The sequence below is a fragment of the Streptomyces sp. NPDC053750 genome, from assembly GCF_044544295.1.
In the GTDB taxonomy this organism is placed as follows: domain Bacteria; phylum Actinomycetota; class Actinomycetes; order Streptomycetales; family Streptomycetaceae; genus Streptomyces.
In genome coordinates, this window is record NZ_JBITXB010000010.1 from 1 (window position 1) to 56,609 (window position 56,609).

Annotated in this window: 44 protein-coding genes and 1 pseudogene (1 of these 45 running past the window's edge); 23 read left to right on the forward strand and 22 right to left on the reverse strand. The window is 73.0% G+C overall.

Annotated features, from left to right (window positions below):
• From ACIGO6_RS26065 to ACIGO6_RS26075, 3 genes are all read right to left on the reverse strand, one after another.
• The coding region (locus tag ACIGO6_RS26065; RefSeq protein WP_399880109.1) for an enoyl-CoA hydratase-related protein at window positions 1-1,060 on the reverse strand (1,060 nt) is incomplete at its 3' end.
• 52 nt (window positions 1,061-1,112) lie between these two features.
• Window positions 1,113-2,327 carry an acetyl-CoA C-acetyltransferase gene (locus ACIGO6_RS26070; RefSeq protein ID WP_399880111.1) on the reverse strand — a complete coding sequence of 405 codons (1,215 nt, stop codon included), beginning with the start codon at window positions 2,325-2,327 and terminating at the stop codon, window positions 1,113-1,115.
• Window positions 2,328-2,338: 11 nt separating this feature from the next.
• Entirely contained in the window at window positions 2,339-3,541 is a 1,203-nt protein-coding gene (locus tag ACIGO6_RS26075; protein WP_399880114.1) for a CaiB/BaiF CoA transferase family protein, read from the reverse strand.
• Window positions 3,542-3,758: 217 nt separating this feature from the next.
• Between ACIGO6_RS26075 and ACIGO6_RS26080 the strand changes: the two genes are divergently transcribed.
• Complete coding sequence (locus ACIGO6_RS26080; protein WP_399880116.1) at window positions 3,759-4,937, forward strand: saccharopine dehydrogenase family protein; 1,179 nt, start codon at window positions 3,759-3,761, stop codon at window positions 4,935-4,937.
• Between the two features lie 76 nt (window positions 4,938-5,013).
• On the opposite strand, the gene mmpA is transcribed toward ACIGO6_RS26080, so the two are convergent.
• Window positions 5,014-5,166: a morphogenic membrane protein MmpA gene (mmpA, locus tag ACIGO6_RS26085; protein WP_399880118.1), complete on the reverse strand. Its 153-nt coding sequence runs from the start codon at window positions 5,164-5,166 to the stop codon at window positions 5,014-5,016.
• 86 nt (window positions 5,167-5,252) lie between these two features.
• Between mmpA and ACIGO6_RS26090 the strand changes: the two genes are divergently transcribed.
• Complete coding sequence (locus ACIGO6_RS26090; RefSeq protein WP_399880120.1) at window positions 5,253-5,447, forward strand: hypothetical protein; 195 nt, start codon at window positions 5,253-5,255, stop codon at window positions 5,445-5,447.
• Here the strand turns inward: ACIGO6_RS26090 and ACIGO6_RS26095 are convergent.
• The gene (locus tag ACIGO6_RS26095; RefSeq protein ID WP_399880122.1) at window positions 5,435-6,139 is read right to left on the reverse strand and encodes an endonuclease V; all 705 of its coding nucleotides are present in this window, start codon (window positions 6,137-6,139) and stop codon (window positions 5,435-5,437) included. The genes ACIGO6_RS26090 and ACIGO6_RS26095 overlap by 13 nt on opposite strands.
• Before the next feature lie 42 nt (window positions 6,140-6,181).
• On the opposite strand from ACIGO6_RS26095, the gene ACIGO6_RS26100 reads away from it, so the two are divergent.
• Complete coding sequence (locus ACIGO6_RS26100; protein ID WP_399880125.1) at window positions 6,182-6,481, forward strand: YciI family protein; 300 nt, start codon at window positions 6,182-6,184, stop codon at window positions 6,479-6,481.
• Window positions 6,482-6,509: 28 nt separating this feature from the next.
• Here ACIGO6_RS26100 and ACIGO6_RS26105 read toward each other — a convergent pair whose 3' ends face one another.
• The gene (locus ACIGO6_RS26105; protein WP_399880128.1) at window positions 6,510-6,839 is read right to left on the reverse strand and encodes a plasmid stabilization protein; all 330 of its coding nucleotides are present in this window, start codon (window positions 6,837-6,839) and stop codon (window positions 6,510-6,512) included.
• A gap of 72 nt (window positions 6,840-6,911) precedes the next feature.
• Window positions 6,912-8,021 (reverse strand): WD40/YVTN/BNR-like repeat-containing protein, encoded by a 1,110-nt coding sequence (locus ACIGO6_RS26110; RefSeq protein WP_399880131.1) that lies wholly within the window; start codon window positions 8,019-8,021, stop codon window positions 6,912-6,914.
• A gap of 235 nt (window positions 8,022-8,256) precedes the next feature.
• Here ACIGO6_RS26110 and ACIGO6_RS26115 point away from each other — a divergent pair, with 235 nt between their 5' ends.
• Window positions 8,257-8,673 (forward strand): SsgA family sporulation/cell division regulator, encoded by a 417-nt coding sequence (locus ACIGO6_RS26115; protein WP_399880134.1) that lies wholly within the window; start codon window positions 8,257-8,259, stop codon window positions 8,671-8,673.
• 11 nt (window positions 8,674-8,684) lie between these two features.
• Here the strand turns inward: ACIGO6_RS26115 and ACIGO6_RS26120 are convergent, their stop codons facing one another.
• Window positions 8,685-9,356: a GPP34 family phosphoprotein gene (locus ACIGO6_RS26120; protein WP_399880137.1), complete on the reverse strand. Its 672-nt coding sequence runs from the start codon at window positions 9,354-9,356 to the stop codon at window positions 8,685-8,687.
• Window positions 9,357-9,686: 330 nt separating this feature from the next.
• On the opposite strand from ACIGO6_RS26120, the gene ACIGO6_RS26125 reads away from it, so the two are divergent.
• A complete protein-coding gene (locus ACIGO6_RS26125) occupies window positions 9,687-11,312 on the forward strand; it encodes an ABC-F family ATP-binding cassette domain-containing protein (RefSeq protein WP_399880140.1) in 1,626 nt (541 codons plus the stop codon).
• Between the two features lie 112 nt (window positions 11,313-11,424).
• Here the strand turns inward: ACIGO6_RS26125 and ACIGO6_RS26130 are convergent, their stop codons facing one another.
• Window positions 11,425-12,630, reverse strand: coding sequence for a cytochrome P450 (locus tag ACIGO6_RS26130; RefSeq protein ID WP_399880143.1), 1,206 nt, complete (start codon window positions 12,628-12,630; stop codon window positions 11,425-11,427).
• Window positions 12,631-12,779: 149 nt separating this feature from the next.
• Here ACIGO6_RS26130 and ACIGO6_RS26135 point away from each other — a divergent pair.
• Both ACIGO6_RS26135 and ACIGO6_RS26140 read left to right on the forward strand, forming a co-directional pair.
• Window positions 12,780-12,860 (forward strand): annotated as a pseudogene (locus tag ACIGO6_RS26135) (N(G),N(G)-dimethylarginine dimethylaminohydrolase); the annotation flags it as partial.
• Window positions 12,861-13,065: 205 nt separating this feature from the next.
• Window positions 13,066-14,040 (forward strand): acyl-ACP desaturase, encoded by a 975-nt coding sequence (locus tag ACIGO6_RS26140; RefSeq protein WP_399880146.1) that lies wholly within the window; start codon window positions 13,066-13,068, stop codon window positions 14,038-14,040.
• A 100-nt stretch (window positions 14,041-14,140) separates the two neighbouring features.
• Here the strand turns inward: ACIGO6_RS26140 and ACIGO6_RS26145 are convergent, their stop codons facing one another.
• Window positions 14,141-14,386 carry a WhiB family transcriptional regulator gene (locus ACIGO6_RS26145; RefSeq protein ID WP_399880148.1) on the reverse strand — a complete coding sequence of 82 codons (246 nt, stop codon included), beginning with the start codon at window positions 14,384-14,386 and terminating at the stop codon, window positions 14,141-14,143.
• Window positions 14,387-14,575: 189 nt separating this feature from the next.
• On the opposite strand from ACIGO6_RS26145, the gene ACIGO6_RS26150 reads away from it, so the two are divergent.
• Complete coding sequence (locus ACIGO6_RS26150) at window positions 14,576-15,364, forward strand: VOC family protein (RefSeq protein WP_399880151.1); 789 nt, start codon at window positions 14,576-14,578, stop codon at window positions 15,362-15,364.
• A 360-nt stretch (window positions 15,365-15,724) separates the two neighbouring features.
• Here ACIGO6_RS26150 and ACIGO6_RS26155 read toward each other — a convergent pair whose 3' ends face one another.
• Both ACIGO6_RS26155 and ACIGO6_RS26160 read right to left on the reverse strand, forming a co-directional pair.
• Window positions 15,725-16,792, reverse strand: coding sequence for a LacI family DNA-binding transcriptional regulator (locus ACIGO6_RS26155; protein ID WP_399880153.1), 1,068 nt, complete (start codon window positions 16,790-16,792; stop codon window positions 15,725-15,727).
• 222 nt (window positions 16,793-17,014) lie between these two features.
• On the reverse strand, window positions 17,015-18,052 hold the full coding sequence (locus tag ACIGO6_RS26160) for a multicopper oxidase domain-containing protein (RefSeq protein ID WP_399880156.1): 1,038 nt from the start codon (window positions 18,050-18,052) through the stop codon (window positions 17,015-17,017).
• A 198-nt stretch (window positions 18,053-18,250) separates the two neighbouring features.
• Between ACIGO6_RS26160 and ACIGO6_RS26165 the strand changes: the two genes are divergently transcribed.
• Window positions 18,251-20,725, forward strand: coding sequence for a ThuA domain-containing protein (locus ACIGO6_RS26165; protein ID WP_399880159.1), 2,475 nt, complete (start codon window positions 18,251-18,253; stop codon window positions 20,723-20,725).
• 14 nt (window positions 20,726-20,739) lie between these two features.
• On the forward strand, window positions 20,740-22,920 hold the full coding sequence (locus ACIGO6_RS26170; RefSeq protein WP_399880162.1) for an OmpL47-type beta-barrel domain-containing protein: 2,181 nt from the start codon (window positions 20,740-20,742) through the stop codon (window positions 22,918-22,920).
• A gap of 1 nt (window position 22,921) precedes the next feature.
• Here the strand turns inward: ACIGO6_RS26170 and ligD are convergent, their stop codons facing one another.
• Complete coding sequence (ligD, locus tag ACIGO6_RS26175) at window positions 22,922-23,947, reverse strand: non-homologous end-joining DNA ligase (RefSeq protein WP_399880165.1); 1,026 nt, start codon at window positions 23,945-23,947, stop codon at window positions 22,922-22,924.
• A 74-nt stretch (window positions 23,948-24,021) separates the two neighbouring features.
• Between ligD and ACIGO6_RS26180 the strand changes: the two genes are divergently transcribed.
• On the forward strand, window positions 24,022-25,089 hold the full coding sequence (locus ACIGO6_RS26180; RefSeq protein WP_399880168.1) for an ATP-dependent DNA ligase: 1,068 nt from the start codon (window positions 24,022-24,024) through the stop codon (window positions 25,087-25,089).
• A gap of 31 nt (window positions 25,090-25,120) precedes the next feature.
• Here ACIGO6_RS26180 and ACIGO6_RS26185 read toward each other — a convergent pair whose 3' ends face one another.
• Window positions 25,121-26,311 carry a zinc-dependent alcohol dehydrogenase gene (locus tag ACIGO6_RS26185; RefSeq protein WP_399880171.1) on the reverse strand — a complete coding sequence of 397 codons (1,191 nt, stop codon included), beginning with the start codon at window positions 26,309-26,311 and terminating at the stop codon, window positions 25,121-25,123.
• A 199-nt stretch (window positions 26,312-26,510) separates the two neighbouring features.
• Here ACIGO6_RS26185 and ACIGO6_RS26190 point away from each other — a divergent pair, with 199 nt between their 5' ends.
• A complete protein-coding gene (locus tag ACIGO6_RS26190; RefSeq protein WP_399880174.1) occupies window positions 26,511-27,566 on the forward strand; it encodes a DUF3048 domain-containing protein in 1,056 nt (351 codons plus the stop codon).
• 29 nt (window positions 27,567-27,595) lie between these two features.
• On the opposite strand, the gene ACIGO6_RS26195 is transcribed toward ACIGO6_RS26190, so the two are convergent.
• Entirely contained in the window at window positions 27,596-28,060 is a 465-nt protein-coding gene (locus ACIGO6_RS26195; protein WP_399880177.1) for a MarR family winged helix-turn-helix transcriptional regulator, read from the reverse strand.
• 203 nt (window positions 28,061-28,263) lie between these two features.
• Between ACIGO6_RS26195 and pcaH the strand changes: the two genes are divergently transcribed.
• Genes pcaH through pcaD form a run of 4 tightly spaced genes read left to right on the forward strand, consistent with a single transcriptional unit; the run spans window position 28,264 to window position 32,125 of the window.
• On the forward strand, window positions 28,264-29,037 hold the full coding sequence (gene pcaH, locus ACIGO6_RS26200) for a protocatechuate 3,4-dioxygenase subunit beta (RefSeq protein WP_399880179.1): 774 nt from the start codon (window positions 28,264-28,266) through the stop codon (window positions 29,035-29,037).
• 6 nt (window positions 29,038-29,043) lie between these two features.
• Entirely contained in the window at window positions 29,044-29,649 is a 606-nt protein-coding gene (gene pcaG, locus ACIGO6_RS26205) for a protocatechuate 3,4-dioxygenase subunit alpha (protein WP_399880181.1), read from the forward strand.
• Window positions 29,646-31,004, forward strand: coding sequence for a 3-carboxy-cis,cis-muconate cycloisomerase (gene pcaB / locus ACIGO6_RS26210; protein ID WP_399880184.1), 1,359 nt, complete (start codon window positions 29,646-29,648; stop codon window positions 31,002-31,004). Before pcaG ends, pcaB begins: the two co-directional genes overlap by 4 nt.
• A 2-nt stretch (window positions 31,005-31,006) precedes the next feature.
• Window positions 31,007-32,125 (forward strand): 3-oxoadipate enol-lactonase, encoded by a 1,119-nt coding sequence (pcaD, locus tag ACIGO6_RS26215; protein WP_399880186.1) that lies wholly within the window; start codon window positions 31,007-31,009, stop codon window positions 32,123-32,125.
• 240 nt (window positions 32,126-32,365) lie between these two features.
• Here the strand turns inward: pcaD and ACIGO6_RS26220 are convergent, their stop codons facing one another.
• The gene (locus tag ACIGO6_RS26220) at window positions 32,366-35,044 is read right to left on the reverse strand and encodes an ATP-binding protein (RefSeq protein WP_399880189.1); all 2,679 of its coding nucleotides are present in this window, start codon (window positions 35,042-35,044) and stop codon (window positions 32,366-32,368) included.
• Between the two features lie 261 nt (window positions 35,045-35,305).
• Between ACIGO6_RS26220 and ACIGO6_RS26225 the strand changes: the two genes are divergently transcribed.
• A complete protein-coding gene (locus tag ACIGO6_RS26225; protein WP_399880192.1) occupies window positions 35,306-36,409 on the forward strand; it encodes a DUF2510 domain-containing protein in 1,104 nt (367 codons plus the stop codon).
• Between the two features lie 145 nt (window positions 36,410-36,554).
• Here the strand turns inward: ACIGO6_RS26225 and ACIGO6_RS26230 are convergent, their stop codons facing one another.
• Window positions 36,555-37,169, reverse strand: a complete 615-nt coding sequence (locus tag ACIGO6_RS26230) for a TetR/AcrR family transcriptional regulator C-terminal ligand-binding domain-containing protein (RefSeq protein ID WP_399880195.1) — start codon at window positions 37,167-37,169, stop codon at window positions 36,555-36,557.
• Between the two features lie 269 nt (window positions 37,170-37,438).
• Here ACIGO6_RS26230 and ACIGO6_RS26235 point away from each other — a divergent pair, with 269 nt between their 5' ends.
• A complete protein-coding gene (locus tag ACIGO6_RS26235) occupies window positions 37,439-38,254 on the forward strand; it encodes a phosphatase PAP2 family protein (RefSeq protein WP_399880198.1) in 816 nt (271 codons plus the stop codon).
• Entirely contained in the window at window positions 38,251-39,258 is a 1,008-nt protein-coding gene (locus ACIGO6_RS26240; RefSeq protein WP_399880201.1) for a hypothetical protein, read from the forward strand. Before ACIGO6_RS26235 ends, ACIGO6_RS26240 begins: the two co-directional genes overlap by 4 nt.
• Before the next feature lie 190 nt (window positions 39,259-39,448).
• Here the strand turns inward: ACIGO6_RS26240 and ACIGO6_RS26245 are convergent, their stop codons facing one another.
• Complete coding sequence (locus tag ACIGO6_RS26245) at window positions 39,449-41,503, reverse strand: phosphocholine-specific phospholipase C (RefSeq protein ID WP_399880203.1); 2,055 nt, start codon at window positions 41,501-41,503, stop codon at window positions 39,449-39,451.
• 174 nt (window positions 41,504-41,677) lie between these two features.
• Between ACIGO6_RS26245 and ACIGO6_RS26250 the strand changes: the two genes are divergently transcribed.
• Complete coding sequence (locus ACIGO6_RS26250; protein WP_399880206.1) at window positions 41,678-42,973, forward strand: MFS transporter; 1,296 nt, start codon at window positions 41,678-41,680, stop codon at window positions 42,971-42,973.
• 19 nt (window positions 42,974-42,992) lie between these two features.
• On the opposite strand, the gene ACIGO6_RS26255 is transcribed toward ACIGO6_RS26250, so the two are convergent.
• The 4 genes from ACIGO6_RS26255 to ACIGO6_RS26270 form a co-directional block, all read right to left on the reverse strand.
• Window positions 42,993-45,173, reverse strand: coding sequence for a hypothetical protein (locus tag ACIGO6_RS26255; RefSeq protein ID WP_399880208.1), 2,181 nt, complete (start codon window positions 45,171-45,173; stop codon window positions 42,993-42,995).
• The gene (locus ACIGO6_RS26260) at window positions 45,170-48,682 is read right to left on the reverse strand and encodes a DUF5682 family protein (protein ID WP_399880211.1); all 3,513 of its coding nucleotides are present in this window, start codon (window positions 48,680-48,682) and stop codon (window positions 45,170-45,172) included. Before ACIGO6_RS26260 ends, ACIGO6_RS26255 begins: the two co-directional genes overlap by 4 nt.
• A gap of 75 nt (window positions 48,683-48,757) precedes the next feature.
• Window positions 48,758-53,755 carry a DNA-binding protein gene (locus ACIGO6_RS26265; RefSeq protein ID WP_399880214.1) on the reverse strand — a complete coding sequence of 1,666 codons (4,998 nt, stop codon included), beginning with the start codon at window positions 53,753-53,755 and terminating at the stop codon, window positions 48,758-48,760.
• A 32-nt stretch (window positions 53,756-53,787) separates the two neighbouring features.
• Window positions 53,788-54,669, reverse strand: coding sequence for a DUF4132 domain-containing protein (locus ACIGO6_RS26270; protein WP_399880217.1), 882 nt, complete (start codon window positions 54,667-54,669; stop codon window positions 53,788-53,790).
• Between the two features lie 210 nt (window positions 54,670-54,879).
• On the opposite strand from ACIGO6_RS26270, the gene ACIGO6_RS26275 reads away from it, so the two are divergent.
• The 3 genes in view from ACIGO6_RS26275 to ACIGO6_RS26285 are tightly spaced (each overlapping or abutting the next) and all read left to right on the forward strand, a layout consistent with a single transcriptional unit that may run on beyond the window.
• The gene (locus tag ACIGO6_RS26275; RefSeq protein ID WP_399880220.1) at window positions 54,880-55,950 is read left to right on the forward strand and encodes a Rieske 2Fe-2S domain-containing protein; all 1,071 of its coding nucleotides are present in this window, start codon (window positions 54,880-54,882) and stop codon (window positions 55,948-55,950) included.
• The gene (locus ACIGO6_RS26280) at window positions 55,947-56,117 is read left to right on the forward strand and encodes a hypothetical protein (protein ID WP_399880223.1); all 171 of its coding nucleotides are present in this window, start codon (window positions 55,947-55,949) and stop codon (window positions 56,115-56,117) included. The genes ACIGO6_RS26275 and ACIGO6_RS26280 overlap by 4 nt, the downstream gene beginning before the upstream one ends.
• Window positions 56,114-56,609, forward strand: the 5' portion of a protein-coding gene (locus tag ACIGO6_RS26285) for a PDR/VanB family oxidoreductase (protein WP_399880226.1). It continues 440 nt past the right edge of the window; the window shows 496 of its 936 coding nt (coding positions 1-496); its start codon is at window positions 56,114-56,116; its stop codon lies off the right edge, out of view. Before ACIGO6_RS26280 ends, ACIGO6_RS26285 begins: the two co-directional genes overlap by 4 nt.

Below are 56,609 nucleotides of genomic sequence, written 5' to 3' on the forward strand. Positions count from 1 at the left end.
GCGACACGTCCTTCAAAACCACGTCGATGCCCGCACGGGCACACGAGTACGCGATCCCCGCACCCATCATCCCGGCCCCGAGCACCCCCACCTTGGTCACCCGACGCGGCTCGATCCCCTTCGGACGGTTCGCACCCGAGTTGACGGCCTGGAGGTCGAAGAAGAACGCCTGGATCATGTTCTTCGAGATCTGCCCGGCGGCCAGCTCCACGAAGTAGCGGGCCTCGATGACCTGCGCGGTCTCGAAGTCGACCTGGGAGCCCTCGACGGCGGCGGCCATGATGTTGCGCGGCGCCGGGTAGGGGGCGCCGCCCGTCTGCTTGCGCAGGTTGGCCGGGAAGGCGGGCAGGTTGGCCGCGAACTTCGGGTGCGAGGGCGTACCGCCGGGGATGCGGTAGCCGGGGCGGTCCCAGGGCTGGGCGGACTCCGGGTTGGCGTCGATGAAGGCCCGCGCCTTGGCCAGCATGTCCTCGCGGCTGTCGGCGACCTCGTCCACCAGGCCGTTCTCCTGCGCGCGGCGCGGGTTGTACTGGGTGCCCTGGAGGAGGACCTTCAGCAGGGCGTCGGTGATGCCGAGCATGCGGACGGTGCGGACGACGCCGCCGCCTCCGGGGAGCAGGCCGAGGGTGACCTCGGGGCAGCCGATCTTGGAGCCGGGCGCGTCGAGGGCGACGCGGTGGTGGCAGGCGAGGGCGATCTCGTAGCCGCCGCCGAGGGCCGCGCCGTTCATGGCGGCGACGACCGGCTTGCCGAGCGTCTCGATGCGGCGCAGGTTCCTCTTGATCGCCATGCCGCCGTCGAAGAGGTCCTGGGCGGTCTCGGGCGTGACGCGGATCAGGTCGCGCAGGTCGCCGCCGGCGAAGAAGGTCTTCTTGGCGGAGGTGACGATGACGCCCCGGATGTCGTCCTTCTCGGCCTCCAGGCGGTCGGTGATCACCGCCAGGGACTCGCGGAACGCCTGGTTCATGGTGTTCGCGGACTGGTCGGGGTCGTCGAGGACGAGGGTGACGATTCCGGTGTCGTCCTGTTCCCAGCGGATGGTGGTGGGCTCGGTGCTCATGAGGGTGTGCTCCAGGTGGTCCGTCGTGGCCGTCGTATCCGTCGGGAGGGGGTCAGATGCGCTCGACGATCGTGGCGATGCCCATGCCGCCGCCCACGCACAGGGTGGCGAGGCCGTAGCGCTTGTCCTGGCGCTCGAGCTCGTCGACGAGGGTGCCGAGGATCATCGCGCCGGTGGCGCCGAGGGGGTGGCCGAGCGCGATGGCGCCGCCGTTGACGTTGACCTTGTCCAGGGACAGGCCCATGTCCTTGACGAAGCGCAGAACGACCGCGGCGAAGGCCTCGTTGATCTCGACGAGGTCGAGGTCGTCGACGGTCAGTCCGGCCTTGGCGAGTGCCTTGCGGGTGGCCGGGGCGGGCCCGGTGAGCATGATGGTGGGCTCGGAGCCGGAGACGGCGGCGGAGACGATGCGGGCGCGGGGCCGCAGCCCGTAGCGCTCGCCGACCTCCTTGGAGCCGATGGCGACCAGGGAGGCGCCGTCGACGATGCCGGAGGAGTTGCCCGCGTGGTGGACGTGGTCGATCCTCTCGACCCAGTGGTACTTCTGCAGCGCCACCGCGTCGAAGCCACCGAGCTCGCCGATGTCGGCGAAGGACGGCTTGAGCCCGGCGAGGGAGTCGGCGGTGGTTCCGGGGCGCAGGTGCTCGTCGTGGTCGAGGACGGTGAGGCCGGCGCGGTCCCTCACCGGCACGACGGACCGCTCGAAACGCCCCTCCTTCCAGGCGGTCGCCGCCCGCTCCTGGGACAGGGCCGCGTACTCGTCGACGTCGCGGCGCGAGAAGCCCTCGATCGTGGCGATCAGGTCGGCGCCGATCCCCTGCGGGACGAAGTTGGTGGCGAGGTTGGTCATCGGGTCGTTGAACCAGGCGCCGCCGTCCGAGGCCATCGGCACCCGGGACATCGACTCGACGCCGCCGGCGAGGACCAGGTCCTCCCAGCCGGAGCGCACCTTGGCGGCGGCCAGGTTGACGGCTTCCAGGCCCGAGGCACAGAAGCGGTTCTCCTGGACGCCCGCCACGGTGTCCGGCAGTCCGGCGGCGATGGCGGCGATGCGGGCGATGTCGGAGCCCTGGTCGCCGACGGGCCCGACGACACCGAGCACGATGTCGTCGACGGCGGCCGGGTCCAGGTCCGGGAAGCGGGCGCGGATCTCGTGGATGAGGCCGACGACCAGGTCGACGGGCTTCGTGCCGTGCAGGGCGCCGTTCGCCTTGCCGCGTCCGCGCGGGGTGCGGATCGCGTCGTACACGTACGCTTCGGTGGTCACGGGGAGGCCTTTCACTGAGGGTTCTTCACGGGGCTGTTCGCTTGCGGGTCGTGGGGCGGGTCCCACTCGGAGGGCAGGGCCCACCGCGGCGGCAGGTCCCAGTCGCGGGCCACGGCCTCCGTGTCGGCGCCGGGCCGGGCGGGTCCGGTGCGGACGGCGGTGGGCGTCGCGGAGAAGCGGGGTGCGGGGGCCGGCTGGGTGATGCCGCCGTGGTCGGTGAAGGTGCCGCGGGCGGCGAGGTGCGGGTGGTGCGGGGCCTCGCGGAGCGAGAGGACGGGCGCCACGCAGGCGTCGGAGTCCTCGAAGACGGCCGTCCACTCGTCCCGGGTACGGGCCTTGAAGCGGGCGGCGATCGCCTCGCGCAGCTCGCCCCAGCGGGCGAGGTCGTCACGGGCGGGCGCCTGGCCGGGGATGCCGAGCAGCTCCATGAACTCGGCGTAGAACTGCGGTTCCAGGGCGCCGACCGCCATGTACCGGCCGTCCGCGGTCTCGTAACTGCCGTAGAAGGGGCAGCCGCCGTCGAGGAGGTTGGCGCCGCGCCGGTCCTGCCAGGTGCCGGCGGACAGCATGCCGTGGATCATCGCGGAGAGGTGGGCGGTGCCGTCCACGATGGCGGCGTCCACGACCTGGCCGGTGCCGGTCGCGCGCGCGTGGTGCAGGGCGGCGAGGATGCCGACGACCAGGTAGAGGGAGCCGCCCGCGTAGTCGCCGAGCAGGTTGGCCGGGACGGCGGGCGGTCCGTCGGGGGCGCCGATCATGCCGAGGGCGCCGGTGAGCGCGATGTACCCGATGTCGTGTCCGGCGCGCCGGGCGAGCGGGCCGTCCTGGCCCCAGCCGGTCATGCGGCCGTAGACGAGGCGCGGGTTGCGGGCGTGGCAGGGGCCGGGGCCGACGCCGAGGCGCTCGGCGACGCCGGGGCGGTAGCCCTCGATCAGGACGTCGGCGCGGGCAGCGAGGTCGAGGACCCGGTCCGGCCCGTCGGGTGCCTTCAGGTCGACGATCACCGAACGCTTGTTGCGGTTGGTGACGTCGTGCGCGGGGTCGATCGCGATTCCGGGTCCGCCGGGGCGGTCGACCCGTACGACGTCGGCGCCCAGGTCGGCGAGGAGCATGGCGGCGAAGGGTCCGGGTCCGATGCCGGCCAGTTCGACCACGCGCACGCCGGAGAGCGGGCCCTCGCGCGGCGTGCGCCCCGCTGTCTTCGCTTCCGACATCGAGCCCCCAGCTCTGTGACACAACTGATGTAACACCAGCGATGCTAAGAACGTGTTCCACTGGGCACAAGACCCGGGCGAGCAAGCGCTTAGCCAATTATGGGGCAGGCCGCTCTCCGGGCCGGCAGTGCTCACGCTAGCCTCAGCCACCGGCAACGGCGCGTGCTGCGGAGCCACGGGCCACCGACGGGGTGCCGACGGGTGACGAAAGGGTGTCATGAGCAGGCTAAGCAGGACGGATCGGCCGTACGACATCGTGCTCTTCGGCGCGACCGGGTTCGTCGGCGAGCTCACCGCCGAGTACCTCGCCGCGCACGCGCCCGACGGATTGCGCTGGGCGATCGCCGGCCGTGACGAGGAGAAGCTGCGGCGGCTGCGCGGGCGCCTGCCCGACGCGGCGGACGTCGGCGTGCTGCGCGCGGACGTGTCCGATCCGGCCTCGCTGCGCGAACTCGCCGAGCACGCGCGCGTGGTGGCCACCACGGTGGGCCCCTACGTCCGGTACGGCGAGGAACTGGTCGCCGCCTGCGCCGACAGCGGCACGGACTATCTCGACCTGACCGGTGAGCCCGAGTTCGTGGACCTGATGTACGTGCGCCACGACGCACGCGCGCGGGAGACCGGGGCGCGGCTGGTGCACGCCTGCGGATTCGACTCCGTACCGCACGACCTGGGCGTCTACTTCACGGTGCGGCAGCTGCCGGAGGGCGTGCCGCTGACCGTCGACGGCTTCGTGAGCGCCGACGCGACCTTCTCGGGCGGTACGTTCGCCTCCGCGCTGGGCCAGTTCGCGCGCGGCCGGCAGATGCAGGCCGCCGCGCGGGAACGCCGGCGGCACGAGCCCCGGCTGGTGGGACGCCGGGCGGTCACGCCGACGGCCGCGCCCCGGTTCGCCGGGGAGGTGGGGGCGTGGGCGGTGCCGCTGCCGACCGTCGACCCGCAGATCGTGCGCCGCTCCGCCAAGGCGCTGGACCGCTACGGCCCCGACTTCCGCTACCGGCACTACGCGGCCGTCCGCCATCTGCCCGTCGCGGTCGGCGGGGTGGCGGCGGTGGGCGCGTTGGTGGCCGCGGCCCAGGTTCCGCCGGTGCGGCGCCGGCTGTCCGACCTGCTCAAGCCGGGTGACGGGCCGAGCCCGCAGAAGCGCGCCAAGAGCTGGTTCCGGGTGCGCTTCGTGGGCGAGGGGGGCGGCCGGCGGGTGTTCACCGAGGTCGCGGGCGGGGATCCCGGGTACGACGAGACGGCGAAGATGTTCGCCGAGGCGGCGCTGTCCCTCGCGCTCGACGACCTTCCGCCGACCGCCGGTCAGGTCACGACGGCGGCGGCGATGGGCGACGCGCTGACCGGACGACTGCAGGCGGCCGGGATCCGCTTCCGGGTGGTCGCGACCCGCTGACGGCCCCGGGGCCCCCGAGCCGCTCGCCCGACGATCCACCCCGCCGGCCCGTATCCCGACGATCCACCCCTCCGTTCTATCCCGACCATCCGACAATCGTGTAGATCATCCCGCCGAGCCAGGCCAGCCCCGCGACCACGGCGAGCACCAGCCCCGCGCCCACCGCCCGCTCCGCGGGGCGGCGGGTCTGCGGGACGGGGCGCTGGGGTCCACGGTGTGTCGTCGTCATGCGGTCAGCCTGCCGCTGCGGGCGGCGGGGGCACATCCGTACGGATACTCAGACGCGGCGAAGGGAGTCATGAAAGCCTTGCCGGCATGAAGTTCCTTCTCGAAGTCACCATGGACGAGGGCGCGCTCGCCGAGGACCCCGCGGGCGAGTTGCAGCGGATCCTGAGGTACTGGGGCGGCAATCTGAAGCACTACGCGTTGCAGCCCGGCGACGGTTCGGCGGTCTACGACTCGGCGTACCGGGAAGTGGGCCGCTGGAGCGTCGAGGGTCAGGCCGAGTAGGAGGTGGCCGCCCGCAGGGCCTGGCGGCACAGGGCGTCGGCCCTGCGGGTCGTCTCCGGAAGGCGGTAGGAAGGGGTCAGCGCCAGTGTGTGGGCGCAGGCGTTGTCCAGACTCACGCGATGGCCGACGGAGACGAAGACCGGCTTGACGGCGTCGCGCGTACGGACGGCGCGCCCGACCTCCTCGGTACCGGCGAGCAGCGGGGACATGCTGCCGCGGGGCGTGTCCGGGTCGTCGTACGTGAAGGTGAACGGGTTCTTGGCCACGCCGATGGTGGGCAGGCCGGTGAGGACGCCGAGGTGGCCGGCGAGGCCGAAGCGGCGCGGGTGGGCCAGGCCGTAGCCGTCGCAGACGACGAGGCCGGGCGGGCAGGGCAGCGCGTCCAGGGCGGCGAGGACGGTCGGGATCTCCCGGAAGGCGAGCAGACCGGGGACATAGGGGAAGGAGATCCGCCCGACGGCCGTGGCCTCGGCGACGACGTCGAGGGTCGAGGCGTCCAGCACGACGGCCGCCGCCACCACGACGTCGCGTTCGTCGTCGTAGGCGACGTCCACGCCGGTCACCCGGCCCGTACCGGGCGGCGGGCCCGGCTCGTCGAGCACCAGCCGCGTCCGCAGTTCGTCCTGGACGGCGCGGGCCCGCTCCTCGGTCGCGGGCCAGTCTGCGGGGATCTGCACGGTCACGGTCGTCATGATGGCCCCCAGCGTACGGGGCCGCGGAGTACGCTCGCGATCATGTTCGTACTGGAGCTGTCCTACACCGCCCCGCTCGATGCCGTCGACGCCGTGCTGGCGGACCACGTGGCGTGGCTCGACGAGCTGTACGCGCAGGGGGTGTTCCTCGCCTCCGGGCGCAAGGAGCCCCGCGACGGCGGGGTGATCATCGCCGTCGCGGGGGACCGTGCGCGGATCGAGGAGATCACGGCGGGCGACCCGTTCGTCAGGGCCGGTGTGTGCGCGTACCGCATCACCGAGTTCGTCGCCACGAAGACGGCACCGGCCCTGGCGGAGTACCGGGAGACGCTCGCCTTGTGAGCCGCACGGGCCGCACGGGCCGTACGGCTCACTTGCCCAGCGCGCGCTGGAGCTCGCCCTTGTTCATGTGCGAACGGCCGTGGACGTCACGGCGCTTGGCCTCCTCGTACAGCTGGTCGTAGGTGGGCCCCTGCGAGCCCTGCCGGTTGCCGGACCGCTGGCCGCCCCGCTTGCTCGGCGACTTGTCCTGCGTGGACGTACGGCTGGCGGTCTTGGACTCGCCGGACTGGGCGCGCTCCTTGTTCACCGTCCGCGCGGCGATCTCCTTCGCGCGGCCGGTGCTCTCGCCACGGTCCTCGGCGCTGTCCTTGATGTGCTCGTACTGCCGCTCCCGCTTGGAGCTCGAACCGCGTGGCATGTCCGCTCACTTCCTCTCACGTTCAGCGAACGGATACCCACGTTACGGACAAACACCCTGCCCCGCGCGACATCAGCGCTCCAGCCGGGCGACCCGCCCCTGCTCGCCGGCGGCCCAACAGCCCAGGTCCGGGGTGCAGTCGACGGTGTCGTACGACCCGGTGTCGACCGTCCGCCAGGTGCGGCCGCCGTCCGTGGTGAGGTCGGTGCCGGTGGGGCCGACCGCGAGGGCGGCGGTGCGGCTGTGCGGGAGCCAGGCGGCGCCGGAGCGGTAGGCGGAGGGTGAGCGGTCCGCGGTCCGCCAGGTGCGGCCGCCGTCGCCGGTGCGCGCCGCGGCCTTCGGCGAGGGCTGGTCCGGGCGGTAGTCGCCGCCGACCGCGATGCCGTGGGCCCGGTCGCGGAAGGCGAGGGCGAAGACGCCCCGGGCCGGGTCGCCCGCCGGGAGCGGGGCGTCGGAGGCCGTCCAGGTGAGGCCCCGGTCGGCGGAGTGCAGCACGCGCGCGCGTTCCGCCCCGCCGGTGGCCAGCCACACGTCCCTCGGTCCGGACGCGACCAGGCACTGACCGCCGGCGGCGAACCCGGCCTCGCCGTCCTGCGCGGCCGGCATCCCGCTGCTCGGCAGCACCTTCCAGGAGCGTCCGCCGTCACTGGTGGACAGGATGCGGAACTTCCCGTCCACCGGGTCGCTCAGGGCGAGGCCGTGTCGGCGGTCGAAGAAGGTGAGGCAGTCGTAGAAGGCCCGCTCGTCGGTGTTGCGGAAGGACTCCGTCCAGGTCGCGCCGCCGTCGTCGGTGCGGTAGACGCGGGACGCCTCGCCCTCGCCGATGGCCAGCACCACGGCCCGGCGGGCGTCGAAGGCCTCGATGTCCCGGAACTGCAGCTCCTCGGCCCCTGGTGGTGACACGTTCCGCCAGCTGTCCCCGCCGTCGGTCGTGCGCAGCACGGTGCCGTCGGTGCCGGCCACCCAGGCGGTCTGCCGACCGACGGCCGCGAGCCCCCGGAACCGGACGTCCGGGACGCCGGTGTCCTTCAGCTCCCAGTGCGGCTGCCGGTGCGACTGCTGGTGTGCCTGTGCCGGTACGGCCGTCAGCGCGGCCAGCGCCGCCGCGCACACCGCGGCCGCGGTCGCCGCCCGTGCCGTACGCCCGCCGCGGGTCCGGACGGACCGTACCGTGCTTCGCATGCTCCCCAAGCGCCTCATGGCGGGCGAAGCTAGCCCACCGCCCCGGCGTCGTCCAGAGGTCCCCGAGCCCCTTCCGTGTCCGCCGCGTGTCTGCCCGTGTGAGCCGCGTGCATGAAGGCGGTGACAGAGGTCACTCGGTCTTCGTGTGCACGGATTGGCTGATTCCGTCGTCTCTTCCAGTGCCCGGCCCGCACCATCCCGAGAGCCCGTCCGCCCGTCACGAGGGAGCAAGGCGTTGTCCACCGTCATCGAGCAGCCCGTCGAGGCGCGTCTCGTCGCCGCCGCGCCGCGCATGCCGAGCATTCCCGCCACGCTGCACTACGACCGGAGCGACCCGTTCGCCGTCCGCATGACCTTCCCGGCCCCGGCCACCCTCGAAGGCGTGGACGTCTGCTGGACCTTCTCCCGCGAGCTGCTCATCGCCGGTATGCGGGAGCCGGACGGTCACGGGGACGTGCGCGTGCGCCCGTACGGGTACGACCGCACCGTCCTGGAGTTCCACGCGCCCGAGGGCACCGCCGTGATCCACGTGCGCTCGGGCGAGCTGCGCCGGTTCCTGCAGGCCAGCAGCGAGCTGGTGCCCGTCGGTCTGGAGCACCTCCAGCTGGACCTGGACCACGACCTGGCGGAGCTGATGCGCGGGACGTGCTGACGGGCTCGGGCTCAGCCACCCGCCGACGCCACGGCACGTGCGGTCTCCGCGCTCACCGCGCCCCACACCTCGCCCACGATCTTCCTCAGGCCGGGTGCCGCCGCCCCGCTGCGCTCGGTCAGCTCCGCGATCCGGCCTCCCCGGCGCGGGCGGGCCCCGGGTGACCCCAGGGTGCGCAGATCCGCGGCGGCCGCCAGCGCGGCCACGGCCGCGTCCCGCTCGGAGACCTCCCCGACCGCCACCGGACCGTCCAGGACGTGCCGCGTCTCCTCCCGGAGCGCCTGCGCCACGGAGGCCCGCGCCAGGACGTGGTCCACGGACGGGAACACACCGAGGACGCGCTTCTTCTCCGCGCGCAGGTACCCCTCGGCCACCAACTGCTCCCGGACCGCGTCGAAGGTGACCCGCGCGTGCAGCCGCACCCACGTCCGCCACCGGTGCGGCAACGACTCGCGGACGAGGTCCAGCAGCCCGTCGAGGACGGCGTCCCCGGTGCGGGAGTCCAGGTCGACGGGGGTGGCGATGCCCTCGTCGTCGATGAGCAGACCGCGCTGGGCCAGTTCGGTGAGCGCGCCGGCACGCACCAGGTGATGGATCCGGGCGGTGTCGGTGACTCCGGGGCGCGCGGGGTCCCAGGCCAGCAGGCAGAGCCGGGCCGGCGGTGAGAGCGGGCCGTTGGGCACGGGGGCCTCCTCGGGGCCGTGTGCGGTGAGACCGGTCTGGATGATCCGTTGACATCCCGTCCGGCCTCTCGTACGGTGTACAAGCTTCTGTTGCCGCCGATTGGAGAAGGACGTTGCTCGTCTGAGGTCCTGAGACACCGCGTCACACACGTCATGTGTGTGTATGCCGCGTGCGACCTCGGCGTTCGAGCCGTCCTTGCGGAACAGGGCTTTTTTCATGCCCGAGTACTCCCGGGGCTCCTCCTTTCCTCGCCCGACGGCGGTCGCCGCCTCCCGGTGTCTCGATACGCGTTTGCCCCTGACCGCTTCAAGCAACCGCGGAGACCCCGTATGTCTACTTCCATCACCTGTACGTCCCTCTCCTTCGCCTGGCCCGACGGCACGTCCGTCTTCGAGGGACTCGACACCGCCTTCGGCCCCGGCAGGACCGGGCTCGTCGGTGTCAACGGGTCGGGAAAGTCCACCCTGTTGAAACTGATCGCCGGGCGGCTCACCCCGGCCGACGGCACCGTCCGGGTGGCCGGCGAGGTCGGTTACCTGCCGCAGAACGTCACGCTCGACACCGCGCTGCGGGTCGACGAGGCGCTCGGCATCGCCGCGCAGCGGGCCGCGCTGCACGCCATCGAGTCCGGTGACGTGGCCGAGGCTCACTTCGAGACCGTCGGCGACGACTGGGACGTCGAGGAGCGCGCCCTCGCCACGCTCGGCGAACTCGGCCTCGGCCACGTCGGGCTCGACCGCACCGTCGGCGAGGTCTCGGGCGGCGAGTCGGTACTGCTGCGCCTGGCGGCGCTGCTGCTGCGCCGGCCCGACGTCCTGCTGCTGGACGAGCCCACCAACAACCTCGACCTGTACGCACGCCGGCGGCTCTACGCGGCCGTCGAGTCCTGGCCGGGCGTGCTGGTCGTGGTCAGCCACGACCGTGAGCTGCTGGACCTGGTCGACCAGATCGCCGACCTGCGGTCCGGAGAGATCACCTGGTACGGCGGCAACTTCTCGGCGTACGAGGAGGCCCTGGCCGTCGAGCAGGAGGCGGCCGAGCGCATGGTGCGCGTCGCCGAGTCCGATCTGCGCAAGCAGAAGCGCGAACTGGCCGACGCCCAGGTCAAACTGGCCCGCCGCAAGCGGTACGGCCAGAAGATGTGGGACCAGAAACGCGAGCCGAAGATCGTCATGGGCGCACGCAAGCGCGCGGCGCAGGAGTCCGCGGGCAAGCACCGCATCATGCACGAGGAGAAGCTCGCGGAGGCCAGGGAGCGGCTGGACGACGCGGTGGAGGCCGTGCGCGACGACGACGAGATCCGCGTCGACCTGCCGTACACGGCCGTGCCACCGGGCCGGGCGGTGCTGACCCTCCGGGACCTGGAACTGTTCTACGGCGCGCGCGTGGACGGCGGTTTGGATCTGCACGGCCCCGAACGGATCGCGCTGATCGGGCGCAACGGTGCCGGCAAGACGACGCTGCTGCGGACGATCGCCGGGGAGCTGGAGCCGGTGACGGGCGAGGCGACGGTGCACGTCCCGTTGCGGTTCCTGCCGCAGCGCCTGGACGTCCTCGACGGTGAGCTGAGCGTCGCGGAGAACGTGGCCCACTTCGCGCCGGGCGCCACCAACAACCGGGTCCGGGCGCGGCTGGCACGGTTCCTGTTCCGGGGTGCCCGCGCCGACCAGAAGGCGGCGACGCTGTCGGGCGGTGAACGCTTCCGGGCGGCGCTGGCCGCGCTGATGCTGGCCGAGCCCGCGCCGCAGCTGCTGATGCTGGACGAGCCGACGAACAACCTGGACATGGCGAGCGTACGGCAGCTCACCACCGCGCTGGAGTCGTACGAAGGGGCGCTGATCGTGGCCAGTCACGACATGCCGTTCCTGGAGTCGATCGGGATCACGCGGTGGCTGCTGCTGGAGGAGGGAGAGCTGAAGGAGACCACGCCGGAAGCCGTCGCGCAGGACGCGTAGGACGCGTAGGACGCGTGGGGCAGGGTGCGGGAGAGGTCGGGACAGGGGGTGCGGGAGAAGGCCGGAAGGTCTCTCACCGCACCCGCTGCTCCCCGTACCCGAGAGGTGTCTCCTACCAGGCCACCGGTAGCTCCAGCGGGAACCGCCTGATCGTCTCGGTGTCCCACCGCACCTCCTCGGGCGGCACCGCGAGCCGCAGGCCGGGGAACCGTTCGATGAGCCGCCCGACGGCCACTTCGAGCTCCGCCATGGCCAACGGCATCGCGATGCACCGGTGGCCGCCCCAACCGAACGTCATGTGCGGCGCGCTGGGCCTCTCGACGTCGATGACGTCCGGGTCCGGGAAGCGCTCCGGATCGCGGTTGGCCGTCAGGTACGACACGTGGACGAAGTCGCCCGCCCGGATCTGCACTCCGTCCAGTTCCAGGTCCTCGAGCGCCACCCGGGGGATGCCGACGCCTTTGCGGAACGGGATGTGGCGGAGCAGCTCGTGCAGGACGGCGGTCAGGGTCTCGGGCCGGCGCCTGAGGTGCTCCATCAGCTCGGGACGGGTCAGGAGCAGGTACATGATGTCGCTGATCTCGCAGGTCGCCGTGTCCTGCCCGCTGAGCGCCAGCATCAGCGCCATGACGGCCAGCTCCCTGTCGTCGAGCTGCTCCTTGCCGTCCCGCGCCGCGGCCATCGCGCTGATGAGGTCCGGGCCGGGTGAGTTCCGCCGCTGTTCGACCAGTTTGCCGAAGTACGCCGTCAGGTCGGCCTTGGCCTCCGCGGCCGCCTCCTTGGTGTGCGCGCCGACCGCGAGCAGCTGGTGCACGGACTCCTCGATCCGGGGCCATTCCTGCCGCTCGATGCCGAGGAGGTCCATGATGGTGTGCTGCGGAAGCGGGTCGGAGAGGCACCGGACGAGGTCCGCCGGCGACCCGTCCTTCTCCATCTCGTCCAGCAGGAGGTCCGCGAGACGGACGATCCGGTGCCGCATCGCCTCGACGCGCGGCTGGGTGAACGCCTGCGAGGCCAGGTGGCGGACGCGGCTGCTGTGCGGCGGGTCCATCACGTTGATCGACTCGGGGGAGACGATGGGCTCCGGCGTCATCCGCGGGTAGTCGTGGCCGATGATGCCCGCCCGGCTGAGCCGGTGGTCGGTGGTGACCTGCTTGACGGCCTCGAAGCCGGTGACCAGCCAGGCGTCGGCGTCACCGTAGCTGAGCCGGATGCGGGTGGGGGAACCGCGACGCATCAGGTCCGCCAGGGCGGGGTCGAAGTCCAGGACTTCGCTGAAGTCGAACGGGCAAGTGATCGCTTCGTTGTTGTCGGCCATCAGTCCACTCCGTCAGCGTTGTCGGCCATCAGGCCACTCCGTCAGGCCACTGAGTCAGCCATGTCGTATGCCTACTGGCGCGATGGAAGCACGAGAGACCGCCCGGACCGGTGACCCCGCACCGTCGGGCCAGCCGGGTGGGCTAAGGGGTCGTCGACATCGGCGAGCAGGAGGGGCAGGAGGGCTGTGTGACGTGCCTCTCGGTCCGGCTGCGGGAGTCGTACGCCTGATTCGTGCGGATGTCACCCGTCAGGGCCCCGGACCTGCGGGTCTCGGGGCCTTTCCGTACCCCGCCGGACGGTGGCTGATCAGCAGCCTTTACAGTGCGTTTAACCTACGCCCTCGTAACCTACGGTTTCGTAGCCTACGATCCCGTAGGTTCCCGGCACCGCTCGCCGGCTGCTCCGCCCTGTCACACGTCCCCTGGAGTTTTTCGTGACGATCGTCTCCCCGCACCTCGGCACGTCTGCCGACTGGACCGACGCCCGGCTGCTGTTCGCGCTGGAGGAAGTCGTCGAGAAGGAGCTCAACCGGCATCTGCAGGTCGCCAAGGACTGGATGCCGCACGAGTACGTGCCGTGGAGCGACGGCCGTAACTTCCCCGGTCTGTTCGAGGACGGCGAGGCCTGGGAGAAGGAGCAGTCCAAGGTCACCGAGATCGGCCGGATCGCCCTGGTGGTGAACCTGCTGACGGAGGACAACCTCCCCAGCTACCACCACGAGATCGCCAGCCTCTTCGGTCGCGACGGCGCCTGGGGCACCTGGGTGCACCGCTGGACCGCGGAGGAGGGTCGCCACGGCATCGTGATGCGCGACTACCTGCTCGCCTCGCGCGCGGTCGACCCGGACAAGCTCGAGCAGTTCCGCATGGCCCACATGAGCGAGGGCTTCGAGTCGGACAACCGGCACTCGATGCTGCACTCGGTGGCCTACGTCGCCTTCCAGGAGCTGGCCACCCGCATCTCGCACCGCAACACGGGCCACCAGTCCGGCGACCCGGTCTGCGACCGGATGCTGGCCCGCATCGCGACCGACGAGAACCTGCACATGGTCTTCTACCGGAACCTGCTCAAGGCCGCCTTCGAGCTCGCGCCCGACCTGACGATGCAGGCGGTGCGGGACGTGGTCGTGAACTTCCGGATGCCCGGTCACGGCATCCCCGGCTTCGAGCGGGCCGCCGCGCAGATGGCGATCGGCGAGGTCTACAACCTGCGTATCCACCACGACGACGTGATCCAGCCGGTGCTGCGCTTCCTGAAGATCATGGAGATCGACGGGCTGGGCCCCGAGGGGCAGAAGGCCCAGGAGGAACTGGGTCTGTACATGGGCGGGCTGGACGCCGAGGCCGCCAAGTTCGACGAGAAGCTGGCGGCGCGCAAGGCACGGATGGCGGCCCGGGCGGCGGGCTGACCGCAGCTCCGCACCCCCTCGCATCTCCGCATCCCCGCACCCCGTGCCGGTCACCGGCACGGGGTGCGGGCCGTGCGGGCCGTGCGGGTCGAGCCCCGGGTCAGTACGAGGTGCGCCGCAGGGCCAGCCGCTCCTTCTCCGACAGTCCGCCCCAGACGCCGAAGCGCTCGTCGTGGTTCAGCGCGTACTCCAGGCAGGCCGAGCGGATGGGACACAGGGCGCAGATCCGCTTCGCGTCCCGTACGGAACTGCCGGGCTCGGGGAAGAAGAAGTCGGCCCCGGTCTGTGCGCACAACGCCTCCTCCTGCCAGGCGAGGTCGGGCGTCGCGATCGTTTCGATGTGCATGGGCAGGAGCGTGCCGGGCGCCGCAAAACGTTCGATCAACGCCGGATCAACGCGGCGCGGCAGGACCCCGGCCGCCCCGATCGTCCCTCGCTCCGCGCGGGGGCGCACGGCGGCGCGCGGAAGCGACGGTCAGTGGGCGGTGGCAGACTCGGCGGTGCAGGCAACGGGACCCTTGCGAGGAGGGCGATGATGCTCACCACCCGTTTCGTCACCGGCGCGCCGAACTGGATCGACGTCGGCACCGACGACATCGACGGCGCCGCTTCCTTCTACGGCGGCCTCTTCGGCTGGCGGTTCCGGTCGGCGGGGCCCGAGGCCGGGGGGTACGGCTTCTTCGAGCTGGACGACCGGATCGTGGCCGGCGGCATGCAGACCACGCCCGAGCAGGGCCCGCCGTCCTGGACGGTGTACTTCCGGTCCGCGGACGCGGAGGCCACCGCCCAGGCCTCCGAGCAGGCCCACGGCGGGGTGCTCATGCGGCCGATGGACGTGATGGACCAGGGCACCATGGCGATCCTCGCCGACCGGGCGGGGGTGCCTTTCGGCGTCTGGCAGCCGGCGCGGCTGCCCGGGCTGGGCGTGACGGGTGAGACCGGTGCGCTGTGCTGGGTCGAGCTGTACACGGCGGACGTCGCGGCCGCCGCCGCGTACTACCACGCGGTGCTGGGGCTGGAGACCTCCGGCGTCCCCTTCCCCGGCGTCGGTACGTACACGTGCGTGAACCCGGCCGGGCAGGGCGAGGACGGCATGTTCGGCGGCGTGGTCCCGCTCGCCGACGACCCGGTGGAGACGGACGCCTTCTGGCAGCCGTACTTCGCGGTCGAGGACACGGACGCCGCCGTCGCCCGGGCCGAGGAGTTGGGCGGCACGCTGCGGATGCCGGCGACGGACATCGAGGGCGTCGGCCGCCTCGCCCGCCTCGCCGACCCGTACGGCGCCCGGTTCGCGGTGCTCAGGCCCATGCCCCGTCAGGCGTAGGGCACATCGGGGCGCCCGTGCTCGCGCAGTGGCGCGGCGGACCCGTGTGGGCGGCAGGAAAACGCCGGGGGCAGGCCCACCGGGGCCCTCGCCGCCGCCTTCGCGGCCGTCGCCGGACGGCAACCGGTCCCGGCCACGCAACAGCTGCGGCGCATCGGCGCCCCTCATCACGCGGTGGCCCGGCGGACCCGGCTGGGCCGCAGGATCACGCCGGGGGTGGGTTCCTCCGGGGATCGGGGCCCTAGCCGTCGGCTTCGTGGCCCGGTCCCCCGGGGATCGGGGCCTAGCCGTCGGCTTCGTGGCCGTCGCCGGACGGCCTGCGGGCCCGGGCTGCAGGTGCAGCGTTTCGGGTAGCCGTGGTCATGTGGTGGCGCGGTGGACCAAGGTGGTCGGCAGGATCACGCCGGAGGTCGGGCCCGCCGGGGCCCGGGAGCCCTCGTCGGCGACATCGTGGCCGTCGCCGGGCGCCGCGTGGGTCAGGCCGCGCAGCAGCAGGCGGGCCATCAGGCGACCCATTTCCTCGATGTCCTGGCGGACCGTGGTCAGCGGTGGGTCGGTCTGTTCGGCGACGGGCAGCATGTCGTCGAAGCCGACCACGGCCACGTCGTCCGGCACGCGACGCCCCCGCTCGCGCAGGACCCGCAGGGCGCCCGCCGCGGTGAGGTCGTTGGCCGCGAACACGGCGTCCAGGTCCGGGCGCCGGTCGAGCAGTTCCCGCATCGCCCGCTCCCCGCCCCCAGAGGTGAAGTCCCCGCGCGCGACCAGCCCCGGGTCGGCGTCCCCCCGGACGTCGCGGAAGCCGGCGAGCCGGTCGGCCGCGGAGGTCTGGTCGAGCGGTCCGGTGATGTGCGCGATGCGGGTGCGGCCGAGGCCGGCCAGGTGGCGCACGGCGTCGCGGGCGCCGCCGCGGTTGTCGCTGTCCACGTAGACCACGTCGTCCCGGCCGTCGTCCCAGCCGGGGCGCCCGCCGAACACGGTCGGCAGCCCGGCGCTGCGGACGAGGCCGGGCAGCGGATCGTCGAGGTGCAGGGAGAAGACGAGCGCGCCGTCGACGTGGCCGCCGGCGAGGTAGCGGCCGACGCGGGCGTGGTCCTCGCGGCCCTCGGTCAGCAGCAGCACGAGCTGGTTGTCGTGGGCCGTCAGTTCCTTGCTGATGCCGCGCAGTTGCTGGGCGAAGTAGGGGTCGGCGAAGACCCGGGCCTCCGGTTCGGCGGCGACGACGGCGACGGCGTCATGACGTCGGGTCACCAGGCTGCGGGCGGCCCGGTTGGGCACGTAACCGAGCTCCTCCACCGCGCGCCGGACCCGCTCGGCCAGTGCGTCCCGCACCCCCTGCGCCCCGTTGACCACCCGGGACACGGTGGCCCGCGAGACCCCGGCCCGCGCTGCCACGGCCTCCAGGGTGGGACGTGGCGCGGTCTCGGTCACTGCGGGGCTCCTCGTCGGCGGCTGCGGCTCAGGATAGCGGCAGCCGCCGGGCGGGAGAGAGCGCTCCCGGCGTACGTAAACCGGGTTGCGTGCGGGGCCGGTGCGGCGCGAGCATCGACGTATGTTGACGTGAAAGGCCCATGACGCCTGATCGACGGGCCCGGACGGGCCCGGCTCTCCCGGACGCCGCTCCAGGCCTCGGCCGGCCCGTGGCCGGTCCCCTCAGTGCTGGTGCTCGGCGGCCTCCCCTGCCCCCTCGTCCTTTCCGGTCTCCGCCGTCTCCGCGCCCTGCCCGTGTGCGTGCTCGTGCGGGTCGTACCCGGGGATCGTGCCGTCCGTCTTCTTCACCAGGAACAGTCCCACCATCCCCATGTCGGAGTGGCTCTGCACATGGCAGTGGTACATCCAGGCCCCGGCGCCGACCCCCTCCCCCGCGATGATCTGGAAGCCGAACGAGTCCGCCGGGCCGGTGATCTTGTTGTCGATGACCTGGCTCGGGTCGTCGGGGCCGGTGAGCATGCCGGTGCGGTTGTCCGCCCAGCGGTGACCGTGCATGTGGAAGGTGTGGTAGTACTCGCCGTGCGTGATCATCACGATCTCGACGCGGTCGCCCACCGTGGCCTCGAAGTTGGGGCCGGTGTGGGGCTTCCGGTTGTTGATGAGCATGTCGTTGAAGACGATGGTGTGCGTGGCGTCCGGCAGCACGTCGCCCTTGCGGCGCACGATCACCGGTCCGTACAGGCCGTTGCGGATGCCGCCGGTGCCGTGTTCCGTGCCGACGACGTGGTCGTGGTAGTGCCAGTAGCCCGCGCTGCCCGCCCGCCAGGTGCCGTCCGCGCGGCGGCCGGGCTTGTGGGTGCGCCAGGTGTAGGTGCGGGTGCCGCCGGGCTCCACGTCGCTCTTGTTCATCGCCGTGCCGTCGCTGGAGATCTCGTAGTCCAGGCCGTGCACGTGCAGGCTCGCCCGTACGTCCATGGTGTTCTCGAACTCGATGTGCAGCGTGTCGCCCTCGTTGAGCTCGATCAGCGGGCCGGGGACGGACGCCTTGCCCTTCTCGAAGCCGTAGCCCATCTGACCGTCGGCCAGCTTCTCCGCGTACATCTTGATGCGTCTCACCTCGCCCCCGGCCGGTGCCGTCCTCGCCGGGGTCGCCGCCTTCTCCGTACCGGCCGCGCCGGCGGTCTCCGGAGCGATGGACAACGATGTCGCGACGGCCGCGCCGCCCAGCAGTACCCGTCGGTTGAAGCCTCGCCTGTCCATGCCGAACTCCCCACGCTGAGACGCGAATTGCGCAGACGTAGCCCTGTTGGCTGTGATGAACCTGTGGGACGGTACCGGTTGCGGCCATGTTTATCCACACTCAGGACAAAGTTCGTTCCATCCCGGTCATACCTATTGGCGAACCACGCAAAGAGGTCTAGCTTCCTTGGCGCTGCTGCCGTGACCGAGGAGGTGCCCATGCGCTTGAGAGGGTTGAGCGCCAGAAGAAGAGGCTGGGCGGCGTTCGCGACCGCCGGCTTCGTCGCCGCGGGACTGCTGTCGGGCCCCGCCGCCAGCGCGCGTCCGGCTCCGGATCCATCCCTGACAACGATGTCGATCAAGTCGCCCCCGGGCGGCGCGAACGTACGGGTGCTGATCTTCTACGGGTCCGCCGCGGCCGACGAGTCACCGGTCGTGAACGCCGGGATCGCGGCCATCGAGCGGATCGGGCTGTCCGGACCGGCGAACGAGCGCTTCGCCGTCGAGGCTACGGACAACGCCAACGTCTTCACCAACGAGAAGAGGCTCGGCCGCTTCAACGCGGTGGTGTTCCTGACCGGTGGCGGTGACGTGCTCACTCCGGAGCAGGAGGCGGGCCTGGAGGCGTACATGGAGGCCGGCGGCGGTTTCGTCGGCATCCATGACGCGGCCCGCGCGGAGCCGTACTCGGACTGGTTCACCGGTCTGGTCGGCGCGCGTCCCGCCGCCACCAGTCCGACGAAGGTCCAGCGGGCCACCGTCGAGGTGGGCGACCGGCGTCATCCGGCCACCAAGAACCTGCCGATGGAGTGGAAGCGGCCCGACCAGTGGCTGAACTGGCAGAAGAACCCGTCCGGCGACGTGCACACCGTGGCCCGGGTGCGCGAGTCGACGTACCAGCCCGGGGCGAGCGCCAACGGCTGGGACCACCCGGTCAGCTGGTGCCGTGACTACGACGGCGGGCGGTCCTTCTACACCGGCATGGGCGGCACGGTGTCGTCGTACGACGAGACCGACTTCCGCGCCCATCTGCGCGGCGCCCTGATGTGGACGACCCGGCTCGCGCAGGCCGACTGCAAGGCGACCATTACCGGCAACTACAAGGCCGAGCGGCTCACCCAGCCCAACCAGCCCGGCCGGAACGACCAGGTCGGCGAGCCGCACGGCCTGGTCACCGCACCGGACGGCCGCGTCTTCTACATCGGCCGCGGCGGTGCGGACTCCTCCCAGCCCGTGGTGACCGACTGGAACGACCCGGACATCGGCAAGGGCAAGGGCGAGATCCACGTCTGGGACCCGAAGACCAAGAAGGTCACGCTCGCCGGTGAGCTGACCGTCTTCGGCAACAAGGGCGGCGGCGAGGAGCTGATCAAGGTCGAGGAGGGCCTGCTCGGCATCGAGCTGGACCCGGGGTTCGCGGAGAACGGGTGGGTGTATCTGCACTACACGCCGCACTCCGAGATCAACCGCGACACGCACATGGCCGAGCGCCGCGTCTCCCGCTTCACGCTCGACCAGGCCACCAACAAGCTGGACCTGGGCAGCGAGAAGGTGCTGCTGAAGTGGCCGGTGCAGATCCACAGCTGCTGCCACGCGGGCGGCGGGATGGCCTGGGACTCCAAGGGCAACCTGTACATCGCCACCGGTGACAACAACTCCAGTGGCTTCAGCGGCGGTTACTCGGGCAACAACCCGGAGCCCAACTTCAAGGGCGTGTCCTTCGCCGACGCGCGCCGCACCGCCGGCAACACCAACAACCTCAACGGCAAGATCCTGCGCATCCACCCGGAGCCGGACGGAACGTACACCCTCCCCGAGGGCAACCTGTTCACCGGGAAGGAGACCGCCGAAGGCGGTGGCAAGACGCGCGGCGAGATCTATGTGATGGGCGTGCGCAACCCGGCGCGCATCTCCGTCGACAAGGCCACCGACACCCTGTACGCGGGCTGGGTCGGCCCGGACGCCGGCGCCCCCTCGCCGACCTGGGGTCCGGCCAAGTACGACACGTTCGCCGTGATCACCAAGGCGAGCAACCGGGGCTGGCCGTACTGCATGGGCAACAAGCAGCCGTACCGGGACCGGAACCTGCCGGACCCGTCGAAACCGCTGGGCTGGTACGACTGCGACGCCCCGAAGAACGAGTCGCCGAACAACGACGGCCTGGTCAACCTGCCACCGGTGACCGGCAACAACATCTGGTACTCGCCGCAGGGCGGCGGCCCCGACTTCCCGCGCGACGCGAACGGCATCCCGTCGTACAAGCAGGACGAGGCCACCTACAGGCTGCCCTGGTTGAAGGGCGGCGGCCAGGCCGCGATGAACGGCCCGGTCTACCGCTACGACGCGGACAGCACCAGCGCGACCAAGTGGCCCGCGTACTGGGACGGCAAGTGGTTCGTCGGTGACTTCTACGACGCCGACCAGCCGCGCAACGCGGTGCTGACGGACCCGAAGACGCAGGGCGACGGCGGTCTGCCGGTGCACTCGGAGTCGCTGAAGAAGATCGTGCCGGTCGGCAACGACGGCATCAAGAACCTGATGGGCTGGAAGTTCGGCCCGGACGGCGCGCTGTACGTCCTCGACTACGGCCGCGGCTTCTTCACCTCGGACTCCAAGTCGGCCCTGTGGCGGGTCACCTACGAGGGCGGCGGGCCGACGCCTGCCGCCGGACAGCTGGCGAGGGGGACCCAGTGATACGCCAACGAAGAATGTGGGCCGCCCTGTTGGCGGGCCTGCTGATGATGCTCGGACTGCAGGCGACGTCCGCCTCCGGGCAGCCCACGGCACAGGCCGCGGCAGCCGATCAGGTGCTCACCTGGACGGCGGGCGACGACATCACCAAGTACACGTCCGCGCCCGAGACGGCGGTGGCCGGACCGGCCACGATCGTCTTCGAGAACAGCGCTGCCACCGGCAACACCACCGGCATGCCGCACACGCTGACGTTCGTGACCAGCGACCCCGAGTACAACAACGACGTCCAGCTGAACATCCTGGCCAACCCGGGTGACGCCCAGGGCGGCAAGCACACCGCCGAGGTCACCCTCACCCCCGGCCGCTACCTGTACTACTGCACGATCCCCGGCCACGGGGAGATGAAGGGCGTGCTCGTGGTGACCGAGGGCGGCGGGGGCGAGGACACGACGGCGCCCGAGACGTCGGCCGACGTGGGCGGCACACAGAACGCCGACGGCCAGTACGTCGGCTCGGCGAGCGTGACCATCGGCGCCACCGACGCCGGTTCCGGCGTGGACCGCGTCGAGTACGCGATCGGCGCCGACGGTGCCTGGCAGCCGTACACCACGCCGGTCGTCGTCGACCAGGTCGGTGACCACACGGTGCGCTACCGCGCCTTCGACAAGGCGGGCAACGCCGCCGAGGAGAAGAGCGTGACCTTCACCGTGGTCGCGCCGGACACCGACGACACGACCGCGCCGGAGACCTCGGCGACGGTCAGCGGCGAGAAGAACCCGGACGGTGCCTACATCGACATGGCGACGGTGACCGTCACCGCCTCCGACACCGGTTCCGGGGTCAACTCCATCGAGTACGCGGTCGGCGACGGCGCCTGGCAGGCGTACACGGCGCCGGTCATGGTGCACGAGGTCGGCGAGCACACGGTGCGTTACCGCGCCACCGACAAGGCGGGCAACGTCGCGGCGGAGAAGAGCGTCGCCTTCACCGTCGTCGCCGCTCCCCCGCAGGACACCACCCCGCCGGTGACCGGCGCGACCGTGGACGGCACCAAGGACTCCGACGGCGCCTACGTCGGCAGTGCCAAGGTGACCGTGAACGCCACGGACGAGGGCGGCTCCGGGGTGGCCGGCGTGGAGTACTCGCTCGACGCCGGGCCCTACCTGGCGTACACCGCGCCCGTGGTCGTCGACCGGGTGGGCCGGCACACCGTGGCGTACCGGGCGAGCGACAAGGCGGGCAACACGTCCGAGCCGCTGACCGTGAGCTTCACGGTGGTGGCGGGCCAGGTGCCGCCGCCGCCCTGCCCGGAGTACGACGAGCGCCGCACGGTGATCGTCGGCACGGTCGACACGGGTGTGCCGAACCGGGTCACCAACAACCGGTGCCGGATCAACGAGTTGATCGAGGACGAGAAGGACTGGTCGTCGCAGCAGCTGTTCCTCAAGCACGTCCGCGAGGTCGTCGAGGCGCTGCGGGACGAGGGCGTCATCGACGGGCGCGAGGGGCGGGCGATCAACAAGGCCGCCCGTCAGTCGAAGATCGGCGTGCCCGGTCAGACCGAGGGCTACCGCACGATCATGGACGGCACCCAGGCCTCCTTCGCCAAGTGGCAGCAGGTGGGCGGTGGTTCGTTCGGGCTGAACCCCGACGGCTCGATCACCTCCAGCACCGGCACACCGGGCATGGGCATGCTGTGGTTCCCGGAGCGTACGTACGGCGACTTCTCGCTGAAGCTCCAGTGGCGGGACGACGCGCCGGGCACCGCGAACACCAACGGTGGCGTCTTCGTGCGCTTCCCGCAGGTCCACGACCACCCGGAGGAGTCACGGCCGGAGTGGGTCGCCATCAAGTACGGGCACGAGGTGCAGGTGTTCGACAGCCCGACCGGCGACATGTACAAGTCGGGGTCGATCTACGGCTTCGACCGGGTGGGCCTGGCCGGCGCCGGGGTGACGGAGAAGGGCACCTGGAACGACTACGAGATCCGCGTGGTCGACCAGCACTACTCCATCTACCGCAACGGCGTGCTGATCAACGAGTTCGACAACATCGGCGGCCAGGACTTCTACCCCGCCCGCTCGGACGACCCGGGCACGGACGGGCGGCGGTTCGCCTCCGGCTACATCGGGCTCCAGGTGCACGGCACGACGGACGTGGTGTCGTACCGGGACGTGAGGATCAAGGAGTTGTAGGTCAGCTCTTCTCAGGGCGCGGCTTCTTCGCGCGGCTCGGCTGTACCCGTCTGGGTTCTCCCGGCATCTTCGGATACTCGGGCGGGTACGGCAGGTCGCCGAGCCCGTGGTCGTGCTCGTCCTTCGTCGCCAGCTCCAGCAGGGCGTCGAGGGAGTAGGCCTTGTCGTCCATGCCCGCGTGCACGTCGCCGAGTTCGGCGAAGCGCGCGGGCATCGTCGTGATGTCGAAGTCCCGCGGGTGCGCGACACCGACCTCGTCCCAGGTCAGCGGCGCGGAGACCGGGGCGCCCGGGCGGGGGCGCACGGAGTAGGCGGAGGCGATGGTGCGGTCCCGGGCGGTCTGGTTGTAGTCGACGAAGATGCGCTCGCCGCGCTCCTCCTTCCACCACTTGATGGTGACCTGCTCCGGCATCCGCCGCTCCAGTTCCCGCCCGACGGCGATGGCGGCGCGCCGCACCTGGGTGAAGGTCCAGCGCGGCTCGATCGGCACGAAGACGTGGATGCCGCGCCCGCCGGAGGTCTTGGGCCAGCCGCGCAGTCCCCCGAACTCCTCGAGGACCGCCCGCAGTTCGTGGGCGGCGCGGACGGCGTCGTCGTAGTCGGTGCCGGGCTGGGGGTCGAGGTCGATGCGCAGCTCGTCGGGGTGGTCGACGTCGTCGCGGCGGACCGGCCAGGGGTGGAAGGTGAGGGTGCCGTACTGGGCGGCCCACAGGACCGCCGCCTCCTCGGTGGGGCACATCTCGTCGGCGCTGCGCCCGCTGGGGAAGGTGATGTGCGCGGTCGGGATCCAGTCGGGCATGCCCTTGGGCGCGCGCTTCTGGTAGAACCACTCGCCGGTGACGCCGTCCGGGTAGCGCTCCAGGGTGGTGGGCCGGTTGCGCAGGGCACGCAGGATGCCGGGGGCGACCGCCTGGTAGTACCGGGCCACGTCGAGCTTGGTGTAGCCGTGCTCCGGGAAGAAGACCTTGCCCGGGCTGGACAGCCGCACGGTGCGTCCGCCCGCTTCCAGTTCCACCGCTTCCGCCATGCGAGCCACGGTAGGCGTACCGCCTTCGCTTCGCATATCAGGCATACGGGATGGAGGACGCGCAGAATCGGACCATGGATCTGCCCGTCATGCCGCCCGTGAAGCCGATGCTCGCCAAGTCCGTCGCGAAGATCCCGCCGGGCATGCACTACGAGGCGAAGTGGGACGGGTTCCGGGCGATCGTGTTCCGCGACGGCGCCGAGGTGGAGCTGGGCAGCCGGACGGGCAAGCCGCTGACCAGGTACTTCCCGGAGCTGGTGGAGGCGGTGCGGGAGCGGTTGCCCGAGCGGTGCGTGGTGGACGGGGAGATCGTGATCGCGCGGGAGGGGCATCTGGACTTCGACGCGCTCACCGAGCGGATCCATCCGGCGGACTCCCGGGTGCGGATGCTGGCCGAGAGGACGCCGGCCTCCCTCGTGGTGTTCGACCTGCTGGCGCTGGACGCCGAGTCCCTGCTCGACGTGGGCCTCGCCGACCGGAGGGCGCTGCTGGTGCGGGCGCTGTCCGGGGTCACGCCGCCCGTGCACGTGGCGCCGGCGACGGACGACATCGAGGTGGCCCGGCAGTGGTTCGAGCAGTACGAGGGGGCAGGGCTCGACGGGGTCGTCGCCAAGCCGCTCGACCTGCGCTACCGCCAGGACGAGCGGGCCATGTACAAGGTCAAGCACGAGCGGACGGCGGACGTCGTCGTCGCCGGTTACCGCCTCCACAAGAGCGGCCCCGTGGTCGGCTCGCTGCTGCTCGGTCTCTACGACGACCGGGGTGTCCTCCAGCACGTGGGGGTGAGCGCCGCCTTCTCCATGAAGCGGCGGGCCGAACTGGTGGAGGAGCTGGAACCGCTGCGCATGGACGACGTCCGGGGCCATCCGTGGGCCGCCTGGGCCGAGGAGGCGGCCCACGAGTCGGCCCGGCTGCCCGGCGCCCCCAGCCGCTGGTCGGGCAAGAAGGACCTGTCGTGGGTGCCGCTGCGGCCGGAGCGGGTGGTGGAGGTGGCGTACGACCACATGGAGAACGGGGCACGCTTCCGGCACACGGCCCGCTTCCGCCGCTGGCGCCCGGACCGGACGCCGGAGAGCTGCACCTACGCCCAGCTGGAGGAGCCGGTGCGCTACGACCTGGCGGAGATCCTCGGCGGGCCGTGAACGCCGGGAGGCCTCGTGCGAGCCGTGAGAACTACGGCTTCATCAGGATCTTGACCGCGCCGTCCTGCTTCTTCTGGAACATCTCGTACGCGTGCGGCGCGTCCGCCAGCGGCAGCCGGTGCGTGGCGAAGTCGTCGACGCCGAGGGGGTCCTCGTCCGTCAGGTACGGGACGATCTCGTCGCTCCAGCGGCGTACGTTGGCCTGGCCCATCCGCAGCTGGACCTGCTTGTCGAACAGGGTGAGCATCGGCATCGGGTCCGCCATGCCGCCGTAGACGCCGCTCAGCGAGATCGTGCCGCCGCGCCGCACCAGCTCGATGGCGGTGTGCAGGGCCGCGAGCCGGTCGACGCTGAAGCGCTCCGCCAGCGGGAGACCGATGGACCGGGGCATCACGGCCGCGGCCTGCTGGATCAGCTTGGCGGCGGCGCCGCCGTGCGCCTCGGTGCCGACCGCGTCGATCACGGCGTCGGGGCCGCGGCCACCTGTCTCGTCCTGGATCGCGGCGACGAGTTCCTTCTCGCTGTCGAAGGACCGCAGGTCGTACGTCTCCACGCCCCGCTCCCGCGCCCGTCGCAGCCGCTCCGGCACCAGGTCCACGCCGAACACCCGGCCGGCCCCCTTGGCCTGGGCCACCCGGCAGGCCATGTCGCCGATCGGGCCGAGGCCCAGCACGGCGACGCTGCCGCCCTGCGGGACGCCGGCGTAGGCGACCGCCTGCCAGGCGGTGGGCAGGACGTCGGAGAGGTAGACGAAGCGGTCGTCGGCCGGGCCCTCGGGCACCTTGATCGGGCCGTACTGCGCCTGCGGCACGCGCAGGTACTCGGCCTGGCCGCCGGGCACGGCCCCGTACAGACGGGTGTAGCCGAACAGCGGGGCGCCCATGCCCTCGCCGGTGACCTGCGTGGTCTCGCACTGGGTCGGCAGTCCCGTGTCGCACATGTAGCAGTGCCCGCACGCGATCTGGAAGGGCACCACCACCCGGTCGCCGGGCCGGAGACCGGTCACCTCGGACCCGACCTCCTCCACGATCCCCATCGGTTCGTGACCGAGGATGTCACCCGGTGTCATGAACGGGGTGAGCACCTCGTACAAGTGCAGGTCGGAGCCGCACAGTCCGGAGGACGTGACACGGATGACCGCGTCCGTCGGTTCCTCGATCCGCGGGTCGGGCACGTCCTCGACCCGCACGTCCCGCTTGCCCTGCCAGACAACCGCCTTCATCGCCTCGCACTCCCTCCGTGGCCCGTGTGCCTCGCTCGTGTGCGTGTGGCGGCCGGGTACCCGACGGTCCACCGGCGAACCTTCGTCCACTGGGCCGAACAGCCCATTCCGGGTGCGCCCTCAGATTCAGTCGGGTATGGCACTGAATGCAGCCAGAAGCGCACAATCAATGACACGGAATGGGTGGCGGGTGGTCGGAATGCGACGAGGTACGCGCAGACGGGACCGCGGCCCACGACGCGGCACACGGGTCGGCACACGGGTCGGCGCCGTTCCGGCACTGCTGGCCTCGGCGGTGGCCGTCTCGCTGGCCGCGGGCTGCACGGGAGGGCCGGGACCGGCATCGGGAGGGGACGAGGACGCGCGGGCACCCCACACGCATCGGTCGCCCGGCACACCGCGGTCACCCGGCACGCAGCGCCCGCCCACCGCGCGCGTCACCTCCTCGATCCTCGCCGTCAAAGTCGACAACGTGCCCGCGGCCCGGCCACAGGCCGGCCTGGACGCCGCGGACGTCGTCTACGTGGAACCTGTGGAGGGCGGACTGAGCCGCCTGATGGCGATCTACGCGACCGAGCTCCCGAAAGCGGTCGGACCGGTGCGCAGCGCCCGGGAGTCCGACCTGGAGCTGCTGCGCCAGTTCGACCGGCCCACGCTCGCGTTCTCCGGCGCCCAGAGCAGGCTGCTCCCGCTGATCGACCGGGCGCCGCTGCGGGCGGAGCCTCCGGGCGAGGCGTCCGACGCCTACGTCCGGGACGAGGACCGGCCCGCACCGCACAACCTCTACCTGCGGCCCGGCCGGCTCCTGCCGTCTCCCGCGGGCCCCGCCGCGCTGACCACGGGGTTCCCCCGCGGCGACGCGCCCGCGGGCGGCCGGGCGGAGACCTCGCGCACGGTGCGCTATCCGTCGGCGAGCTTCACCTTCACCTGGTCGGGGAGCCGGGACCGCTGGCTGGTCGCCATGGACGGCACCCCGGCCGTCACGGCCGACGGCCGGCGGCCGGCACCGGCGACGGTCGTCGTCCAGCACGTGAAGGTCCGCGACTCCGCGTTCCGTGACTCCCTGGGCAGCAACTCGCCCTACGTGGAGACGGTGGGCTCGGGGCGGGCGGAAGTGCTGCGCGACGGACGCGCCCATGAGGCGACGTGGAAGCGCCCGACGGCCGCGGACGGCACCTCCTTCACCGGGCGAAACGGCGCGCCGGTGAACTTCGCCGACGGCCAGGTGTGGGTGGTGTTCGTCAGAACGCCCTGATCAGCACACCCCGATCAGAAATGACCTGATCAGCTCGTGGCCGCGGCGGGTTCGGCGGGGTTGCGGAGCCCTTCGGCGGCGTCCGCGACCCGCTGGATGAGGTCGAAGAACACGGCCTGCTCGTCGGCGGAGAGCGGCGCGAGGAAGACCTGGTTCATCCTGGCCGTCCGCACGGTCAGCTTGCGGTGGACGCGCAGGCCGTCATCGGTCAGGCGCAGCAGGAAGCGGCGGCCGTCCTGCGGGTCGCGGACCTTGTCCAGCAGCCCGCGGCGGCCGAGCCGGCTGATCACCTCGGCGATGGTGGACCGGTCGAGCCCCACCCGCTCCCCCACGGTGCGCTGGTCCAGACCCGGTTCCGCGACGAGCGCGTTGAGGACCGCGAACTGCGGCGAGGTGGTCTCCTCGGAGACCATCGTGTTCCACAGCAGGTAGTGCGCCTGCTGCAGCCGCCGGGCCAGGTGCCCGGGATGGGTGCTCAGATCGACCGCGGCCATGTGCGCTCCTGTGGTCACTTCGTTGGTGCACTGACGATACATGGCCCGCGCCGCGATCATTCTTCTGAGCCAGGTACCGCTCCAGGCGATCTACCTCGCACTTTGGCAGGTCTTGACGCCCCGGCCGTCCGGTGGCAGCGTGTGAGGCACCTTGCCGAAATACTCAGTGCCCTGATTAATTTGCTCGGACCACGGGAACTCCCATGACTCTCACCCAGCACGACATCGACGCGGAGATCGCGGCCGAGCACGCCGCGTACGAGAAGCGGGTCGCCGACGGCGCGCCCGTCGAGCACCACCCGCGCCGCGACTACGCCCCGTACCGCTCCTCGGTGCTGCGGCACCCCAAGCAGCCGCCGATCAACATCGACGTCACCAAGGACCCGGAGCTGGTGGAGCTGTCCTCCCCCGCCTTCGGCGAACGGGACCTCACCGGGATCGACAACGACCTCACCCGGCAGCACACCGGTGAGCCGGTCGGCGAGCGCATCACCGTCTCCGGCCGCCTCCTCGACCGCGACGGCAAGCCCGTGCGCGGGCAGCTCGTGGAGATCTGGCAGGCCAACTCGGCCGGCCGCTACGCCCACCAGCGCGAGCAGCACGACGCGCCGCTGGACCCCAACTTCACGGGCGTGGGCCGCACCCTCTCCGACGACGACGGCTTCTACCGCTTCACCACCATCCAGCCCGGCCCCTACCCGTGGCGCAACCACGTCAACGCCTGGCGTCCGGCCCACATCCACTTCTCGGTCTTCGGTTCGGCGTTCACCCAGCGGCTCGTGACGCAGATGTACTTCCCGAACGACCCGCTGTTCCCCTACGACCCGATCCTGCAGTCCGTGACGGACGACGCGGCCCGGCAGCGGCTGATCGCGACGTACGACCACAGCCTGTCCGTCCCGGAGTTCTCGCTCGGCTACCACTGGGACATCGTGCTCGACGGCCCGAACGCCACCTGGATCGAAGAAGGACGCTGACCCGCCATGACGAAGATCGACACCAGCAGCCCGGAGAACGTGCTGCCCACGCCGTCCCACACGGTCGGCCCGTTCTACGGGTACGCGCTGCCCTTCCGCGGCGGCGAGGACATCGCACCCCTCGGGCACCCGGACACGATCACCGTGCACGGGTACGTGTACGACGGCGAGGGCAACCCGCTGCCGGACGCGCTCGTCGAGCTGTGGGGGCCGGACAGCGAGGGCAACCTGCCGTCGGTGGACGGTTCGATGCGGCGCGATCCGGCCTCCGGCGGCTTCCTCGGGCGCAACGGCGTGGAGTTCACCGGCTTCGGCCGCATCCAGACCGACGCGGACGGCCACTGGTACGCGCGGACCCTGCGGCCGGGGGCCGTAGGCCGCAACGCGCCGTACGTCAGCGTGTGCGTGTTCGCGCGCGGGCTGCTCGTGCACCTGTTCACCCGGATCTATCTGCCGGGCGACGAGGCGGGGCTAGCCGCGGACCCGCTGCTGTCCCGGGTGGACGCCGAGCGTCGCGGCACGCTGATCGCCGCCGAAGAGGGCAACGGGACGTACCGTTTCGACATCCGCCTTCAGGGCGAGGGCGAAACGGTCTTCCTGGAGTTCCAGTGACATCACCTGCCGACAACGACGCGGGCGCCGACACGAGCCTGCTCGCCCCCGGGTGGGCGGGCTCGCCGGCCGCGTCCGCGACCGGTGACCGCGCGTATCTGCGGGCCCTGCTCGACGCGGAGGCGGCGCTGACCCGGGCCCAGGCCGGGCTGGGGCTCGCCCCCGCCGGGGCGGCGGGGGCGGTGACCGACGCCGCCGACCCGGCCCGCTTCGACGTGCGGTCCCTCGCCGAGCGCGCCCGCGGCGGCGGGAACCCGGTGATCCCGCTGGTCGCCGACCTGACGGCGGCGGTCGGCACGGAGTACGGCCCGTACGTACACCGGGGCGCGACCAGCCAGGACATCATGGACACGGCGACGATGCTGGTCGCCGCCCGCACCCTCGACCTGCTGCTCCCCGACCTCGCCCGCACCGAACGCGCGCTGGTCCGGCTGGCCTCCGAGCACCGGGACACGGCGATGCCGGGCCGGACGCTCACCCAGCACGCCGTACCGACGACCTTCGGGCTGAAGGCGGCCGGCTGGCGTGCGCTGGTGCTCGACGCCAGGGACCGGATCACCGCCGTACGCGACACGCTACCGGCTCAACTCGGGGGTGCCGCGGGCACCTTGGCGGCCTTCCAGGCCTATGGTGCGACGGACCCGACCGCGCTGCCGGCCGCGTACGCCCGTGAACTGGGACTGCGGGCACCGCTGTTGCCCTGGCACACCCTGCGCACCCCGGTCGCCGACCTGGCCGGATGTCTCGCGTTCGCCGCCGGGGCGCTCGGCAAGGTCGCCGAGGACGTGCTGACGCTCTCCCGCACCGAGATCGCCGAGCTCGCGGAGGGCAGCGGCGGCGGCTCGTCGGCGATGCCGCACAAGGCCAATCCCGTACGGTCCACGCTGATCGCGACGGCCGCCCGGCGCGCGCCGCAGCTCGCGGCCACGCTGTACGGCGCACTGACCGCCGGGGACGAGCGGCCCGCCGGGGCCTGGCACGCCGAGTGGGAGCCGCTGCGGGAGCTGCTGCGGCTGGTCGGCGGCGCCACGCGCGACGCGGCCGAGCTGACCGAGGGCCTCAGGGTGCACCCGGATGCGATGCGCGCGCACCTCGACCTCACCCACGGGCTGATCGTCTCGGAGCGGCTCTCCGCCGAACTGGCGCCGGTGCTCGGGCGGGCCCGCGCCAAGGCCCTGCTCACCGAGCTGGCCCGGCGGACCTACGCCGAGGACCGCGGCCTGGGCGAACTGCTCCGTGAACAGCTCGCCGAGCTACCGGAGTCGAAGAACCTCGACCTCGACGCCCTGACCGACCCCGCCCGCTACACCGGCTCCGCCGGAGCCCTGACCGACCGCGCCCTGGAGCGACGTTGACCATGCTCAACCATCTGACCGAAGGCCCCGCTTCCGCTCCCCCGCTGCTGCTCGGGCCCTCGCTCGGCACCTCGTACGCCCTGTGGGACGAGGTGGCGCCCGAGCTGTCCATCGGGCACCGGGTGATCCGCTGGGACCTGCCGGGGCACGGCGGTTCGGCGGCGGAGCTCATCGGGCCCGGCGCCACCGTCGGTGACCTCGCCGCTCTGGTGCTGGCCCTCGCCGACTCGCTGGGGGTGGAGCGGTTCGCCTACGCGGGCGTGTCGCTGGGCGGTGCGGTGGGTCTGCATCTGGCCGTGCACCACCCGGAGCGGGTGTCGTCCCTCGCCGTCATCTGCTCGTCGGCGCACTTCAACGGCGCGAAGGCGTGGGAGGAACGGGCCGCGACGGTGCGCGCGGAGGGCCTGGCGAAGCTCGCCGAGAGCGCGGACGCCCGGTGGTTCACGCCGGGGTTCACCGTGCCGGAGCTGGTCCGGGACCACCGGGACGCCGATCCGGGGGCGTACGCCGCGTGTTGTGACGCGCTGGCCGCGTTCGACCTGCGGGACCGGCTCGGCGAGATCTCCGCGCCGACGCTGCTGATCGCGGGGCGCGAGGACCCGGCCACGCCGCCGGCGCATCTGCGGGAGATCGCGGACGCGGTGCCGGGCGCGGCACTGACCGAGATCCCGGGGGCCTCGCATCTGGCGCCGGCGGAGCGCCCCGAGGCGGTGCTGACCGCCCTGCGCGGCCACTTCGACGGCGGTGCCCGGCGCGGCATGGCGGTGCGGCGCGAGGTGCTGGGCGACGCGCACGTGGACCGGGCGCAGGCGCGGCAGACCCCGTTCACCGCGCGCTTCCAGGACTTCATCTCGCGCTACGCCTGGGGCGAGATCTGGACCGACGAGACGCTCTCGCGCCGCGAACGCAGCATGGTGACGATGACCGCGCTGGTCGCGCACGGCCACTACGAGGAGCTGGCCATGCATGTCCGGGCGGCGCGGCGCAACGGTCTGACGCCCGACGAGATCGGCGCCGTGCTGCTGCAGACGGCGGTGTACTGCGGGGTACCGGCGGCGAACTCGGCGTTCGCGGCGGCCCAGCGGGTACTGGCCGAGGAGGACGGCACGGCCGCGGGCTGAGGCGGGACACCCCCGCGGGGCCGACACGGACGACCCGTACGGGCCGAGGCAGGCAACCCCCGCGGGCCGAGGAAGAAGGCACCGCGGGCTGAGAAGAGAGGCACAGCCGCGGGGGTGAGGCGGACGACCCCCGCGGGCGTGAGCAGACGCCCCCGGCGAGGCCGAGGCGGACGACCCTCGCAGTCGACGAGGAGGGCATTCGCCGGCCGAGGCAGACAGCCGTCGCGGGCCGAGGCCGCCTCAGCCCGCGTGTCCCGCCTCCAGGGCCTCGCGGGCGCGGGCCACCAGGCCGTCGGCGCCGCAGGAGTCCGCCAGGGCCATGCCGCGTTCCAGCTCGGTCGCCGAGCGGGCCGCGATGCCGTACTCCACACGGGCGGCGGCGTGCTCGTACTGGCAGGGCGAGGCCTCCAGGTAGGTGACGGCCTGGGCGGCGAGCCGGACCGCGCGCTGGCCGGTCTCCAGGGCGGCGGCGCAGCGCAGGGCCTCCCCTATGGCGGTGTCCGTGCCGAAGCGCTCGGCCTGGCGGCGGGCGTCGGAGGCCAGTCGGGCCGCCCGGCCGGGATCCTCGGTGGCGAGGGCGCGGGCGAGCTGGGTCGCCCAGGGGGCCACCACGGGGTTGTGCCGGCCGCGGGTGGTTGCCGCCTTCTCCGCGGCCTCCAGTTCGTTGATGCCTTCCTTGGTGCGGCCCGTGGCGAGCAGCAGCCGCCCCCGTACGGAACGGGGTTCGGGCAGCACGATCGTGGACGGGTACGGCGGGTCGAAGCCGTATCCGTCGGCGACGGACCGGGCCTCTGCGACGTGGCCGCGGGCGAGCAGCGTGTCGATCAGGTTGCAGACCGCGGACCAGTACAGCGGGAGGCCGCGGCCGACGCGCTCCGCGATGCGCAGGGACGCGCGCAGGGACTTCTCGGCCTCTCTGAGGCGGCCCCGTCTGCGGTGGCCGAGCCCGACGTAGGTGTGCGCGAGGGCGAGGTGGCCGCCGCTCCAGCCGGCGCTCTCGTAGGCGCGCAGGGCCTCGTTGAAGAGTGCCTCGGCGCGGTCGAGCCGGTCGGCGTAGGCATAGCAGTTGGCCAGCATCATCGGCAGTTCCAGACCCCACTCGGAGTCGGTCCAGCCGAGTCCGGGGGCGAGGCGGCCGTTGACGAGGGTCCGGTCGCACAGCTCGACGACCTCCTCCGCGTTCTCGCCGTGGCTCATGGCGTCGAAGCCGCGCAGGATGAGCAGGGCCCGCTCGGTGTTGTCCCGGCCGGTGCAGGTCCCGGCGATCTCGGCGAGGCGCGCGGAACGGCCGGGTGTGGAGGTCTCGCCGGGGTGGATGCCCTCCCACATGTACTGGACGGCCTGCAGCCGCAGCCGGGCGGACGGGTCCGACGTCCGCGCGGCCTCCGCCTCGACGGTGCGGACGGCCTCCTCCAGCTGGTCGTTGTGGAGCAGGGCCTCGGAGAGCCGGAAGACGGCGTTGACGCGCTGGTCGCTGTCGAGGCCGGGCATGCCGAGCGCGGTGCGCAGGTGGCCGATGGTGGTGGCGGGCGCGGTGAGCAGGGTGGCGCAGCCCAGTTCGTAGAGCACCCGCGCATGGGTGCTCGGCAACGGCGGTTCCTGAAGGGCGCGTTCGAGGCAGCGGCGGGCCGCGTCGGGGGCGCCGACGGCGAGGTGCTCGCGGGCGGCGTCGCGCAGCTGCTCGACGACCTCCGGATCGTCGTCGGGATGCACCCGCAGCAGATGGCGGGAGGCGGCCGCGGCGCCCAGTCCGGAGTCGGCGACCAGTTGGGCCGCTATGCCGTGCATCGCCGTGCACAGCGCGTCGGGGATGGAGTTGTAGACGGCGGTGGCGATCAGCGGGTGGACGAACTCCAGGTCGCCCGCGGCGGGTTGCCCGGCCGCCGGGTCGGGTGTGGTGAGGATGCGGGCGGCGTAGAGCAGTTCGGCGCAGCGGGCGGCGGTGTGGCGGTCGAGGGTGGCGAGCCGGGCCACCATGTCGACGGTGATGCCGCCACCGAGGATGGCCGCGGCCCAGGCGAACCGGGTGGCGTCGACGCCGAGTTGCTCCAGGCGGGCGACGAGGCCGCCGCCCCGGGCGGACTGGTTCAGGGCGCGCAGTTCGGCGGCCTGGGACTCGACCGGTTCCAGCTCGCTGTCCTGGACCTTGGCGAGGAGTTCGACCGTCTCATAGGGGTTGCCGCCGGTGACGGCCCACACCTCGCGGCAGAACGCGGCGTCGGCGTGATCGCCCACGGTGGCGCGGGTGAGGCCCGCGGTCGCGTCGGGGGTCAGGGCGTTCAGCGGGGCGAGGGGCCGGCCCTTCGCCGCTGCCGCGTCCAGGTGGCGGGCGCTGTCGCCGGTGACGTCGCCGGGGCGGCGGGCGACGACGACCAGGACGGAGGTCTCGTCGAGCCGTTCGGCGAACGCGGCCAGCCAGCGCAGGGTCTCCTGGTCGGCCCAGTGGGCGTCGTCGATCAGCAGGACCAGCGGCCACTCCCGGCGGGCGAGCCGGCGTACGGCGGCGACCAGGCCGTCGCACACGCCCTGCGGGTCGGCCTGCCGCTCGCCGGGGTCCGCTATGCCGAGGGCGGGGCCCGCGATCTCGTACCAGTCGCCGAGGTACTCGCGTGCCTCCTCCGGGAGCATGGACACGAGCGCGGGCTGGAGCAGTTGGCGTACGACGTTGAAGGGGACGGAGCGCAGGGTCTCGCCGCCTCGCGCCGACCAGACGGCGCAGCCCCGGGCCTCGGCGATGCGGCGGGTCTCGGCGAGCAGTGCGGTCTTGCCGAGTCCGGCCTCGCCCCGGGCCACCAGCAGGGTGCCGGGGGACGAGCGGTCCGCGCACAGGGTGTCCACCGCCCGCGTGATGGTGGCGATTTCCTCTTCGCGCTCCCAGAGGGAGGCCGAGGCGGCGGCCGTCCGCCGTACCTCCGTCATCCCGCTACCTCCCCAAGTCGCCCGAACGACGTACAGACCTTGAGCCTAGCCGTCCGATCGCGCAAGTGGTGGGCCCTCGCGGCAGTAGTTGCCGTGACGGGTGACATGCGGTAAAGCCCGGACGACGCGCCGGGCGTGTCAGCAGCGACGGCGTCGGCAGGCGTCCGTCAACTCGCCGCAGCGGGCGCCGCGCGCCGGGAGGGGCCGGTTCCGACCCGGGCCTCTCATCCCGCTTTCACCGACGCCTCATACGGTGGGCACATGACGCAGGTGACTCCGCCCGGGTGGTACCCGGACCCCGGACAGAAGAAGGACGGTCCCGCCACCGAACGCTGGTGGGACGGCAAGGCGTGGACGGACCAGGTCCGTCCCTCGGGGCCGGCCGCCGCGTGGGGTCCTCCTACGCAGGCGCCGGTGCCGGACGTGACGCCCGACGCGGCGCCGGACGCGACGACCGCCGCGGCGCCGGACACCGTGCCCGGAGCGGTGCCGGACGCGCCGCCCGGAGCGGTGCCGAACACCGTGCCCGGCCTGGCGCCCGGCCCGTATCCCGTGCACCCGGGTTATCCCGGGTATCCCGTTCAGCAGCCGTCCGCGCGGCGGCGCCGGCTGCGTACCGGCATAGCCGTGGCAGCGGCCGTGGCCGTGCTGGCCGGTATCGGCGTCGGCGTGTACGTGCTGGCGGACGACGGCGGTTCGGCCTCCGACAGTGCCGGCTCTTCGCAGCAGGACCGGCGCGACCCCGGCGGCGAGAACGATCCCTTCGGCGGCCCGGGCGGCGGGGGCGAGTCGCCCGGCTCGCCCGACGGGTCGGAGCCGCCCACGATCGACAGCGGGTCGGTGCCGGACCCGGTCAGCGGGATCAGCCTGCCCATCCCGGACGGCTGGTCCGGGCAGCAGTTGTCGGTCGGTGCGTCGGTGACGTCGGACGACAGTTACCAGTGCCCCGGTGACACCTCCAGCACCTGCACGAAGGGCGGCGCCTACTCGGCGCCCGCCGTGGTGCTGGGCACCGAGGGCGACACCGCGGAGGAGGTCGCGAAGGCCGACATCGAGGCGAACGCCGAGGAGTCCTACGGCGGCGCGTCCTACGGCGGGATCACCTCGCACGAGGAACTGGCCTCCAAGGCGGTCACGGTGGCCGGGCAGAAGGGCTATCTGGTCCGCTGGAAGGCGGTCACCAGCAAGGGCGCCGACGGCTACGTCCAGTCGCTCGCCCTCCCCTCGCCCGCCGACCCGGAGCGCATCGTCGTCGTCCGCTTCGGCATCGACACCGACCAGCAGCAGTCGGTGATCGACGAGGTGACGAAGGGCATCGAGGTGTCCGCCGTCGGCGGCGGCGGCGGCAACGGTCAGGACGTCTGACCGGGCCCGTACGGCAGTCGGCCGGGTGGGGCGCCCTTCCGCTCAAAGGGCGTCCCACCCGGCCGGGGGTGCGCGCCGCCCCCGTCCCCACGGTGCGGCGCGGGCAGGCCACCGTCCAGTCATCCCGTGGACGGCGACCTGAGTCTCAGGGGAGGCCGAGCGCCGGCAGCACGACGGCCTCCACGAACCGGACGAGGTACTCCGCGTCGGCCTGCTCGCCCTCGACGACGGGCCGCATCCGCAGCATGCCGAAGATCTGTGCCGGCACGTACTCCAGCGCCGGGTGGCCGGCGGCGACCTCGCCCCGTGCGACGCCGCGGTCCAGGATCTCCCGCAGCGCGGCGATCTCCGGCTCGACGAGTGCCTCGCGCAGCGCGCACTTGAGCTCCGGGTCCTCCATGACCGCGTGGCCGAGCGCCTGGAGCAGCCCCGTGTCCTTGCCCGCTCCCTCACCGGCGGCCCGGGCCGCCTGGCGCAGGTCCTCGGCGAGCGAGCCGGTGTCGATGCCGGTGAAGCGTACCCGGCGCTGGGAGCGCAGCGCCGCGGCCACGAACTGGGGCTTGGTCTTCCACTGCCGGTAGAGCGTGGACTTGCTGCACCGGGTGCTGGCGGCGATGCCCTCCATGGTGACGGCGTCGTAGCCGCAGGACCTCAGCTGGGCGAGCACGGCGTCGAAGAACTCCTGCTCGCGCTCGGGCGTGAGCTTGGAGCGGCGCGAGGTGCCGACCGGTTCCGGTCGGTCCGCGGCCTGCGACGTCATCGGCTCTGCTCCTCGTCGGGTTCCAGTGGCGGTCCAGTGGCGGTACGGCGGCGCTCGAGCGGCCCGTACTTCAGTGGTCCCTACGTCAGTGATCCCTGGTTTCAGTGATCCGTGGTCCAGTGTGTCGTAAGTCTATCGATACGGCAGTGTACCGGTACACCAGCGTATCGGTACACTTGCGTATCGGAACGAGGCCGTATCGATGAGAACCGTCACACGCCCCCGTACCTGTGAGCCACACGCACCACCGTCAGCGAAGGGGCCGGGGGATGAATGCCCGCACCGAGCCTGCAGCAACAGAAGCGGAGCCGGACGCGCCTGCGCGCCCACCGCTCGTCCGTGAACTCCTGCTCGTGGCAGGGCTGTTCCTCCTCTACAAACTCGGCCGGCAGCTGGCCACGGGCCACACCGCCGAGGCCTTCCGCAACGCCCACCACGTGTGGGACTGGGAACGCGCGCTCCGGCTGCCCGACGAGGGCGGGGTGCAGTCCCTGCTGCTGCACGGCGACGCCCTCGTGCACGTGGCGAACACCTACTACGCCGCCGTCCACTTCCCGGCCACCGCGGCCTTCCTGATCTGGCTCTATCTGCGCCGGCCCGGCCACTACACATGGGCGCGCCGGGTCATGGCCGCGGTCACGGGTGCCGCGCTGGTGCTGCACCTCCTCTTTCCGCTCGCCCCGCCGCGCATGCTGGGCGCGACCGGACTGATCGACACCGCCCGGGTGTACGGTCCGTCGGTGTACGGACCGCCCCACGCCGACGAGCTGTCGAACCAGTTCGCGGCGATGCCCTCGCTGCACTTCGGCTGGGCGCTGATGCTGGCGATCGGCCTGATCGCCGCGACGCGGTCGCGGTGGCGGTGGCTGTGGCTGCTGCACCCGCTGCTGACGCTGCTGGTGATCGTGGGCACCGCGAACCACTACTGGCTCGACGTCATCGCGGCGGCGGCCCTGCTCGGCCTCGCGCTCGCCGCGATCCACCTGCCGCACCGGAGCCGGCGCGACGTGCCGCGCGGCCGGCCGCAGGTACGGCGCCGGGCGCCGGCGGAGGAGGAGCGCGAGCTGGTGGGGGCGGCCCGATGAGCGCCGCTCTGGTCGCTGTCCTGCTGTCTTTGGTCTCCGCGTGCGCCTACGCCGCCGCGGCCGTGGCCCAGGAACGGCTGGCGGCCCGCAGTGTGGGCGCGGGTGCGCTGCGGATGCTCGCCGACGGCGTCTGGTGGTGGTCGGTCGCGCTCAACGCCTCGGCCGCGCTGCTGCACGTCGTGGCCCTCAAGTACGGCCCCCTCACCGTGGTCCAGCCGCTCGGTGCGCTCACCCTGGTCGCGGCGGTGCCGCTGGGGGCGCGGCTGGCGGGCCGGCGGGTGACCGCGGTCGAATGGCGGGGCACCGGACTGACGCTGCTGGGGCTGGGCGCGCTGCTGATCACCGCGTCCGGACCCGCGCCCGACGACGTCCTGAGCGTGTCCGAGGCGCTGGCGGTCTCCGGTGCGACGGCGGCGCTGATCGGCATGCTGTCGTGGCCCGGCACGCGGCCCGGCCTGCGGCACGCGACGGCGTCCGGCATCGCCTCCGGGGTCGCCTCGGCGCTCACCCAGACGGTCACGGTCGCCGTCACCGACCGCTCGGGGCCGCTGCTCAGCGTGCAGGTGATCGGGGTGGCGGTGCTGGTGGCGGCGTTCGCGGCGGGCGGGCTGCTGCTGTCCCAGACGGCGTACCGGGGCGGTCTGGGCGCCCCGCTGGCGGTGGTCACCCTGGCCAATCCGGTGGCCGCCGCGGTGATCGGCCTGTCCCTGCTCGGGGAGCGGCTGCGGGGCGGCGCGGGCGGCATGCTGCTCGCCCTGACCGGCGCGGCGCTGGCCGCCTGGGGCGTGGTCCAACTGAGCCGGGCGACACCGGGGCCGGCACCGGACCCGGAGTCGGTGCCCCAGGAATCAGTGCCGGCGCCCGCGGAGTCGGTGCGGGCGCCCGCGGAGTCGATGCGAGTGCTCCCGAAGCCGGTGCCGGTTCCCCGGGGAGCCGTACCGGCGCCCCCGGAGTCGGTGCTGATACCCCGGCAGCCGGAGCCGGGGCATCTCACGCCGCTGTAGCCGCCTGTCACTCCGTGACGCTTGCCGGCCCCTCCGGTGACGACGCGCCGAGGCCCGGGGTGGCACGCGCAGCCGGGAACGTCACATCCGGAGTCGGTTCCGGTGTCCCCGGAGCGGGTGCCGGGGCCCCGGGACCGGTGCGGGGGCCACGCAGCCGGAACCCGGGGGCCTCACGCCGCTGCAGCCGCCGCTACTCCGTGACGATTGCCGGGTCGCTCACGCCCGGGCGGCCGTTCTCCACGTGCCCGCTGAAGCGCCGCAGGTATGTGGGGTCGGCCTCGGAGGTGACGGTCAGGTCGTACCAGCGGCGGCTTTCCGCGAGGTCGACGGTGTGGTGCGCGGTGGCGCCCGGGCGGACGGTGACGGTCCTGCTCCGGCCGCCGTAGGCGTTCTCGATCCGGAGCCGGACCGTGCCGGAACCGGCGTTGGTGAACGTCAGCCGGACGTCGTCCCCGGTGTGCCGGGCGGTGACCTCGGGCCCGGCGACGCGGTTGGGCCCCCGGAAGACACGCAGGAAGCCGTTGGGGCCGTGCACGGTCAGGTCGTACGTGCCGTCCGAGTACGCCGAGTTCCAGGTGTCCGCGATGCTCTTGCCGGCCTCGGTGGTGTACGTCCAGGGACCGTCGGTGCGGTTGCCGGAGGTGACGAGGAAGGCGGCGCCGGCCCGGGGGCCGGAGGCGAGGGTGAGCGTGAACCTCCCGGCCGCCGCGTCCACGGCGCCGTCCGCGTGCGGGGCGTACCGCAGCGGGCGGGCGGGGCGCAGACCGCGTTCCTGCCGGGGCATGTCCGGGTCGGCGGGCGGCGTGGGGCGGTAGTCGGGGTGACGCTCGCGGTCCGCCGGCTCGTAGGCGTCGGTGTCCGGCAGACGGGCCGGCCGGCTGTCCTTGCGGGCGAAGTCGAAGGCGCTGGTCAGGTCGCCGCAGATGGCACGCCGCCACGGCGAGATGTTCGGCTCGCGGACGCCGAAGCGGCGCTCCATGAACCGGATGACCGAGGTGTGGTCGAAGGTCTCGGAGCAGACGAAGCCGCCCTTGCTCCAGGGCGAGACGACCAGCATGGGCACGCGCGGGCCGAGTCCGTAGAAGCCCTCCCGGTGCTTCGCGCTGCCCTTGAAGACGTCCAGGGAGACGTCCACGGTGGACCGGCCCTGCGCGGCCGACTTCGGCGGCAGCGGCGGCACCAGGTGGTCGAAGAAGCCGTCGTTCTCGTCGTACGTGATGAACAGGGCGGTCTTCGCCCACACGGCCGGGTTGGAGGTGAGCGCGTCCAGGACCTGGGAGATGTACCAGGCGCCGTAGTTCGAGGGCCAGTTGGAGTGCTCGGAGAAGGCCTCCGGGGCGGCTATCCAGGAGATCTGCGGCAGCCGGCCGGCCTTGACGTCGGCGCGGAGCCCGTCGAAGTAGCCCTCGCCGCTCTTCGCGTCCGTGCCGGTGCGGGCCTTGTCGTACAGGGGGTCGCCGGGCTGGGCGTTGCGGTACTTGTTGAAGTAGAGCAGGGAGTTGTCGCCGTAGTTGCCGCGGTAGGCGTCGTCGATCCAGCCCCAGTGGCCGGCCGCGTCCAGGCCGTCGCCGATGTCCTGGTAGATCTTCCAGGAGATCCCGGCCTCCTCCAGCCGCTCGGGGTACGTCGTCCAGTCGTAGCCCAGCTCGTCGTTGCCGAGGACCGGGCCGCCGCCCTTGCCGTCGTTGCCCGTGTGTCCCGACCACAGGTAGTAGCGGTTGGGGTCGGTGGAGCCGATGAAGGAGCAGTGGTAGGCGTCGCAGACGGTGAAGGAGTCGGCGAGCGCGTAGTGGAAGGGGATGTCCTCGCGGGTCAGGTACGCCATGGTGGTGGTGCCCTTGGCGGGCAGCCACCGGTCGTACTTGGCGTTGTGGTAGGCGTCCTGCCCGTCGGACCAGCCGTGCGGCAGCCCCTCCAGGAACTGCATGCCGAGATCGTCGGCCTCGGGGTGGAAGGGCAGGACCTCCGTTCCATCGCTCTTGGTCTGGTGCCAGACCGACTTGCCGCTGTCCAGGGTCACCGGGTGCGGGTCGCCGAAGCCGCGGACCCCTCTGAGGCTGCCGAAGTAGTGGTCGAACGAACGGTTCTCCTGCATCAGGACGACGATGTGCTCGACGTCCTCGATCGACTCCGAGCGGTGGTTCGCAGGGAGCGCGGCGGCTCGCTCGATGCTCGCGGAGAGCGCGCTGAACGCCGCTGTCGCGCCCGCCACTTGGAGGAATCGACGCCGGTTGACTTCGGGCATGGGGTGAAGGGCCTCTCGCCTTGGGGGGGGGAACCAACCGGCCGGACGGTGCCGGGTGATGACGGAATGTGCGCGAAAGGAGTGTTCCAGGAGCACCAAACATCAGGGAAGGGTCCGGTGTCGCTCATGTGAAAGTCGTCGGTACGTGAGGTGTGCCGGGCCCGTCACCCGGGGATGGTCGCGATCATGACAGGCATGCACACGGAAGCACCCCCGACCCGACGGCCCGTACGTCAGCTCCTCGCCGCCTCGGTGGGCAACGCCGTGGAGTGGTACGACTGGTACGCCTACACCTTCCTGGCCACGTACATCGCCGACCAGGTCTTCCCCGAGAGCGCGGACAACTCGCTGGTGCCGCTGCTGTCGACGTTCGCCGTGTTCGCGGTGGGCTTCTTCATGCGGCCCGTCGGCGGACTGCTGATGGGCGCGATCGCCGACCGGCGCGGGCGGCGCGCCGCGCTGACGGTCACCATCCTGCTGATGGGCGGCAGCAGTCTGCTGGTCGGGCTGACCCCGACGTACGCGGCGGCCGGCGTGCTGGCGCCGGTGGTCCTGGTCGTCGCCCGGCTGCTCCAGGGGCTGTCGGTGGGCGGCGAGTTCGCGGCCTCGACGACCTTCCTGGTGGAGTCGGCGGGGCCCGGCCGGCGCGGTCTGTTCTCCAGCTTCCAGTACGTCTCGACGACCGCCGGGCAACTCGCCGCGTCCGGCGTCGCGACGGTGCTCGTGGCCACGCTGAGCGAGGAGCGGATGAACGGCTGGGGATGGCGGGTGCCGTTCGTCCTCGGCGCCGTGCTCAGTCTGGTCGGCTTCTGGATCCGGCAGGGCGCCCAGGAGACCCGCAGCGCCGAGCAGCGAAGCGCCCCGCGTCCCGGCCTGTTCGAGGCACTGCGCCGCCATCCGCGCGAGTCCCTGCTGATCGGCGGCATCACGGCGGGCGGCACCATCGCCTACTACACCTGGACGTCGTACCTGCCGACGTACGCGGAACTCAACACCGGGCTGGACAAGTCCGACGCGCTGCTCGCGGGCACCCTCTCGCTGGCCTTCTTCGGGCTGCTCCAGCCGCTCGGCGGAATGCTGTCCGACCGGTTCGGCCGCCGTCCGCTGCTGCTGTTCTTCGGCGTGGGGTTCGCCCTGCTGAGCGTGCCGCTGCTGCACTCGCTGCGCGACTCCTTCGCCGTGCTGCTGCTCGTGCAGTGCGCCGGCATGATCCTGCTGACCGGCTTCACCTCGATCAGCGCCGCCGTCAACGCCGAGATCTTCCCGCCGCGGGTGCGGGCGGCCGGCATCGGCTTCCCCTACTCGCTCACGGTCGCCCTGTTCGGCGGGACGGCACCGTACATGGGCACGCTGTTCAAGGACCTGGGCCATGCCGGGCTCTTCCCCTGGTACGTCGCCGTACTGTGCCTGCTGTCCTCGGTGGTGTACCTGCGGCTGCCGGAGACGGCGCACAAGGAGTTGGAGCGCTGACGCCCCGCCCGCGGCGGGCTCACCCGTGCCAGGTCCCGCGGGCGAGTGCCGCTTGCGTGGCGGCGAGATGGACGGCGGTGGCGAGCCACTGGGCCGTGTAGTGGTCCTGATCGTCCTCGGCGAGGCGGCCGAAGGCGTCGCGGGTGCGGTGCGCGGCCACCGCGCCGAGCGCGGCGACCAGTTCCGCGCCGGTGGCGAATCCGCTGCGGCGCAGTGCGGCCACGTGGTCGTGGCGGTCGTTCTCGCGTGCGGGTTCGGCGGCGGCCCGGCGTCCTCCCGCGACCGCCAGTTCGAGCAGGCTGCGAACGCGCCACAGCGGCGATTCGGCAGCGGGGCCGGCGGCGTCGGAGGGGGAGGGCGGCGGTGGGCAGGGGCGGTCCGGTGGGAAGTGGTCGCTCGTGAGGTGGTCGTAGCCGAGGTCGGCGCGGCCCCGCCAGTCGTCCGGCAGGCGCAGGGTCGCCCCGGTGCCGGGTACCGGGGCGACGGCGAGCGGACGCAGGGTCGTGAACCGGTCGGGGTCCACGCGGCCGAGGACCCGGATCCGCAGCCCGGGGTACGCGCCCAGCCGCCGGAGGTTGGCGGTGTGGGCGAGGCCGGGATCACGGTGGGCGGGGGCCAGCCGGGCCGGGGGCCCGAGGACCGGCCGTACGGGGATGGACGAGTCGCCTCCGCCCGTCAGTACCCGGACCAGCAGGTCTTCGCCGTCGGCCGCGACGATCTCCACGTCGCAGCCGGTCAGTGGCCGGGGGTGTCCGGATCCGTCGGGAAGCCCCGCCGCCGGCGCCGGGAATCCCTCGGTCCAGGGGCGACCGGCGGCGAAGGTGGCGCGGACACCGCGCTCGGGCAGAAGGCGCCCGTCCGGCGAGACGACCGCTCCGGAGACGATCAGACCGCCCCGGGACAGCCGCAAGTGGTCGCTCAGGAAGGAGCGGATGGCGACGTGTGCGGTACCGGCGCGGCGGGCGCGGGCGGCGCCGCCGGGTCGAACGTCGCGGAGCGTGTACCAGCGGCCGTCGTCGTCCCGGAGGTGGGTGACCACCCCGCCGAGGTGGCCGGGGCCGATCACCGGTTCGCGGCAGACGCCGTAGAGCCGCAGCGGTCCGTCGGGGCGGTGGTGGCGGACGGCGCCGATGAGGGCCGGGTCGGGGTCGGCCGCCTTCAGCCGGTGGGTGACGAGGAGGAGTTCACGCAGGGCGGCGACCAGTTCCGCGAGGTGGCGGGCGCTGTGCGGATCGCGTGCGTCGCGCAGTCGGCGTACGACGCTCAGTGCGGCGCCCTCCGCGCGGTGCAGCCCCGCCAGGCGGGCCGTGTGGGCGGCACGGAGCAGCTCGGCCTGAAGCACCGAACCGGCACCGGCAGTTCCGGCCGACAGCACGGCGGCCGCCGCCGTCCAGAGTCCGGAGGCGGCGCGGACCTGATCGGTGGAGGGGGTGGGGGGAGGGCCCGTACGGGCCGAACGGCCCGAGGCCACCGACCGGTTCGGGTCGGCCGGAAGCTCGGGGTCGTGGGCCCCGACGCCCTGCTCGTCGTCTCCGAGCACGCCTGCGGGCGCACCCGCGGCCGGGGCCGCACGGCCGGGGCCGGCCGGACCGTCGCGGCCGGCCGGACCGGCCGAACAATCCGAGGCGGCCGCACGGTTCGGAGCAGCCGGCTGGTCCAGGGGCGCGCGGTTGTCCGGGTCGGACGGATCGGCCAGGTCGGCCAGGTCGGCTGGACCTGCCGGACCGGCCGGCGCGGCTGGGCCGTCCGGTCCCGCGGGGCGGGACGGTCCCGCGGGGTCGTTCGGGGCGGTGGAGTCGTTCGGGGCGGTGGGGTCGTTCGGGACGGCGGGGTCGTTCGGGACGGCGGGGTCGTTCGGGGCGGTGGGACGCGTGCCGTGCGCGGGTGGCGTGTCGGCGGCCGGGCAGGCGCCCAGTACTGCCGCCCGGTGCAGGCAGCGCGGGGCCAGCAGGCAGGTGCAATGGGCCTGGTCGGGGTCGGTGACCGTGCCGGACGGGCCCGGCGTCAGGGTCACCCGCGCGTCCTCGCCGCAGCGGATGCCGAACGTCCCGTCCTCGGCGGTGACGACGGGCGTGGCGGTCAGGGCCTCGACGGCCGCGTCCAGTCTGCCGCGCAGCCGGGTCGTCAGGCTCTCCACCGCGGAGGCGAACACCTCCGGCGCGACCGGTGGCAGCGGCGTGTCCGGGTGGGAAGGGTTCATCGGTTGGCTCCACGGACGCGCTCGCCCACCCAGCGGGCGAGCGCGAGGGGACTGAGGGCGGCGACCGGCATACCGGCCTCGACGAGTTGCGCGGTGACCGGCACCGAGTAGCGGGGGGCTCCCTCCCCGTCCAGCGGTGCGCAGCCCAGCAGTTGGACACCGGAGGAGACCAGGGCCCGGGTCTCGGCCAGCAGGCCACCGACGGCGCCGCCCTCCCCGAAGTCGCTGACGACCACCACCAGCGTGCGCTCGGGCACCGTCACCAACGTGCGGGCGTGGGCCAGCCCGGCAGCGATGTGTGTGCCGCCGCCGACCTCCACCTCCAGCAGCAGGGAGAGCGGATCGGCGACCAGGCCGGTGAGGTCGGCGACCTGTGTGCTGAAGGTGAGGAAGTGGGTGGAGAGCATCGGCGCCCCGCCCAGCACGGCGGCGGTGAGGGCCGCCCAGACGACCGAGGCCTCCATGGAGGCGGACACGTCGACGACGAGGATCAGCCGCCAGTCGTTCTGCCGTGCGGTGCGGGTCCTGAAGACCGGCCGTTCGGGGACGACCTCGACCCTGCCGTCCTCCAGACGGCGGATGTGCGTGAGGTTGGCGCGCAGGGTGCGGGGCAGGTCGAGCCCGCCGCCGGGGCGCCGGGTGGGGCGGGGTGTGGTGAGGCCGGTCAGCGTGGGGCGCAGGCGCGTGGCGAGTTCCCGGGTGAGCTCCTCGACCAGCCGCTTCACGAGCGGCCGCAGGCTCGCCACCCGCTGCTCGGGCATGCCCCGGGCGAGCGACAGCACGGCGGACAGCAGCTCCACGGAAGGGCGTACGGTGGCGGGGTCGAGGTGGTCGATCACGTCGGTACGGCCCTGCGCGACGGCACGTCCCAGGACCTCCTCGCGGACGTCCGCGCCGAAGAGCGCTTCGAGGTCCTCGGCCCAGTGCCGGACGCTCGGATAGCTCCGGTCCTGCCCGCCGGCATCCCGCTCCTGCTTCCCTTCGCCCGCCTCACGCTCCGCGCTCCCGTCGCCCTCCCCGACGTCCTCCGTCTCCTCTCCGCCCTGCTCTTCCTCCTCGCTCCGCCCGAACAGTTCGTCCAGGGCCCGGGCGTACGGCAGCACGTCCGCCGGGAGCTTCGCCGTGTCGCGCCCCAGCAGGAGCCGCCAGCGGTCGGCGGGGCGGAGCCGTGGAGTCCCGTGCGTGGGCTCGGCCGGGGCGGGACCGTCCGTGAACGGCGCGGAGCCCAGGGCGACTTCTGCGGGCGGGGAGGGGCTCACCAGGTGCGCCAGGCCCAGTTCCCGCAGTACGGCGAGCCCTTCGTGGTCGGCCTCGGCCCACCGGCCGACCAGCTCGGCGGAGGCGGGGAGCCGGAGGCCCGGGCGGTCGCCCAGCCGGTCGGTCACGGCCGCGAGCAGCCGTCCCCGTCCGGCCCGGGTGAGCGCCCGGAAGCCGCCGCGCAGTGCGGGCAGCCGGTCGAGGAAGTCGCGGTCGCCCATGGTCTCGACGCGCTCGAACAGCGGGTCGAGGGCAGTGGGCGCGGACGCTATGAGGGGCCCGGCGGCGACGAGCAGCCCGGTGAGCCGGCGCTCGAGCCGGTGCCGGGTGTCCCGTCCCGTCGCCGTGTCGACCCAGTCGGTGAGCCTGCGGCCCAGCAGGTCCGAGCCGTCGAGGTCGAGCAGCACCCGGGCGGCGAGGGCCGCGCCCTGGACGAGCGGGGAGCCGCTGCGGGAGAGCCGGTACAACTCGCTGTCCAGCCGCAGGCCGAGCCGGTCCTCCGCGCTGCGCACGGCCAGGGTCACCACGGCGACGGCGTCCTCCTTCTCGTCGCTGCCCGCCAGTCCCGGCAGGGCGCGGACGGCGGCTTCCAGCAGGGTCTCGGCGAGTCGGGCCGCGCGCAGGCGGATCCGCCCGGTGGTGCCGGGCAGGTGTTCGCGGCGTATGGACTCCAGCACATCCAGCGCGGCCAGCAGTTCGGGCAGCGTGGCCGCGGCGGGCAGGAGCCTCGTGGCTTCCGTGAGGCAGTCGCCGACCAGGTCCGGCAGGGCGCACCGGGCCGCGGCCCCCAGGAGGTCGATGACCCGGGCGGGGGTGGCCCCGCCGTCCGCCGACGCCCGGCGGTGGTTCTCGCGGAGGGTGCCGTCGGCCGCCTGGGCGGCGGTGACGCCTCTGACGCCCACCAGTTCCAGCCGGGCGGCGACCGACGGGGTCCAGGCGGCCCGCCAGCGTGTGGTGAGGGCGCTCCCCTCCCCCGCGACGGACACCTCGACCTGCTCGGCGTAGCCCGCCCCGCACTCCTTGAGGCGCTGGAGCAGGATCTCGCGGCGGGCGTCGAGGGCGGAGCGGAGCGGCGAGAGGCGCAGCTCCCGGCGGTCGGGGGTGCTCGGATCGGGCATCCGCAGCGACGCGAGCTCGGCCTCCACCCAGGGACCGAGTCCGGAGCGGGGCGTGCCGGGTGCGAGCCGGCCGCGGCCCGTGCCGACCAGCACCGTCTCCAGGGCCGGGCCGGGTGGTTCGCCCCGGCCCAGTACGGAGGTCACCGCTTCCAGCAGTTCGCCCAGGCCGGGTGCGGGCAGCCCGCGCAGGGTGGCGAGGTCGCAGGCCAGCCGCAGGGTCTCGATCGCCTCGCCGGTTCCCGCGGTGTGCCCGGACGCGCGGATCTCCCGGCACAGTTCGGTGATGACGCGGGCGGCGGCGTCGCGTATCCGGCCGGGGTCGCCGCCGCTGTCGAGCACCGCCTGCTGCCAGCGCGGGGCACGGATGCCGGCCGGGCGGCCGGAGCGGGGGTCCAGCTGGGCGAAGGCGTACGGCACGAGGGACGTGACGACCGGGGAGCCCGGGTCCGGAAGGCCGCCGGCCACGGCCTTCCCGACGGCCCCGGATGCGCCCGCACCGACCAGGCCCGGCGCGTGGAAGGCACCGATCACCGCCGCGATCCTGCGTTCCCCGGCCGCGGAGACGGCCTGACGCATGTGTGCCTCGCGGGCGAGGTCGACGGCCGCGATCCCGCCGTGGGCCGCCCTGTCCTGGCGCAGCGCCCGGCCGAAGCCGAGGGCGGCGCGGCGGACGGCTTCGGGAGTGCTGCCGGGCGCCAGTGCCTCAACGGTGCGGTCCCACAGCTCGGTTGCGTCCGCACCGGCCGACTCCGCGCCGCTCTCCGGTCCGGCCGGCCAGGCCGGGGCCGCGAGGGGCAGATCGCAGCAGATCACCTCCGCGCCTCGGTCCCGTGCCCAGCGGATCGCCGCCAGTTCCGGGGAGAAGTCGGCGAGGGGGTAGAGGTGCAGCCGTCCGTCCTCGTGGGCACCGGTGAGGGCCACCGGCGCGGCGGTGCGCGGATCGGCGAGGTACGGCAGCCAGGGCCGGAAGTCGGCCGGCAGTTCGACGCAGACGACCTCGGCGTCCGCGGCGTCCAGCAGCCGGGGCACGGCGACGGCCAGTGCGGGACTGTGATGCCGTACGCCGATCAGATACGGCCGCGTGCAGGCTGCCAGGGCGGCCACCCGGGCGGCCGCCTCTTCTCTTGCGGTCATGGATCCAAGGGGGGTGGTGGGGCGGGGGACGACCGCACGCGGCGGCCGTCCCCTCCAGGGCCTGTCCGGCGCAGCTCAGCGGCGGCGCTTGCGCGGTCGCGGCACCTCCATTTCCTCCAGTTGCGGCTCGTCACCCTCCTGGACGCGCTGCCAGGCCTCGCGGTACAGACCGGCCACGGGCCGGGTGGGCACGAGGACGCCCAGCACGGGTGCCTCGCCGTCGACCAGGTCGTACATCGGCAGCTTCCACCGCTCCAGCGGGAGGTGCGGGTTGCCGGGCTGGGTCCACCCGCCGGGCAGGAACAGCGAGCGTCCGGCCTTGGAGCGGTTGCCCTCGACCACGAGGTCGGTGGCGGCGAGTTCGGCGCGGGCGGCTCGGAGCCGTGCCGTTCCGCCTCGCTGCTTGCCCCAGCCGGTCCAGCGCGCGGTGTTGCGGTCGGTGGGGTCCGGCATGGCGAGCAGCATCAGGTAGAGGGCGGCGGCGTCCTCGCCGAGGCCGTGCCGCTTGGCCACCTCGCCGACCAGGTCGGGCACGGACCGGGCGGGGTCCTGCGGCCACCACAGGCCGTCCTCGTCGCGCTCGCCCGCCACCGGGTTCCCGGGGTCGGCGAGCAGCTCGGCGAACCGCCCGTCGTGGACCAGGCGCAGGGCGCTCTCCACGACGGTCGGCCGTCGACCGGGGGACAGCGCCGCCATGTGGGGGTCGTGTCCGGACGGGTCGAGCAGCGCGGTCCGCACGGCGGCGTAGGGCATGCCGCTCCCGGTGCCGAGCACGACCGCGCCGTAGCGCTCGAAGCCGTCGCCGGTCTCCGTGGGGTCGCCGGCGGCCAGGCGGTACGCCTCCAGGTCGATTCTCCTGTGGAGTTCGACCAGCAGTCCCGGATGGGCCAGTCGGTCGCGGATCGCGGTCAGCACCCCGGGCAGGACGGCGCGGATCGGGTCGCCGGACGGGAGGCGGTGGGCGAGCCACGCGGCCAGGGGCACCGCTCCCCTCAGGGCGGGCCCGTCGAAGCCGGGGGTGTCCTCGGTGGATTCGAGGTAGTAGCTGCCCGTCGTCCAGGTCAGGTCCACGCTCAACCGGGGTTCGGCGCTCACGTCGAGGAACCCGCGCAGTGCCTGGGCCGGTGCCCATCCCTGGGGCTCCACGGAGCGGACGGCCTCGTGGAGCACGTCCTCGGGGACGGGAGCGCGCCGGCCCAGCCGCTGGTTCCAGACCTCGGCCGCGGCGGCCACGTCGGGGCCGTCCGTCCACAGCCGGGACGGCTCGGTGGGCAGCAGCGCCGCCACGACGGCCCGCAGGGCCCCGATGTCGAGGCTCCTCAACTCGTCCTTGGCCACAAGGGCGTCGGCCGTCTTCACACCGATGACCTTCAGTGTCCCGGAGGGTACGGCCTCGCGCTTGTCGTCGATCTGGGGCATCCCGGCGACGACCAGTCGTGCCGTGGTCGGGGTGAGGCCCGTGAGCCGGGCGAACTCCTCGGCGGCCTCGGGGCGCCAGGGCGCGGGTCCCCGCTCGGCGAGCTCGGCCCGGAAGGCCGCGGCCCAGCCGGGCGCCCTGGTCGCCTCCGGGACAAACGGCTCCTCGGACTCCAGGGTGTAGGGGGCGGGCGTCTCGAACCGGCCGGACGGGTCGTGATGGGCCGCGGCGTACTGCCTGCCCTTGCCCCCGGGGTGGCCGTACTCGTGGACGACCCGGTACCAGTCGTCGGGAAAGATCAGGAACGCGCCCTCGCCCAGGTCGAGTACGGTCCCCTTCGTCCAGCCGTTCACGGCGTCGGGCCCGCTGAACAGACTGTGGTCCAGCACCAGTCGGACACGGCGCCAGTGGCCGGGGTCGAGCTCCGTGAGCTCCCGGGCGTCCAGTTCCTCGAGGAATGCCTCCAGGGCCTGCCGGTGCTCCTCCACGGTGGCCTGAGAAGCCGCCCTCAGGGCCACTACGGCGGGCAGTTCGGGCAGGGCCAGCCCGTTCAGGTGCTGCAACGGTGCCTGTTGGGCCAGGGACAGGTGCACGCTGCCCGCGGCGGCCGGCTCGGTCAGGCCCTTCATCGACCGGGAGAGCAGCTGCGGCAGGTCGAAGAGAGCGTGCTGGGAGGCGAAGTACCAGCGTTTGTCGCGTTCGGTCAGGCCGACGCCGTTCAGCGCCGAGGCGAGCAGGCGGTCCTGGAGCGCGGGCCGTGGTTCCTCCGGTGCCTCGCCCTCGACCGCCGCGTCGAGCCGGGCCCGCGCCGCGTCCAGGGTGCGCTGCTGGTCGGCGGCGTGGCGCACCACGCCGGTGATGCCTTTGAGCAGCGCCTCGTGGCCGACCTGGGGCAGCAACGTCCGGACCAGGGCGGGCAGCTCGTCCCGGCCGTCCGTCTCGTCGCCGGCCGGCTCCGCCACGGCCGCCGCCAGCAGGGCCGCCGCGGTGTCCTCGCCGACCCGGCGGAGTGCCGCGGAGCCCTGCGGGTCGCGGGGCTGGAGCAGGTGCCAGTAGCGCAGGTGCGGCATCAGGGGCGTGCCCGCGGTGAAGGGGCCGGCCGTGTGGTCGCGCCGGACCTCGGCGACGACCGCGCCCTTGGTGTCGAGGAGCAGGATGTCGCCCGACCACCGCGTCACGGCCAGGGGCCGGTCGGCGCCGGGGAAGACCAGGGCGTGCTCCGGGTCCGCACTCGTTTCGGGCGGCACGACGACCGAGCGTCCGGCCAGGTCCTCGCCCCGCCGCGAACCGTCGGGCAGCCCGATCACACGCCAGCCGAGCAGCCCGTCCACCGGGGCGCACACCGGACCCGGCGCGACGGAGGGGGCGGGCAGCAACCAGCCGCGGTGGAGGGCGCCGCCCTCCGGCGCGGCCTGCACCACCTCGCTGAACCACTCCGGCATCGCGGGTTCACCCTGGGTGTTGCTCTCCGGGTCGTACGCGTGCCAGGCGCTGTTCCCCTCGTTGGCCCAGTCCTTGACCCACACCCAGTACGACGTGCCGTCGCTGATCACCTCCCGCCGCCACGGAACGTGGGTGTCCCCCTTCCGCAGGACGCCGTGGCCGGTGGTCCGGCCACCACCGGGGAGGGGGAGGGAGGCGGAAGGCATGGTCGTCCCGCCGCGCTCGTCCAAGCGGCACGCGGAGGAGCTGACGTCGCCGTCGAGCAGTACCGGTGCCGAGGCGTCGGTGTCGGTGTCGCCGTCGTACCAGTAGCCGTGGGTGCCGGACGTGGAGAACGAGTACCAGGAGACGAGCAGTCCGCCGTCCACGTACCGGGCGTCGGGACGCCAGTGGCCCTCCGGGAGGCGCAGGTCGTGCTCGAGCACCGTGCCCTCCGGGCCGATCACCCGGGCCTTGGTGTCACCCAGGACGATGAGGTGCGGCCAGGCCTCACTCACGCATGTCCCGGCTGCCTCCTCCCGGGACGCCGGCGAGCCGATCGCCTCGTCCCAGGCGGGCCAGCCCAGTTCGTCGAGGATGCCGGTCCGCAGCACACGGGTCAGTGCCGGGGCCATGCCGGTGACCAGTGCTTCCCGTACCTCCTTCTCGGCGATGGCCAGGACCTCGCCCGGCAGCCAGCTCAGTGTCTCCAGAGGACCGCGCCAGCGGGAGAACCCGCCCAGCTCGGCGGTGAGGTACCTCCGGCTGACGTCGGCGACCCACTCGCCGAGCATCGGGCGTCCGCCGGGCGTGTCCGCCAGGGTGGTGACGGTGCGCCTGTCGATGCCCTCGCGCTCGAAGGTGGGGCAGCCGCGCCGGAACGCCGGGCGGAAGCGGGTGTCGGCCGCCAGGGCGACGAGGTCGCGCCGCTGGTCGCAGGTCGCCCACTGGTGCAGGTTGAGCATCCAGCGCTCCTCCGGTTCGGCGACCGGTATGCGCAGGGCCAGCAGCTGGTCGAGGAGGTTGATGTCACCGACCGGTGGCGTCAACGTGTCACCGGACGAGGTCAGTTCGGTGCGCAGCGCGTCGGCCGTGCGGTCGAGCAACGGGTACAGCGCCGCCGGGGCGAGCGTCGAGCGGGCGTCCCACAGCCCGAGGAACCTGCGCGTCCAGCCGGCCGTGCCGTCGGGGGAACGCACCTCGGCGGGCAGGGTGACGTCGCACAGCCCGGCGTCGGCTCCGGTGTTCTCCAGCAGCTCCAGCCACTGGTTCAGTTCGTCCCGCTCCCACCCCGTGGGCAGCAGCCCCAGCAGCGTGCCGCGGACGGCGGGTTCCCGCCGGGTGAGTTCCACGAGGGCGGGCCGGTGGGCCTTCCACCAGCCGGGCGGTGCCTTGACGGTGCCGGGCAGCGGCAGCACCTCACGCAGGTAGGCCATCTCCTCGGCGAGCGCGTTCTTGCCCGCGACCGCCTTCGCCAGCCGGCGCAGATCGGTCGCACCGGGACTCGACGGTGCCACGCCGTGCGCGGCGAGCCGGACGAAGAGCCCGCGCAGGTGCCGGAACGCCGTCGCGGCCGGGACCCTGGAGGTCAGCCCCTTGGCATAGCTGGAGAGGACCTTGGTCGGCATGGCGTCGGCCAGGGCGAACTCCAGGAAGACCGCGTCCATCCGCGCCTCGTCGAACGGCAGCCCGTGTGCCGTCTCGGCCTTGCGCGCGTTGACGAACATCTGGGAGGCGTACGCCTGCTGGCCGGCGGCGAGGAACACCCGGCCGGCCTGCTCGTAGAAGGTCGGCAGGAAGTGCGGTACGGAGCCCGCGAGCCGCTCGCCGATCGATTCGTAGGTGGCACGGGCCTTCTTCGCCCGGGCTCTCACCATCCGGGCGACCTTCTCCATCTCCTCGACCAGGGACATCGCCAGGTGGCCGTCCGAGGGATGGCGGACCAGCACCCATTCGGGGAAGCCCATGGCCCGGTGCTGCCCGATGCCGACCTCCACCGGCTCGCCCTCGGGTTCGAGTCCGAGGAAGCCCGCGTCCGGGTCCCCGGTCCGGTCCTCGGCGATCAGGCGCACCACGGTCCGGCCCTCCAGCCCGGGATGCCGGTAGGCCCGGGTGAACACGGGCACGGCCCGGTCGCCTCCCCCGGTGGTGCCCGGCGGCAGTACCGCCCCGGCGCGCAGCAGCTCCTCCACCTCTGCCGTCGCCCCGTTCCGTGCCGTGCCGTCGCTCGTCATCGCGTGCCTCTCCTGGGTGCCTGTTCCGTCGTTCACTCGGCGCCGTCCGTGCTCACGGTGCGGCCGGCGTGCAGGGCCGCGGCCATGCGCATGCCCTCGGACCAGGCCACGGGGCCGACCTCGCTCAGCGGGAGGCGCCGGCCGCCGTCCTCGTCGCTCCAGCTCAGGTCGCCGGTCCAGGCCTTGTCCTCGGTGTAGGGATCGCTCATGCCGACCGTGGCGGTGAAGATGCGCCCGGCGTCCCGGATCCGGTCGACCACGCTGCTGCCGAGGATCCGGTAGCCGAGGGAGGTGGCACGGGAGGAGAGGTGGAACCACGAGCGGTACTCGGAGCCGGCGAACTCGGTGACCCTGTCGGCGGCGGGATTGGTCTCGTCGGGCTTGCGCCAGGTGGCGCGGTGGAGCTGCTCGACACCCTGGACCACGCCCAACTCGGCGGCGAACGCCCGCAGTTCCTCCAGGTCGGGGAGGAGGACCGGGTGCGGCATGGTCACCGTGCGGGGCGTCAGGCGGACGGTCTCGCCGTCGAGGTTCACCACCCGCAGCGCACCCGATGCGTCCGCGTCCCGCAGCAGGCCGACCTCGTCGGGGCCGTCACCGACGACAACGATGTCCCGCAGCGCGGCCTGCCACGCCTCGTCGGGCCAGACCCGCCCCAGCAGCCCGGTGGGCACCGGTAGCGAGGACACCATCCAGTTGCCGACCTGTGCGGCGCAGTCGGCCGCGTGCCGGTCCAGCCACTCGCCGAAGCGCTGGAGTTCGAGTACTTCGGGACGGTCCCGGATCTCCGTCGGCAGGGTTCTCTCCTGCCTCCCCTCCTGCGCGTCGGGGGACGTCGCCGACGCCCGCCGGGCCACCACCCGGCCGTCCACCAGGGCGACTTCGTAGGTGTCGCCCGCTGCCAGCCAACCCATGCTTTCCTCGCCTCTCCCACCACTCGGAAAACGGCACGGCGCGTCGGGCGGCCCCAATCGGCGCGCCCCGCTGTGACGTTGGCGACAGACTAGGCGCACCCACCGACAGTCCCCGCCGCCCCGCCCCTTCCGCGAGGCGGAAGAGGCGTTGCCGCCCACCGACGCCCTCCCCGACGATGCCCTCACCCACGACGGACGGGAGCCGCAACGATGCCGCACATGACCGCCTTCGCCAGGAACCAGTGGTACGTCGCCGCCTACAGTCACGAGGTCGGGCGGGAGTTGCTGGGACGGACGATTCTCGGCGAGCCGCTCGTCCTCTACCGCACCGAGGAGGACGGCACCCCGGTCGTCCTGCACGACCGCTGTGTGCACCGCCGCTATCCGCTCTCCGAGGCCCCGACGCGGCTCGACGGCGACCGGATCGTGTGCGGGTACCACGGCTTCACATACGACACGACCGGTACCTGCGTGTACGTGCCGGGCCAGAAACGTGTCCCGCGCACCGCCCGCGTCGCCTCCTACCCGGCTCTCGAGCAGGACTCCCTGGTGTGGGTGTGGATCGGCGACCCGGCCCTGGCCGACCCGGGGGCCGTGCCGCGGGCGCGCCACCTGGACTCCCCCGGCTGGGTCACGGTGCGCGGCATGGAGCCCATCGACGCCGACTACGGACTACTGGTCGACAACCTCCTCGACCTGTCCCACGAGACGTATCTCCACGGCGGTTACATCGGCACGCCCGAGGTCGCCGAGACGCCGATCACCACGGAGGTCGACGAGGGCGCCGGGATCGTGCGGGTGAGCCGGCACATGGACGACGCCGAGTGCCCGCCGTTCTACGCCCGGTCCACCGGCATCAGCGGGCGCATCTCGCGGTGGCAGGACATCGAGTACCACGCGCCGTGTCTGTACCTGCTGCACAGCCGCGTCGCCCCGGTCGGGGTGGTGCCGGGGGCGGACGGCAGTGATCCGGACGGCTTCCACACCGAGATCACCTACGCCATCACGCCGTCCGGCGACGGAAAGGTGTACGACTTCTGGGCGGTCTCGCGGGACTGGGCGACGGACGACGCCGAGGTCACCGAGTTCCTGCGGAAGAACAACCACACGGTCGTCATGCAGGACGTCGACGCGCTCAACCTCCTCCAGCGCACGCTGGGCACCGAGCGCACCGGCTACCAGGAGCTGAGCATCAACATCGACACCGGCGGCCTGGCCGCGCGCCGCATCCTGGCGCGGCTGGTCGAGGAGGGCGACCGGCCCGCGGCGAGGACCCGGTGAGCGGGCGTACCGGCGAGGTCTACCGCATCGACTGGCTGCCGGGCACCGACGTCCTGCACGGCACCTGTCACTGCGGCGCCGAGCACACGGCCGAGGACCCCGTCGCGATGTGGGACTGGATGCTCGCCCACCCACAAGGACACGACCTGCCCGGGGACGGTTCATGACCCTGTACGAAGCCGAACTCGTCGTCGCCCGACGGGAGACCGCGGCGGACGGTGTGCTCGCCCTCGCCCTGCGCCACCCAGGGGGCGAGCCGCTGCCCGCGTGGGAGCCCGGCGCCCACATCGACGTCGTCCTGGGCCCGGGCCTGGAACGGCAGTACTCGCTGTGCGGCGACCCGGCCGACCGGGGGGTGTGGCGGATCGCCGTGCTGCACGAGGCCGACGGACGCGGCGGATCGGCGTACGTGCACGGGGAGTTGGGGCTCGGCGACACGGTCCGGGTGCGGGGGCCGCGCAACCACTTCCGGCTGGAGCCGTCCGCCCGCTACCGCTTCGTCGCCGGTGGCATCGGCATCACCCCGGTCCTGCCGATGCTGGCCGCCGCCGAGCGGGCGGGCGCCGAGTGGAGCCTGCTCTACGGCGGGCGGACGCGGAACACCATGGCGTTCGCGGCCGAGGTCGAGCGGTACGGCGACCGGGTCGCCCTCGTCCCCG

Bases quoted from the DNA above. Each gene is read 5' to 3' on its own strand.
- ACIGO6_RS26125 (WP_399880140.1), top strand. From the start codon at position 9,687: ATGTCTACTTCCATCACCTGTACGTCCCTCTCCTTCGCCTGGCCCGAC.
- ACIGO6_RS26240 (WP_399880201.1), top strand. From the start codon at position 38,251: ATGAGCGCCGCTCTGGTCGCTGTCCTGCTGTCTTTGGTCTCCGCGTGC.
- mmpA (WP_399880118.1), bottom strand. From the start codon at position 5,166: ATGACGACGACACACCGTGGACCCCAGCGCCCCGTCCCGCAGACCCGC.
- ACIGO6_RS26275 (WP_399880220.1), top strand. From the start codon at position 54,880: ATGCCGCACATGACCGCCTTCGCCAGGAACCAGTGGTACGTCGCCGCC.
- ACIGO6_RS26095 (WP_399880122.1), bottom strand. From the start codon at position 6,139: ATGACGACCGTGACCGTGCAGATCCCCGCAGACTGGCCCGCGACCGAG.
- pcaD (WP_399880186.1), top strand. From the start codon at position 31,007: ATGCTCAACCATCTGACCGAAGGCCCCGCTTCCGCTCCCCCGCTGCTG.
- ACIGO6_RS26150 (WP_399880151.1), top strand. From the start codon at position 14,576: ATGCTCACCACCCGTTTCGTCACCGGCGCGCCGAACTGGATCGACGTC.
- ACIGO6_RS26185 (WP_399880171.1), bottom strand. From the start codon at position 26,311: ATGAAGGCGGTTGTCTGGCAGGGCAAGCGGGACGTGCGGGTCGAGGAC.
- ACIGO6_RS26170 (WP_399880162.1), top strand. From the start codon at position 20,740: ATGTGGGCCGCCCTGTTGGCGGGCCTGCTGATGATGCTCGGACTGCAG.
- ACIGO6_RS26220 (WP_399880189.1), bottom strand. From the start codon at position 35,044: ATGACGGAGGTACGGCGGACGGCCGCCGCCTCGGCCTCCCTCTGGGAG.
- ACIGO6_RS26110 (WP_399880131.1), bottom strand. From the start codon at position 8,021: ATGCGAAGCACGGTACGGTCCGTCCGGACCCGCGGCGGGCGTACGGCA.
- ACIGO6_RS26245 (WP_399880203.1), bottom strand. From the start codon at position 41,503: ATGCCCGAAGTCAACCGGCGTCGATTCCTCCAAGTGGCGGGCGCGACA.
- ACIGO6_RS26165 (WP_399880159.1), top strand. From the start codon at position 18,251: ATGCGCTTGAGAGGGTTGAGCGCCAGAAGAAGAGGCTGGGCGGCGTTC.
- ACIGO6_RS26270 (WP_399880217.1), bottom strand. From the start codon at position 54,669: ATGGGTTGGCTGGCAGCGGGCGACACCTACGAAGTCGCCCTGGTGGAC.
- ACIGO6_RS26075 (WP_399880114.1), bottom strand. From the start codon at position 3,541: ATGTCGGAAGCGAAGACAGCGGGGCGCACGCCGCGCGAGGGCCCGCTC.
- ACIGO6_RS26130 (WP_399880143.1), bottom strand. From the start codon at position 12,630: ATGGCCGACAACAACGAAGCGATCACTTGCCCGTTCGACTTCAGCGAA.
- ACIGO6_RS26260 (WP_399880211.1), bottom strand. From the start codon at position 48,682: ATGACCGCAAGAGAAGAGGCGGCCGCCCGGGTGGCCGCCCTGGCAGCC.
- ACIGO6_RS26180 (WP_399880168.1), top strand. From the start codon at position 24,022: ATGGATCTGCCCGTCATGCCGCCCGTGAAGCCGATGCTCGCCAAGTCC.
- ACIGO6_RS26195 (WP_399880177.1), bottom strand. From the start codon at position 28,060: ATGGCCGCGGTCGATCTGAGCACCCATCCCGGGCACCTGGCCCGGCGG.
- ACIGO6_RS26225 (WP_399880192.1), top strand. From the start codon at position 35,306: ATGACGCAGGTGACTCCGCCCGGGTGGTACCCGGACCCCGGACAGAAG.
- ACIGO6_RS26100 (WP_399880125.1), top strand. From the start codon at position 6,182: ATGTTCGTACTGGAGCTGTCCTACACCGCCCCGCTCGATGCCGTCGAC.
- pcaH (WP_399880179.1), top strand. From the start codon at position 28,264: ATGACTCTCACCCAGCACGACATCGACGCGGAGATCGCGGCCGAGCAC.
- ligD (WP_399880165.1), bottom strand. From the start codon at position 23,947: ATGGCGGAAGCGGTGGAACTGGAAGCGGGCGGACGCACCGTGCGGCTG.
- ACIGO6_RS26105 (WP_399880128.1), bottom strand. From the start codon at position 6,839: ATGCCACGCGGTTCGAGCTCCAAGCGGGAGCGGCAGTACGAGCACATC.
- ACIGO6_RS26080 (WP_399880116.1), top strand. From the start codon at position 3,759: ATGAGCAGGCTAAGCAGGACGGATCGGCCGTACGACATCGTGCTCTTC.
- ACIGO6_RS26235 (WP_399880198.1), top strand. From the start codon at position 37,439: ATGAATGCCCGCACCGAGCCTGCAGCAACAGAAGCGGAGCCGGACGCG.
- ACIGO6_RS26255 (WP_399880208.1), bottom strand. From the start codon at position 45,173: ATGAACCCTTCCCACCCGGACACGCCGCTGCCACCGGTCGCGCCGGAG.
- ACIGO6_RS26160 (WP_399880156.1), bottom strand. From the start codon at position 18,052: ATGGACAGGCGAGGCTTCAACCGACGGGTACTGCTGGGCGGCGCGGCC.
- ACIGO6_RS26250 (WP_399880206.1), top strand. From the start codon at position 41,678: ATGGTCGCGATCATGACAGGCATGCACACGGAAGCACCCCCGACCCGA.
- pcaG (WP_399880181.1), top strand. From the start codon at position 29,044: ATGACGAAGATCGACACCAGCAGCCCGGAGAACGTGCTGCCCACGCCG.
- ACIGO6_RS26190 (WP_399880174.1), top strand. From the start codon at position 26,511: ATGCGACGAGGTACGCGCAGACGGGACCGCGGCCCACGACGCGGCACA.
- ACIGO6_RS26145 (WP_399880148.1), bottom strand. From the start codon at position 14,386: ATGCACATCGAAACGATCGCGACGCCCGACCTCGCCTGGCAGGAGGAG.
- ACIGO6_RS26265 (WP_399880214.1), bottom strand. From the start codon at position 53,755: ATGACGAGCGACGGCACGGCACGGAACGGGGCGACGGCAGAGGTGGAG.
- ACIGO6_RS26230 (WP_399880195.1), bottom strand. From the start codon at position 37,169: ATGACGTCGCAGGCCGCGGACCGACCGGAACCGGTCGGCACCTCGCGC.
- ACIGO6_RS26090 (WP_399880120.1), top strand. From the start codon at position 5,253: ATGAAGTTCCTTCTCGAAGTCACCATGGACGAGGGCGCGCTCGCCGAG.